Source organism: Pedobacter sp. AK017 (genome assembly GCF_014200825.1).
Lineage (GTDB): Bacteria > Bacteroidota > Bacteroidia > Sphingobacteriales > Sphingobacteriaceae > Pedobacter > Pedobacter heparinus.
This window is the reverse complement of record NZ_JACHCW010000027.1, coordinates 1-41,797: the sequence shown is the minus strand read 5'-3', so window position 1 is coordinate 41,797 and position 41,797 is coordinate 1. Positions and strand designations below refer to the sequence as shown.

Here is a 41,797-nt window from a genome sequence, read left to right as displayed (position 1 = left end):
CGTCCATTGCACCGGGGGATATTAGAATTTACAGGATTTTCAGTGTTGGAGCCCCATGTTGTCTACGGACCTGCACGACTGCCAGCGGATGATCTCGAGCGCGAGATCGAGAGATGGCGAATACGATTATCTCAAATAGAGATGGAAGATCAAATCCACGTTGGGAATTATTAAATAACTGTATCGGGATTTAGGATAAAAGATTTGTCATATTCCAATGCAGTAATTTTTAATAAGTATATGCTATAAATGGAATCCATTCATACTACATCAAAAACAATATTTTATATTTGAGTTACGCAGTAAATCAACAAATCAGGCATGGAACCATTAAAAGAAATGTTTAATCTTCCGTTTTATCAGCATTTTGCAGCTATATTTACCGATGCTGATCGAAACTTCAATACAGATGCTTTTTTAAAAGATGTAACAGAAAATCTGGATAAGCTGGAACTGAACGGCCGGCTTCGCAATACCTCCGTCACCTTGAAAAAATACCTGTCTGCCAACTTTAACACTGCCATTGATACACTCTACAGCGCTGCACCTAAGTTAAGAAGAGGTTATACGGCATTGGTACTACCAGATTTTGTAGCCCGTTATGGCAAAGAACATTTTGATCTTTCCATTCAGGCACTCAAAGATTTCACCTCACTTGGATCTTCCGAATTCGCTATCAGGGAATTTCTGAAAACAGACTTTGACAAAACGTTGAAAATAATGCAGCATTGGGCTGAAGATAAAAATGAGCACGTAAGGAGGTTGGCGTCAGAAGGTTCAAGACCACGTTTGCCCTGGTCATTTAAAATGGAACGGATCATAAAAGATCCGTCGCTTACTACGGACATCCTGGAAAAACTAAAGGCCGATGAAGTTCCTTATGTTCGCAAATCGGTAGCAAACCATCTGAATGATATTTCTAAAGACAATCCCGGCTATATGCTGCAACTCGTTAAAACCTGGGATGGCACAAATGCACATACACGCTGGATCATCAAACACGCCAGCCGGACGCTTATAAAAAAAGGCGATCAGGATTCCCTGTCCGTATTTAATTTTGAAAAAGATGTGCAGCTGCACATCGATAACTTTAATATCAGTTCGCATCATGTTCAATTGGGAGAGGGACTGCAAATTGGGTTTGCGGTAAAAAGTTTAAAAGACACTTCGCAAAAGCTGGTTATCGATTATGCGGTTCATTATGTAAAGGCTTCAGGAGAAAAGTCAAAAAAGGTTTTTAAACTTAAGGAATTGACTTTGTTGCCAGGTCAAATTACGCAAATATCTAAAAGACAATTATTTAAAGACATGACCACCCGTAAACACTATGCGGGCACACATGCGATAGATATAATAATAAATGGAAAGGTTTTCGGAAGTATAGAATTTGATCTTATTGTTTAATAATGGCAAAACGCTGGTTCGAACGCTATCCCTACAATAACTAGATTCACGGGCAGATATCGTATTTCCAACATCCTCTTTGTTCCTGCAATGATACACCGATGTAGTTAACTTTGCCCGATGAATTTCTTAAATATCTGTAGAATATTACGCTTTAATGATTATGGTAATTTACAGGACAGATATCTTTACCAAAGTATCAGCGATGCTCAAATGGATTTTCTTAAAATAGACAATATTAATTTTGATGGGATACGGCGAATTCAAACCTTCAGAACAACTTAAGTCCTATATTGACACCTATTGGCTTTTGCAAAACGATTCATTGGTTAGGCCATCGGAGCGACGAATTTTCGCTGACGGCTGTATGGAAATTTTCATCAACGCCGGAAAAACGAAACCCGTTATAAATCACGTAACAGAACTGTTGCCCGGAAAGATATATCTTGCAGGCACAATGACCTGTTCAAACATTATTACAAGTATTCCTGATTCTGTTTTTGTAGGTATCAGGTTTAAGCCAGCAGGGTTTTCTGCATTTTATAAAGTGGCTGCAGAAGAGCTGGTTGATAAAATTGCCGAGTTTCCGGATCAGGAACTTTTGAGTATTATTGATCTGGATGAAGGATTGGTTGAAAGATTAGATCGTTTTTTTACCGGCAAGATCAGAACCATATCATTCGGACTAATTCCCTTAACGCAAACCATTGTACAATCCAAGGGGCTGATCACAGTCGATTATCTTGCCAGCGTACATAATATGACAACCCGGACTATGGAGCGGTCGTTTAAAAGGGAGATCGGGATTTCCCCGAAGCTATTTATCGGAATAATTAAGTTTATTCATGTGAGTAAGCGGATCAAAAACAATAATGGTAAAGACAGCTTGCTTCGTATTGCATATGAGCAGGGATACTACGATCATGCTCATTTAACCAAAGAAGTTAAGAGATATACGGGGCTTAATCCTTCAGAAATTGGCCTTAAGAATAGGCACCTTTAAAGATAGACTAAACTTCTTCCTCCCATTATCCCATGATCACCAATTAATTACAACCGAAATTTTTAGGTATCTTCTTTACGTACATACTGTTTTCTATTACTTTACAAAAATGGTGATATGCCTATTGATTGCCAACAGGATAAAAGATATCTCATATGCGAGAGACCAGATCAAATGTAATTTTGTCGTTTTTTTACAAAATGAGAAGATTGTCCGCAGGTATTTTTGCATGATAGGAACTCACGTAGATAAACGTGAATTAAAAAAAAAGTATGCAACCAATAACATCGATTTCCAATAAATTAATAGAACTGCTGCGAAACCAGGATTTCATAGGAGCCTATCAGGATCTTTTCAGCGGTGATGCCGAGAGTTTTGACCCCTTAAACCCTCACCCAAGTCCTTTAAAAGGATTAGCTAAATTAGTAGAGCGGGAAAAACAATTTCTGTCAAAAGTGTCCATTTTAAATATAGATGTTTCCGAGGCTATTCACGCCGGAAATTATTTCACAATCAGGCTTTTCATGCAATTCAGATTAAATGAAAAAGAGATGTTCATAGATGAACTTTGCATCTACAAAGTTGCAGACGGTAAAATTATAAAACAGCAATTTCTTTGTTGATAAGTTACTGACCGGGCCCTAAAACTTCTTAGAATGGTTCATGTTAGGCTTCGTCCCGAATGTTTAGATGCTCTTTCAATTTGACAAATCGGTGATTACTCATTGGGCAAATCCTGTTAGCTTTAATTATGGAAAATATGTCTACACTCGAACAGCTTAAATGTCCCATTGGGACTTTTATTAAAAGAGAGGAATACAGTGCAGAGGAAATAAGTAAAATGATCGAGGATATCGCAAAGGTCAGTTCATAAGATCCAGGAAAATCTTCAATTGTCATAGCTACTAATTTATTGATATAATGTAAAAATTTACGTGAGTATCCTTTTACATAAATCAAGAATTTTCGGTTAACGCAGTGCACCACTTAAAATAGTCTATAACTGTGAAATCGTGTTGAGCAAAGAAACACCTGAGCTAAATAAACAGCAATATTCTACCGATAAATACGATCCCCACCCTGCGATGACCAATAATTCTGCATTCTTAGAACGGGCATAGCGTCTTTTTCGCTTCCTCAGCGGAAATTATGCAGCCCGTGAAAAGATATGCTTAATTATTATCCGTAATACTGAACTAACATTTACTTTTCTCCAACATTGAAATCAGGATCATTTCATTTTGCGCACGCACCAGGTAGTCATACACCTCAGATTTTGAACGTTAGTGGTTTTGATGGGTTCGTGAAGTTCTCCCCCAATTTTTTTGGTGAGTCTGAGCAGCATCTCCTGGTTCACCAGAAAGCGTTCCGATCCATCGGGCAAGATATACCTGCCGTTCCCAATAAACCTGACCAAGGATTCGATCCCAATTTCTGAGGCTAGCCTACAGAAAAAATATCCGCCCGGTTTCAGCACGCCCCACATAGAGTTCAGCATCGCTTCAAAATGACTGAGGTTTTCTGCAAAATGTAATACAGCACTGCTGATAACCAGATCAAAGGTTTCATTTTCAAAGGGCAGCTCTTCTACCGAAGCTACCTGAAAGTTCTCTTCCGGATCAACCTGGGAAAATGAGCCTGCGAGATTCCTCAACTGTGCGATGGCTTCCTGGTTTTGATCTACACCAAAAACATTTGCTCCGCTCTTCAACAGATACAGCAGGTTTCTGCCTGTTCCACAACCGGCATCTAAGATCATATCACAATCGTCGTAAGTGCCTTTAAGTATCTGATCAAATAAGTAAATGTCAATATTTCCGAAAGTGTCCTGAATGTGTTGTTTTTTCATCTCCGGGCAAAGATAGCCACAAGGCAGCTTACATTAAAACGTTATTAAGTCCCCTCATTTCGTCAGAAATCTCTTTTAATATAATCTCAACATTTAATATCAACGAAACCAGGAATTTAAATTCTCAACAGCTTGAGCCCAGATTTAATTATATTAGAGCTACTTTAATTATTTAATATGCTAATGATGTTTTTAAATCTGGGGCCGGGAGAGATCATAATCATACCTCTGCTTTGTTTGTTAATATTTTTCATATTTGAAAGGATCGGGAATTATGGTAAAGATACTGCGCTCGGATATTGGGGCTCAATATTGTTAGCAGTAACTGTATCGCCCGTAGCTGCTTTCCTGATTATTTTATTTATCAAAGGACGACGGGACTCCGTCTAATCGAATTTACAATTAATATTAAAAAACTATTAACGCTATTACTTGTAATCATAATTTAAAGTCAATGACCTAAACAACAATGCATTTACCAACAGTTCCCTGATAGGCCAACCCTATATCATTGTCTTTTCTGCTACCTGGTGCGGCCCATGCCAGGAACAACTGCCAATGTTGAAACAATTATATGAAACCTATAAGCAAAAAGGGTTAAAAGTTATCTATTTCAACGATGATGACAATGTAATCCGATGGAAAGAGCATGTATCAAAAAATAAACTTACCTGGATAAATGTATCGGAAAGGCTGAAGCCCGCAAAAAGCAAGATCCCAAGATCTTTTGGCGTGTACTCAATACCTACATGTCTTGTAGTGAATAAAAAAGGAACAATCATTTATAATTCAGATCAATCAGACCCAGGTTTAAATCATATAGAAAATTTCATAAGGAAAGCCATTAACAACTAATAGTCCCATATCCCTCCCCGCATTTGACCAATAATTATGCATCCTGCGAACGGGCTGCATAATTATTATCGCTGCTTTATTTTTTTTGATTTTAAGCAAAACTTTCTGATTCCGTGATGGTTACTTAGCATACATCTACTACAGTTAACTATGGAACACAACAACGAAATCATCAGCGACCTTAAAGGGCTGATCAACTTTCTAAACGACGGGAAAGAAGGATACAATTCTGCCAGTGAAACCACTGAAGATCTGGAACTGAAAGGCTTGTTCTTGAACTTCGCCGTGCAGCGCGGGCTATACGCAGACGAACTCAAAACACATCTTGAGCAGCATGGCGGTGAATCAGATAATGAAAGCGGCGGCTTACTTGGCGCATTGCACCGCACTTGGATAGACATCAGGCAAGCCTTTAGCAGTAAAGAGGATTCAGCGATCTTAAACGCCATCGAGACCGGTGAAGAGGCCGCCATCGAAAAATTTGAAGCCGCCATTAACAACCCCTCTACCCATGCAGATCACGTTGACCTGCTGCAAAGGCAAGTAACGGGCATCCGCGAAGCATTGAGCCAGATCCGCGGTTACAATGAACGCTTAAAAGTTACTCAGTCATGAAAACCGGTACAGTAAAATTCTTCAATTCGGAAAAAGGCTTTGGGTTCATTACAGCAGATGACGGCTTAGAGATATTTGTACACATCTCGGGAATAGGTGAAGAGATCAGGCAAAATGACCGTGTGGAATACGATGAGCAGGAAGGAAAAAAGGGACTGAACGCCGTGAAGGTCAAACGCATCATCTAAAACAAAATAAAGAAAATCAATATGGGATTTATTAAACACGCCATTATCGGCATCGCAATTTACGAAGGACTAAAATACCTGACCCGTCAGGATGAATTTGGCAGGACCAAACTAGACGAGCTCAAAGAACGTGCGCCAGAATGGCTGGATAAAGCAAAAGAAATAAAAGAAGACATCCAGGAAGGCAGAATGCCCCAGGGTCTATAACCAAAAAGCCTTTATTAGGCTACAAATTAAAACTCCCTAAATAAGTGCTATTGGCAATCTGTTTTCTGTCTTGAGCAATAAAGGAGATGTAAACCTCCATATGCGCATTGAGCAAATCCGGAGGCAACATCAATTGCGCCTCCGCAGATAACCGGCTAGGGCCATATAACAAATACTCTGCTTTTTCCAGCCTAGGGAAATAAGCGAGTAATATCACCTGATCATTTGGTCTTGACCAGTCCAGATCAGGAGGGCAAACCCAACTAAAACTTAAGCCCTCTGCGGTCAGTTCAGCAATTGGATGCATTGCCTTTCCAATTTTACCCTCAGTAACCAATACCTTTTCATAAACCATAGTTGCATTGGGATAAGCGCCCGTTACGGCATGTAGTTTATTGTAAGATACCGCCATGTTATATGGCGTGCAGCTCGTACCCTTTGCTTTGATATGGAATCCAACACTGATCAATTCTTTCAGCGGCCTCAAAAAACTTACCACAGCCTCCATTTCGTTCCGGTTCTGCAGTTGTGCAGCTGTAGGCGGTACCGTACTTTTACCCACACTGCGCACCACCTGCCTGCCTTTTACCTCATAAAATATCAGGTTACCAAGTTTACCTTTATAATTCCCGAAAAAACCATTTCTATACGTTGCCATAATCTGTATGTTTTGTTGTTAAACCATTCCTAGATACCTGCTATTGCTAACCTCTTTACCATTCGCACTCGCAAAACTCATATACACATGCAAGGCAGAACCTATCAAGCCAACCGGTAACTCCAACTCAAATTGCAAAGCTCCTCTGTTAACCGCCCCCTCAAAGATCACGGTCAGTTGCTTATTGGCACAGTACACTACAAAGCTTGCCCTGTCCGAATACTGGTTCAGCTGCGATTGTCTATGCGGCAACCAACTGATGATTAACTTATCCGTAGCCAGGGAAACCGATGGAGAATTTGGCCCTGCGAGACAACCCCTGCTGTAGGCCAGCTTAGCAAAATCAATACTAAAATCCGGTGAAACACCAGTGACGATGTTTCTGTAGTTGTACTTAACCGCAGCATTAAACGCATTACGATGCTTCACATTGGCAAAACCCACAGCAATCAAACGTTTAAATCGTTTTAGAAAATTAGCCACCATTGCAAATTTTAGTTGCTGATCTAGCTGTGCCTTTGTTTTCTGCCTGGAGTTTCTGTGCTGAACAGCGGAAATTACATTACGTTTCCTGAACAACCTGCCTACTAAAGGGCCTGTCCTGTTCTCAAAGTTACCGAACACTCCGTTTCTTAAAATTCCCATAATGTTTGTTGTTTTTCGTCATCTCCACGATAGGAGAGATCTCTTGATTGGGCATAGTTCAAGAGATCCCGCACTACGCATCAAGACGACGGGTTAAATATTACAACCAATCACTATACTTTGCAATGCTCCGTTTGTGCCTTGCCTTCCTCATCACCGCATCCCCTTCCCTGCTTCCCGCAACATTGGTATTCCCCTCGATCGAAAAAATCAGACTTCCCTGCACCCTTTCGATAATCCCACAATGTCCAATTCTGCCAAGTAAAGGAAAGTAAATCCCGATAAGCATTCCGGGCAAACCATCTCTGGCTAACCTTGACACCGGAAACAAACCCGGGCTCCAGGCGGTTCTTGGTTTTACTAAACCTGCTTGTCCGAAGCACCATGAGCAAAACGCGCTACACCAAGGCGCAGCCTTTTTAAAACCCACGTAAGCAAGATACTCACGGATTCTTGGACCACTATTGTGACCAGATTCCCTAACACCGATTTCTTTTCTGGCGATACCGATGACTGCTGAACGATTTTTTTCTTTGTCATAACTGTATTTGTTAAAGGTTATAAAATTGCCGCCAGGCACGTTGTCCCGGCCAATAATAACAAGGCATAAGATGCCCATACAAAACTTAATTGCTGCCATTGCTGTAATTCTTTAAAGTGTAAAACCATTGCATCAATTGGCGGATAACCCATCCTGATCAAAAACCGGTTAAACAACCACCAGCTCATCTCTAACAAGAGCAGGTAAGTGATCAAACCCAATACTACCAATAAAGGGATACTCTGGTTAATCCCGGCACTCATTTCCGGGCTGCTAAAAAACAGCGTTACCCCCGCCCACAACACCAATAAAATACCCATCAAATGATGCTCTTTTTTTGCCTGCATCATGCCACGCAGGAAAAACATTCCCCTGCTAATTATTAACTCTTTCATCTTTTCTAATTTAAATCTGTTAGATAAAAAGGCTGCGCTGCAGCACAGCCTTAATTTTAAACTACGGTAAACTCGCCGATGTAAAACGAATCACTCGCCATCTTACCATTAGCCGATACAAACGATATGTACGCGTGAACATCATCCCCGCTAAAATCGCCTGGCACCAGCAAATTGTAAGTCAGGGCCGAGCGTGCAGCTGCACCCACCAGCGTAACAAACTGGCCCTTTACAGGATTATAAACCACCAATGTGGCCATATCCGTAGGCGCACCAATTCCTGTAGCCAAAGTAGCCAACCAGTTAAACTGAATGGTATCAGCTACAGCAGTCACCACTTCAGCGTTGTAAGCACCACTCAACTGCCCCTTGCTGTAAACCAGTGCCGGATAGTCTATCAGGTAGTTTGGCGCTACGCCTGTCACCGCATTCGCATAATTATCTACAAAACAAGCATTAAATGCCGTCTGCGTTTCCTTATGCGAATTCTGGTACCCCACCCTGATCAGCGGCGTTAACCGCCTTAAAAAACTCACCACCGTTTTAAACTTGGTCCGCATGTTAAGCTGAGTTACCGAAGGTGGATTTTGCGAAGGGTGAGGGATAGCAGTGATCACGTTTTGCCCATTTACCCAATGTCCTACCAGTGGGCCCGTCTGGTTTTGGAAACCGCCGAAAGCGCCCCAATGTTGAATTCCCATGATCTAACATTTTATTGTAAAACAATCTGTTAATTATACCACCTGCATCCCCTTTTCACCTCCCTGGCCCTTCCTTGAAAAGCCCGGTTACTCTGGCACCAGATGGTACATCAAACGTAATTCAATAATGTTCAAATACCTAACAGTGAACTCATTATGTCGTGGTTTGGCACAATTTTGTCACAGTTTGGCACAAAACAATCCAAATTGATGCAACTTACATAACAAATTGAAAATCTATACCTTGCATTTGTCCTTAACATTTAGCAGATTGCATAAGGATTATATCAACAATTCTAAACACAAATCCCATTTACTACGATCTTGAGTTAATATGTGGTTTTATGAAATAATATTTTAAACTTTGGATTAACCAGATAAACCAACACGCTGCTCTATTATGATAAACCTTCCAGAATTAATGCTGCTTTTCAGTATGTCGCATATAATATCTTTCATAACTTCTGTTATACCAGTAGATACGCGGAATGATTCTGGAGTGATTTATCAGGCTTATGCATTCAAAAATTTCCCAGACGTAATAAGAGAAATCACATCAGTATTTCATTTTAATTATTAATAAAATATATAACGAGAAAATCAGCCGTTATATCCCTACCAGAATATATTACAGATTATTATTTCCACTGATAAAATAAACTGGTTTTGAGGATTCTGAAATCCTGAAAGTGAGGTTGATCCGGGGGCCGACAGCCCTGGCTGTTTTAGGAATGTGATGCTCATAGTACTCCTGCATGGTCTCGCCCATTAACAATAAGCTTCCATGGGTTAAAGGGATATCCAGCCCTGAGATTTTTTTATTGGATTTATGACGAACCTTAAAGATCCTGGTGTCCCCAAATGTCACCGAAGCAATATGATGTTGTTTACCATCGGCCGGCAGATTGTCGCTGTGCCAGGCTACTGAATCTTTTCCATCCCTGTAAAGGTTTAACAATACCCGGTCAAAATGAATTTCTGTGACAATTTCCACAGCTGCTTTAATTTCCAGTAACAACGGAGTCCATGGATATCCATTTTCTCCGCCATAATAAGCGGTCAGCCGGGGATCAGGAATCACCTTCTCATACATCCTTCGGATGCGCTGCTGCCAGGGAATCTCATTTAAAAGAGTATTGTAGTAATTGCTGGCTTGCCGTCTGTCAAAAAAATGCTGCCATAACCGCAACTCGGTATCAGGCAATGCAAAGTCGGTATAGCGCTTTATACCGCCGTCAAATAATTCCGTTTCTGCAAATAACTTCATTATACAAATATAAAAATTTTGTTAAAAACTAAAAATATTAGTACAATAGAGTTTTACAAGTAGCAAATTAAGATTGATTGTCAACAAAATGAGCTGAATTTTCCATATTTCATTTTTTACTAACATTTTTAGCATTATGTTTGTTGTGTAATTAATATGTTAAATAACAGTTATTAGTTTAAGGGGGATAATCATGGATGCTAAAAAGGAAATACTGGTCAAACTGCAGCAGGACATTCTGCTCTGGCAGGGCTTTAAGCCCCAGGCAGCAGGCAAGGCAGAGCAGGTTGGGCTTGGCGAAATCGAGCAGGCATTTCCAGGCGGCGTATTCCCCAAACGGGCCATCCATGAGTTTATCACCGTTTTACCCGAAGATGCAGCAGCCAGCGATGGTTTCATAGCCGGTTTATTGGCTATCCTGATGCAGAACGGGGCGGCCTGTGTATGGATCAGTACTGCAAGACGGTTATTTCCCGCTTCACTCAGCACTTTTAATGTAGCGCCCGAGCGGATCATTTTTATGGACGTAAAAACGGAAAAGGATGCGCTTTGGATCACCGAAGAAGCCTTGAAATGCGAGGGCTTAGCCGCAGTGGTAGCAGAACTGAATAACCTGAGTTTAATTGAGTCCCGCAGGTTACAGCTTGCTGTAGAAGAAAGTGGGGTTACCGGTTTTATATTGCGAAAAGATGCCAGCAAAGCTGTCAGTACCGTAGCAACAGCACGATGGAAGATCAGTCCTTTGCGTACAGAAAATATAGATGGGATGCCAGGCCTGGGTTTCCCGCGCTGGCAGGTGGAGCTGTTAAAAGTCCGGAACGGTAACCCGGGCAGCTGGATATTGGAATGGGCCGGTGAATGTTTTGAACAGGTTGCCCCAGTGGTTCAAGAAACAGTTTGGTCTGAACAGGAGGACAGGCAAGTTGGATAGGTATCATGCAAAAACGTTTTGTTTCCATATGGTTTCGCCAGCTGCTGGCAAACTGGCAGCTCATCCGCCGCCCGGAACTGGCTGAAGTGCCATTTGTTTTTGCAGCGCCCGACCATGGGCGAATGATGATCACCGCGGTGAATCCGCTTGCTGCTGCATCTGGTGTGGAGCCCGGTATGCGGGCGGCAGATGCAAAAGCGATTTGCCCGGGACTGGAAGTGCTGGACGATAAGCCAGGCCGCCCCCGAAATTTACTCCGGGGTCTTGGAGAGTGGTGCGTTAGGTATTCCCCAATTGTGGCCATTGACGAATTTGGAATGGATGGCCTGTTGATGGATGTAAGTGGCTGTAGTCCGAGGATCTGGATACAGAATTAGATAAGTGGTTATATGCCCTAAAGCACCTAACAGAATTTACTAAACGTCCAGAATATTTATCCGGCCCTGAATTTGATCAGTTATTTAACCTGGCTAAGTATGCCAATCTAACAAAACAGGAACGAGCGATGTACAATGCAAGTTTAAAGCACAAGTGGGACAATAAGAATGTGTTGGATTACGCAGTGGAAACTGCTGAACAGGAAGGTGAAGCCAAGGGAAAACATAAACAAGCAATCGAAATGGCTTTAGGAATGATAGCTGATAATCAACCTATTGAAAAGATAGCTAAATATACCAAGCTATCCATCAAGGAAATCCAATCCCTTTAAAACCCTTACCCTTGGTCAAGCCTATAAAAGATCCAGATAATCCACTCTTTTCGCTAACCGCACCAGCACAAAGAGCCCTATTACAATACAGCAATACGAGTTTGAAGCATTAGTGGGATAATAAAAACGTACTCGATTACGCTGATAAAACTGCAGAACAAAAAGCAGATCAAGTAGCTCGTGAAGAAGAACGCGCTAAAGCCTTGGAAGAAAAAAAAGAAATGGCTCTAGTGCAATGCCCCCAAAAAGTTAGACACTTTTTTGGGGGCATTGCAAAAACGCAGCTCTTTCTTTTAATTAAATCCCCACCCTGCAATTTGACCAATAATTCTGCATTCTTAGAACGGGCATAGCGTCTTTTTCGCATCTTCAGCGGAAATTATGCAGCCCGTGAAAAGATATGGTTAATTATTATCCGTAATGCTAATTAACATTTGCTTTATCGCGTCCACTACCTTCCCATCCATCCCCCATCAACTGTTATAATAGTCCCATGAACATAATCAGAAGCACTTGAAGCTAAAAATAAGGCAACTCCTTTGAAATCTTCCGGCTTGCCCCATCGGCCTGCCGGTATTCTGGATAAGATCGCTTCACTCCGGGCCGGATCGTTACGTAGAGCCTCTGTATTGTCTGTACTGATGTAACCAGGGGCAATAGCATTCACATTCACACCCGAAGCAGCCCACTCATTTGCCAAAGCTTTTGTTAAAGATCCGATTGCTCCCTTGCTGGCCGCATATCCGGGAACAGTTACTCCTCCCTGAAAAGTGAGTAACGAGGCAGTAAAAATAATCTTACCTCCTCCGCTTTTCACCATTTCCTTGCCAAACTCCCGGCTAATGATAAATTGCGCATTCAGGTTCACATCGATTACTTCATCCCAATATTTATCAGGATGTTCAGCAGCCGGTGTACGTAAGATGGTACCGGCATTGTTAAACAAAATGTTTACGGACTGATTTTCTCTTTTAACCTGTTCGATAAAGCTGTAAACGCTACTACGATCTGAAAAATCGCACTGATAGGCTTTAAAATTACGTCCCAGATTGGCTACTTCCTGCTCAACAATACTTCCCGATAATTCAAGTGTTGCCGAAACGCCGATAACATCAGCACCCGCTTCTGCTAAAGCAACCGCAATTGCTTTACCTATTCCACGTTTACATCCCGTTACGAGCGCAGTTTTACCCTTTAGGTCAAATAAATTCATCATTTTTCTGTTTATATGGATCTAATTACATTTAATTAAACATTTCATCATCTCCGGGTTGTTATCAATCTCTTCAAATACCTCCTGTATTTGTTCAATTGGCGCAACCCTCGAAATCAATTGTTGAAGAGGCAGCTTCCCAGACTCCGCTATGCGGATTGCCTCTTCAAAATCCTCCGGCTCATAAACCCTTACCCCGATTAGTTTAAGTTCCCGCCAAAAAACACGGAACAGATCTATGGGTTTAGGCTCACTATGTATAGCAACCATTACAATCCTGCCCCGCGCACGGATAATTTCGGTCATTACATCTGTTGTTGCCTTAACCCCCGCAACTTCAAAAACCACATCTGCCATAGCTCCTTGCGTAAATTCATGAACGGCGATAACCATATCCGACTGAACAGGATTAATAACGGTTAAACCTAAAGCCTCGGCCATAGCCTTCCTGTTTTCATTAGGTTCAGACAGCAACACCCTTGCGCCCTTGTGTTGGGCAACTAAAGCAACCAATACCCCAATAGGCCCACCGCCCAGAACAACAGCAGTTTCTCCAGGAACCAACCCGCTCAGCCGTACATCATGGCAGGCCACAGCAAGAGGTTCTATGAGGGCTCCCAACTGAAGGGACAAGTTTGCCGGTAATTTATGCAAGGCATAAGCAGGCACATTCCAATAACTCTGCATAGCCCCGGGCGTATCAATCCCAATAAACTTCAGGTTTTTACCAATATGGCCCTGACCATTATCAGAGGGATCTTCCAGTCCGGGCTTTAATGGTCGCACCGCAACAAAATCGCCCACCTTGAATCCGGTTACATCGGATGCCATCTCAGTGATTTCACCAGATACTTCATGGCCAATAACCTGTGGGATGGATACCCGTTTATCCATGTTTCCATGATAAATATGCACATCTGTACCACATACCCCGCAATAGGCCACCTTGATGCGGACAGTCCCCGGTTCAACCGGTTGGAATACACTTTTATGTACCACAAAACTTTTATTTCCATTGTAAAATGCTGCTTTCATCATATGATAATATTTAAATTTCAGACATAACGATTCCATGCCGCACCATGCGGCTTTTAAATTTTTTGGGATTATATTTTTTATTTATTTGTTGATTACATTGTTTGCTCGTCAATCAGCCGCTCAACCAATTGCAGCATATTGCCTTCGGGATCGTAAAATGTACGCACCTGCCCGCCTCCAACAGCATTGATAATTTCACCACCCCATTCAACATTCTTTGAATCCAAATACTCAATTGCATTGTGAATATTTTTCACCCTTAGTGCAAGATGTGACCATCCAGGCGTCCATGTAGTGCGCTCAGGTCTTGGGTTCGCATCCACTGGCATAATTTCCAAAAGGCTATTGTCTGGGGCAAGTAATATCCAGACCGGCTTTTCATGCCTGAAATATTTAACATAGCCCAGCACCTCACAATACCAGTTGGCCAGTTGGTCCACATCGCGGGCGGCTATTGCCGGATGATCTAAGCCAGTCAATCCCAGCGTAAACTCATGATTTATTTTATTTTCCATAGCAACGGATAATTATTCACTAAAAATATCCTCCTCTTGCCACAACTTCAGTAGGTTTTAGCCCGTTGTTTACCATATCCTTTATTTCATCTTCTTTGACCAGGATCTTTTCAGCAGCTAGCAGCACTTCATAAGCAATAGCCTTAGGAATAGAGATCACCCCGTCAATATCCCCAAATATCCAATCGCCAGGTTCAACAATAACTTCTCCCAGCAAAACCGGTTTCTGGTAATAATACATGCGGAAACGTCCCAGCATACCTGTATTCGCTTTGTATTGATGGAATACTGGAAACTTTTGCTCCAGAATAGCTGTCGTATCCCGGATTCCATTCACCAGCGCCCCCCTGCAGCCTGCACGGATAGCGGCCATAGTCATCACTTCGCCCCATTGCGAGGTTACGGCGTCGCCGGTACAATCCCATATCACTACCGAATCCGGATGTAGGGCTTCAAGCATTTCTGCACGCATTTCAAATTCTCCATCAGTTGTAATGTCTGGTCCGCCTTTTATCGTAAAAGCCATTCCGGTCATTTTCATTTCTTCACGCAGTGGTGCAAAACAGGCAGGTAAACTGGTGGCCTGCATCTTATAATTAAACCTCAGCACATCATTAATAGCGCCGGAAAAAAGCTTCAGGTATCTTTCTCTCATTTCGCTTATCGAAATCGGATACCCTGCAATACCATTTTTTTGATCTTCCATCATTATCATCCTGCTAAAAATTTAATATTATCAAAGTTCAGTTCTCTGATCACAACATACTCGGGCTGGTTAAGTACAAATGCAATTACATTTGCCACGTCTTCGACCTTCAGAAACTTCTCACGCGGAACCTTTCTATCCCCCCAATAGTTGCTGTCTACAGGTCCGGGATTTACTTCAGTAACCTTGATACCCAATTTTAAAACCTGATCAGCAAAGCCGCTGCTCAAACCTCTTGCACCAAATTTTGATGCGCAGTATATCGGGGCAGTTGGATTGGTACGCTGTCCGGCCATAGAAATCAGTGTGACGATATGCCCTTTCCCTTTGGGTTTCATAATCTTCATGGCTTCTCTGCAACAAAGGAATACCCCCCGCATATTCGTATTGAGCATTTTGTCATAGGTAGCCAAATCTGTTTCCGTCAGATCCGGTGTGGGAGTACCCAATCCGGCATTGTTAACAAGAATGTCTACCGTACCAAAAACAGCGATACATTTCTCAAATGCAGCGATCACCTCTTTTTCATTACCTACATCTCCACTATAGGCTGCGTAGGTTGATGATTCAATGATCTCCTGGCCAGCTCGCCGGCTCATATTAAACACCTTTGCACCTTGCTGTTGTAACAGTTTACTCGTGGCCGCCCCTATTCCAGACGATCCTCCGGTAATAAACACCACTTTATCTTTAAGCTCATTCATCGGTTATATCTTTTCTTTTGTAAATGATTTTTCTTTGTAATTGCTGCCATTATTCAGCCGCCACATTATAAATGCCAGCACAGCACAAATGACTCCCGCTGTAAAGGAGAAACGGCCACTGGTCATCTGAATAGATGGTATACTCATTACCACAAATAGTAATCCGGTTACAGCCAGGGCAACTGCATATAAGCGGTTCATTGACCGTTGAAAGCCCCAGTCTTCTTTCGGTTTTTCATCTTCCCTTAACGGTGTGGACAGCTTCAGGAAAAATTTGTTTATCTTCTCTTTATAAATTATATTGCTTTTACCAATAAGTCCAGACAAAAGAAATACAGCGATACAAACCACAATTTCAATCAAAGTGGCGATCTCCCAGGAAATTGATGGATTAGCATTTAAAATTAAACCTAAGATCACACCAATTACCAATGTAGCCAGCGCACCCCATGGGCGTGGCTGCTTTAATGCAATGCCAAGCACTAGCGGTATCGTCATTGGAATTGCGAACAAACCTGTAAAAAGCTTGTTGGCCTCAAATGCTCCGCCAAATCCGCCTACATATAGGGCACCTACGGTAATAAAGGCCCCCAATACAAAGGTCATGATCCTACCCACCCAGAGTAATTCTTTATCGGTGGCATTTTTATTGAATAACCGCTGGTAAATGTCCTTAGTCAAAACTCCTGCGGTAACATTGTACTCACCACTTAAAACAGACATCGTTGCCGCAAACATGGCTGCGATCATTAAGCCCATGATTCCTTTAGGTAATAATTCCAGGCAAACACTAACATAGGCCATTTCCGGGTTCTGCAGATTGGGTACAATTACCCTTGCCGCGAGCGAGGGAAAAAGAAATATAACAGGAAAGATAAAAAAGAAAACGGCGGTAAGTATGGCTTGTTTCTGGCTGGCTTTTTCATCGCGCACACTATAGAAGCGCTGAATAAATGTCCAGTTCCCACTGTATTTTACCAGGATCATAAAATAGTAAACCATCAGAAAAACCGGCGTTCCTTTAGCGCCGTTAAACCAGTTAAAATGAGCTGGAATAGTATTGATAATGTTTTGAAATCCTCCGGCTGCGTCGATGGTCAACGGTACCAGGATTAAAGTCGCAACGATAAGAATGATAAATTGCACCACATCTGTAATTACTACCGCCCACAACCCACCGATAACCGTATATAACGCAACAATAACCCCGCAGATCAGTATACAGGAGCCCAGGCTAAGATCAGTTGCAGCCTGAAGAAATAAGCCGAGGGCATACAATCTGACCATATTATCCAGTATTTTAAACAGTACACCACCCCATGAAAATATTTGCCTTACCGGTGCGTTGAACCTTACTTCCAGGTATTCCATCGGCGTGATGACGCCTGCCCTTCTCCATCGCTTCGCAAAAAAGAAGGCACCGATCAATGTAGGCAGTACAGTACTCCAGATTAATGTTAATGCAACTATTCCATCGCTATAAGCGATACCTGCATAGGCAACAAAGATAAAAGTGCTGAACTTCGTCATAAAGTTACTGATCGCACCCGAAATCCATGGGATCGCATTTCCCCCTTTAAAATAATCGCCTATGTTTTTAATGTACTTTCCAAGGAATATACCGATCCCTGCCATTAATAACATGTAAATGGCTATTGCAGCGTAATCAAGTGTTTGCAGTTTATTCATGATGCAACTCAGGCTTCTGTTAAAGATGGAACATTACAAACATGTAAAGATTCGGGACTAAAGTGATAAGGACCTTCAAAACCTGTATCGCCAAGCATTTTTGCGATTAAGGCTATAGACAGCGGGTAAAACCAGGAACCAAGCATAATATGTGTACGATTTGGGTCTTCATCCCTTAATTCTGCCGTGGCAGCTTGCATTCCCGCTTTCCAGATCCAGTGCGGCCGCGGCTTCCAATCTTTAGGAATGCTATCCTTACGGTGCAACAGCCATCCCCTGCCTTCCGGATCTTCATGCATAAGCGCATGTTCCAGGTACGCTCTGGCGGCTTTTTCCAGGTCACCTTTACGGTAATCAGAGAGCTCGGCAAGATTCGCCATCATATAGGCCCCGTCAAAATCCGGACAATCAGAGCCACCTGGCCAGAATGAGCCATCAGCTAACTGGCATTTTAATGTCGAATCAATATTCCTTTCTACTGCTCTTAAGGGCCATCCCTGTGCAAAATAGATCGGCGTTACATGTATCGTCCCGAAGAGCCCGTTAGGCAGGTCCGCCCCGAATTGGGTTCCCCAAAATCCAGTTTCCTCATCCAGCTGTTCTTCCAGTGCACGGTACATACCGTCTTTCATCAATTGATCAATCTCTCCCATGCCATACCAGTCGCGCATGGCAAACAAAACAGTAGCACAAGCCAGCACCTGGTTACCGGCAGCCCATGAATTGGACCAATCGTATTTTTTAACCCAGTTGTATAGTGCCTCTGCATTAAGCAATGGCTCCATAAAACTGAATTCATGATCCGGTTTTACACCAAGTAACCTTAAAGCCCAGATATTACCCCTGGTATAATGCCAGAAGGGTTCCATTTCATCAATGGTTATGCTGCGATTGAAATCACCTTTAGCAGACGAGAAATATCCCTGTGCTGTCTGCCTGCCCAGAAAGTTTTCTGCCCAGGTTTGCTTATGCTTTTCGGGCAGCTTATCTAATTCTCCGAACAAATCAAGTACGTGGGCCGCATGATAGGAACCATAAAAACTTTCACCTTTTCCTGCTTCCTTACTATATATGCCTGGTCTGTCACCAATTTTCATTTGAGCGACGAAATTCAGGGCGCTTGCTTTGATTCTTTTAAATCCTATTGTATTTGATGGTTGCATTTTAGTAAATTAATAAAGGGAATTAAACGTTAAACAAATATATAATATTATTATATAAAATAAAAACTCAATATTATAATAGTAAATACTAATTTTATACTATTCCATAGCTATCCTGGCAGAAAGGGAATCTATCTTTAATTTTGGTTTTATCCCCTTCACACTGCTTACTCGCTGAAATATAATATGATCGCTACGCCTGACATCAATCACTGCATGCTCTGGCAGCTGGATATTTTTAAAAACAAGATTTCTGGTATAGCTATTTTTATGTTCAAATCCATCAATATAGATTACAGTTCCAGTTGAATCTGCTTTGCTCATATCCAAATCCCTGAATTCAAAATCTTTAAAATAAGGCAGCATAGGTGCCGGAGCACCGTCATTATTATAAGGAAGAGCGGAGAAAATAGTAATTTTACGTAATTCACTATCACGCACAATTACCTGCTCTACAAATCCACCCCGTTCTTTAGTTCCCTTTATCTGAAGGCCGAAAATTAAATTTCCAGCTTTACAATGACGTACCAGTATATTTTTGATCCCTCCCGATATTTCACTGCCAATTGAGATCCCATGTCCCTTAACAAACTCACAATGGGTAATCTGAATGTTTTGAGAGGGTTTCGCAATAAAATATCCTTCTGGATTCTTCCCGGATTTTATGGCAATACAATCATCATTGGTCCAAAACTTACAATTAAATATATACGAATCGGTAGAAGAATCTGGATCAATACCATCACCGTTTTCTACAAAGCTGCTTATCGTCAGTCCCTGGCAGGTAATTTTGCTACTGTATACATAGTGAATGGTCCAGCACGGTGATTCTTCAATTTTAAGACCCTCTATATTGACATTTTTACAGTTTAGCAGACTAATCAGCCTTCCTCTGCTTCTCATGCCATTGCGGCTGATCATTGCTTTTGCCAGCCGCTCTCCGCCTCCGCTAATTGTTCCCAACCCACTGATCGAAAGGTTTTCGAGAGAAATTCGACCATCTTTATTCATAGTACCTGCATTGATCAGGCTTGCAAAAGTGTTCATTTCCCAGCCTTCAAACCGGTTGTATACGAACGGTTCATAGTCTTTTGGATCTATACTTCCTTTTAATCTACCCCCTTTTTCAATATATAATGTCATGTTGCTTTTAAGGAACAGGGCTCCGGTTTTAAAATCTCCAGCCGGAACATAGACAATGCCCCCATCCTCACATGCATTAACCGCATTTTGAATAGCAGCCGTGTTTAAAGTCAGCCCACCAGCTTTGGCCCCATAGTTTAAAATATTAATTATCTTTCCTTTTTTTCTGGTTGTAAACTTCAGTAGGTTGCTTGTCGTTATCGTCCGGCCCTGCCTGTTTTTTCCAGTTACACGAACTGTATAAACAGTTAATGGTTTAAGGTCCTTTAACTTTGAATTGGTTATGCTGGATTTTACCACTTTTTTGCCATTAACAAAAATGGTGTATTCATTAACATCCTTATCAATGTCATCCCATAACAGCGTAACAGATTGGTGCGTTATTGTTGCCGGAGCAATCATCAGCACATGCCTGTCCTTACCGGCTGAATAGGCATTGCTTGCCAAAAAGCCAAGTATTCCAGGAATAAACAGGAATTTATAATATAATTTTTTCATCATTCTATTTTTCAGGATCAATACGGCATGTCCAGCCACCACCTGGGGCCATCTCAATAGCAAGGGTGTCCCCATGCTTCAGCTTTTTACGGCTGATCTGATAATCGCTCCCAACCCGCGCAGCATTAATACCATCACCTATGATCTCTGCTGAATACGACTTACCAGAAGTTAAAAAATCTAATTTTAAAACCAGATCTTTCGGATTCCAGCCTGTCATCGCTCCAATAAACCAGGTATCATTTTTTCGGCGGGCAACAGCCACATAACTTCCTATTTCACTAATTAACGGTACTGTCTCATCCCATACTGTAGGTACGGCAGCTATAAAACTTAATATTTTGGGCTCTTTCTCATAGGCAGACGGCGCATCCGAAATCATCTGGAGGGGGGCATAATATACCGTATACATGGCCAGTTGGTGTGCAAGCGTGCCCTGGCTCATTGGTCGGTCAAAAATCTGTTTCCAATCTGCTTTGTTGTAATTTTGCATTGCGCCTGGTGTATAATCCATTCCGCCTGCAAACATTCTGATGAAAGGGATGGTAACATCATGGTCAGGCGAGGTACCTGCAGTATCAAACTTATTCCATTCCAGCCCCTTAACCCCTTCCACATTTATATTATTAGGATATGTTCTGGCCATCCCTGTTGGGTGATATGCACCATGGTAATTGACCAGCAATTTTCTCTTTGCAGTCTCTTTTAATAGTCGCTCATGAAACTCTACCACTACCTGGTCATCGCGGTCCATAAAATCAACCTTTAAACCTGCCACTCCCCAATGCTGAAAAACGTCAAGCGCCTCAATCATTTGCTTGTCCAGCACGTGCCATACGCACCAAAGTATAATACCGACATTTTTTTTCCGGGCATATTCCATCAACGCCTTGATGTCCAGGTTATCGGCAAGCTTCATAAGATTGTATTGGTTGCTCCAGCCCTCATCCAGATTGATGTATTCTATCTTATTGGCGGCTGCAAAATCTATCAGGTGTTTATAGGTTTCAGTATTAAAACCTGTTTTAAAATTCACTCCTGTAAGATTTAGTGAATTCCACCAATCCCAAACCACTTTACCAGGTTTAATCCACGAACTGGTGCCTATTCTGGATTCCGACGCCAGAAGATAAACAAGCTGATTGCTCAGAATATTCTTGTCATTTGATTCAAAAGCTACAATGCGCCATGGAAAACTTCTTTTGCCATTTGTTTTTGCAATGAATTTCTCAGTTTCTACTACATTAAGGTTAAAGTTCTTATAACCGCCTTCTACAACTTTTTTCGGATATGCGGCATGTTCTCCTATTAGCAAATTGGCTTTATCCGATGATTTAACTGTTAAACAAGGAAAATTGAGTACGTCAGATTCATGAATAAGGATATTCGTCTGGTCGTTGCTTTTAACTAACAAGGGCAGGCTTGAATAATCGGGTTTTAGTTGATCAGACAGTTGCTGCAATCTGTAGTTACTTTCCGACAATGAAGGATGAAAATAAGCTTTATAATTATCAGCAAAAGCAAATTCACTTTTTTCTGATAAAATCAGCACCTCTTTATCTATATTTGAGGTAAACCGGTATGCAAAACCCTCATTATACAGTCGGAATAAAACCGAATAATTCCCTTTACATTTAACTTCTAATTCTTTGTAATTTTCTTTAATCTGGCTTGCTATCCCATAAATGGGATAAATCACTTTATTTACGATGTTGATTTTTGTGGATAGGATAGTTACATTTTGTCCAAATACAACTCCGGCATCCAATGTTAAGGAAATCCGCGACGGCTTTAGGTATTGTTTATTTTTATAAAAAAGTTCATAGCTTATGGTGTTGCCAACAGTAATTTTAGTCCTGATTTGCTGGTTTGGTGATTGCAGGATGAAATCCTTTGTTTTACCGGAAGAAATTCCAGAAAAAAATAACAAGGAAATTATTGTGAAAAATTTGTACATCTTTTGGTTTATTTGAGTTGCCGTATTAATTAGACTGTATTTAATGTATTACTTCTTTAAAAATTGGAGTCCAGTTGTCTAGCCGGATCTGCTTACCTTTTATTTCCAGTTGAACCACATTACCCTGACTATCTCTTAAATTTCCTCTGGCACCATTTTCCGGACCTGTTGTTGTACCATTATTGCCATACCAAATTGCATACCCGGGTTTAACTTTTTCGGTAAGCATTATTTTTACCTGATTATTCTTTAATAAAGATACATTGTGAATGGCCACTGGCTTTTCCTTTTCATCCACCACTGAAAAACCATAATTTCCTGGATTACTTACATTTTTTTCATCAAAAAGCAATGGTGGTACCGGAACATGAAACTGAAGCAGCACTTCCTTATTTTTGTAGCTGATCTCTTTTACATAAATTGGCCGCCAGTCTGCACCATCAACGATCATTCTTTTAGCGGCAATGCCATGGTTTGCCCCATTCCATTTGCTTCCCGAATTTGATAAATGCACGTGATCAGTATAAAAAGGTAACTGGTAAGTTGTATTAGACATCGTAATGTTGGGGTTCGATTTTGCCAGTTCATATTGCGCATTTGCGATCTGGATATAGTTTTTGGTTTTACGCACAAGATGAGAAACGGTTTGATACAAGATCAGTTTAACCGTGTTGGATTGCCCGGTTACAGACTTTATAAAAATATCCGCCAGTTGCTGAAACGCTATCAGCTCATTTTTATAAACATCCGATGGGGTGCGGAGATCAATATCCCGCTCCCCCTGGTTCCAAAGAATACAAGGAACGTTGTAAACTTTACCCATTGCTATAGCCTGTTTCTGCCCTTCAACGATATCTTTTTTAAACCGTTCCAGATATGTACCATCAGTAGTTAAACTTTGAACTGAAGTGGAGCCTTGTGCAGGTGATGAAATTAAAAGCGTAATATCCCGTTTTTCGAATTTTTTCTCATCCGCATTGTAGGAAAACTTATTTTCCTTTATCAATAGATCAATAAAAGTTTCTGAAAAACCCGAAGCAGGCGTCTCAGCCAGGCGTGCTCCTCCCGCAGGAGAAATAGAAATTTTTTCGACCAGCGGTGCTAAGCCATCATAAAAGGTTCCCAGAGGCTGATCATATCCAGACCTAATGCCCCCTTTAAACATAAGGGTATTAAATTTTTGTTGGGTGGTAAGTAAAGGTACAGAACTTGTGCCCAGCATAAGACTTTGACCGTACATGATGATATGGTACATTACAGGCTTCTCTTGTGCATGGGATACGTTGATGAACAAACCAAGTAAAGTAATGGCAGAAATATATTTTTTGATCATTGTTGAAAAATTAAGAACTATGTAAGTACTGTTAAACATGATTTTATAACTAATTCCCCAATACCGATGACCGTTCCGCAATTAATACAGGAAAATCTGTTACAGGTAATTTCAGAAATACGATTTTATCCGCATCCCGCTTAACATTCATTGCTGGTATCTCGTAAATCTTACCGCTTAAAAGGTCTACATATACTGGTTTTTTAAATCTGCAGGCAGAAACGGAGATATCCGCAAGCTTGATTTTTTGCTCGTCTGAAGGGCGCTCCCTGCTAAGTACAATTGACAAAGTCTGCGTGCCATTTTTTTGATTCGTATAGCGCTGAATGCTTATGCTATCTGGAATATTAGTGGTGATTTTTGAGCTGGAGTTTAAAATCAAATGGTCATCAAAAATTGATGTAACATGTTGCATTGCATAATAAGCCGGTTTAGCATAAGCTATGGTTTTATCCGGATTTGCCCTCAGCAAACCTTTGCTATTTGTTTTTCCGTTGTAGCCAATCATATCTGAAATCTGAAAAATACTGGAAAGTTCCAGGTTCTGCGACCTGTCGTTCATCATTCTTCGCAGAATGTACTTGGCCTGAGAAAGCTCGGACCAATTGTATTCTCTCAGTCCTCCTGATGAATTTCCTGTTGACGGGCAACCGCTTTCGCCCTGCCAAAATTTTATTGATTTTGAATACTTGCCAGTCATCACTTTAAAACTCATCAGGTCTTCAGGCATTTTTTCCGGAACCGGAGCATAATAATGAAACGTAATCGCATCCACAAGACCGAGTTTCTTTTTCCCGGCCATATAACTTAAAAATTGCTCAGCGTAGGTCTTATACATAAAACCACCAGTTGTAAGTGCCAAAGCTATCAGTTTAGCTTTCGGCTGTATAAAACGTATGATTTCTCCTGTCCGTACATAAAAATCACCATACTCAGCAGCGGGGGTTTGATCACCCTGATGGTCAACCTCATTCCATATTTCCCATTCGTCGATGCGGTCCTTATACCTGTTTATGAGTGCGGCAAGCCAAATATCCCAGGCCTTCCGGGCCTCTGCTGATGAAGGTAAAGGCGAACCTATAGCAGCGGTGCCACCTCCTTCATATATTTTATTTCCGTAACCGATTTGCATCCATGGTTTTACACCCTGAGCGATTGCATCATTTACCACTGAATCCAGCCACAACCAGTTATAAATGCCTTTAATGGTTTCAGTTTTTGCCCATCCGCTTTGTAACCTGATCCGTTTTGCACCTAATGGTCCGAGATAGCGTTTGTAGCTGTTATAATTAGCATAGTCTCTGTCCAGGGTCTCGCCACCAACAGACCAAATGGATGATTTAATGCTATTTGCACTTCTGGGTTTAATTTTGCCCAATAATTTAAACGGAATCACTAAGCCAGAATTTACTTCCTGTGCGTAGGTTTTATTGCATAGAGAAGTCAAAAAGCAGTATAGTATCAGGCATGATATTTTATTCATAATAATCAGTATAAATTATTTAATTCCTTCTTTTTGATTGACCAAAAAATAAACAATGCGGCAAGCGTTGCCCATAGAATTGTCATTATGGTTTGTATCAATTTTAATTTTAAGTGTATGTTTACCCTGATTCAGCTCATCTCCAAGAATCAGGTAGTACGGATGGTGTATTTTTTTTGCTGCAGGGATAAATAAGTCGACAGTTTTGACTGGCCTCTCATCTATACTATAAGAAATTATACCCACATCAGGACCAGTAACAGTTCCGATCCCCACCGTATTACCCGTAAAAGTAAATTCGAAATTATCCCCAGGCTTTTCTCCCAGCAATACCGGTACATTCACAAATCCGGCACGGGTATCCACACCATCTGCCGGTTGCCAGTTGGCAACAACATTAAATCCTTTCAGCAGTCTAGCTTTACGGATACTCACGTAATCTGCATTACCGTAGTTAAAGGCATCCATTGGTTCCTCTATTCTTCTCTTAGCCAGCTTTAGCGCTGAAACAGGATCATCAACAGTTAAAAGCTGGCGGATGGTATTAAAATACAACTGATGACCAAAGGGTGAAGGATGTAGATTTTTGAAATCATTTTCCCATGTAAGTTCTCCGTTGTTGATCCGGTTTGTTACCTCTTTAGCCAAATTGATAAAAGGCAATTGGTATCGTTTTGCGACAGCATCATGAACAGTTATTTCCAATGGGGTTTTACCAACATTATACTCAGCCATCTTTCCTTTGTCGGCAAAAGCCATCATTACGATATCAGTCGCAGGGTTTTCTGTCAATACGGCCCTTACAATCCCTTCTAAAGCTCTTCGCTGGGTGCTTTCTTTTGTTCCCTTGTCATTCACTGCTGATTCCAGAAAAAGAAGGTCTGTCTTCCCCTTGCCAAACAAATCAGTCTTTAAGCGAAATGAATGCGCAACACTACCCAGAGAAGGTATAGCAGCTGCAATAAAATTAAATTTTACATCAGGATAGGTAGTTCTAAGATAATTGCAAACCTTATCCCTCCAGCCTGCCATCTCCGTTATCGATCCGCCTAAAAAACCTACGGTTAACTGTTTCGTATTTTTAATATGATAGTAGGTATTATTCAGATCACCGTACCTGGAAATAAAACGTTCAGAAAGCAAGGTATCCACTACTTTAGGTTTTCTGAACATATATGGACTGGAAACGGTATTTCCTTTATCATCCTTTACATTTAATAGCCACATCACTGCGCGCTCAGGTAAGGTATCTGCTATGATTTTTTTATTGGTAACCACCGCTGGCAATTCTTTCCATCTCCGGTCTTTATAAGGCAAAAAAGTATCTTCCGTATAGAACAGCGCTCCTGAGTTAATTTTCGTCGCATTAAGTATTGTCGCTTCTACCCTGCCGTTTTCTGCTTTTATATTGTTAATAACCGGCAAAAGATAGGTTTTTAATAAATGCTGATTGATAAAAGTTGCAATTTCTTCCGGAGCTGCCCCATCCGCCTGATCGTGGTGCATATCCGGAATAAACCTGAAGTTGGATTGATCTTTAACCAGGCTATACGTTTTTGCCATTATGGTTGGCTGATAAGCAAAATCTTTCGCACCACTAACCCATAGAAATGGTATTTTTGCGCGGGCAATAAAATTAGAAGGGTCATACTGTCTGATCCATTTTTCCTGAAGATCCGGCCTCAGCGTTTGAATATTTCTATAGAATACGCCATCAGGATGATAAATAAACCCACAGCCATACACCGGAACTGATACTTTAAAACGTTGGTCAAGGCCCGAAACAATGCAGGTTAAAAATCCTCCCCAACTAATGCCGGTAATGGCTGTTTTCGCAGAATCAACGCCGGCAAAACTTCTTATTAGTGAATGTGCTTTAATCACATTTGCCACAGCATGGTAAACCCATTGCTTATTTAAATCACCCTCAATACTGTTAAATTTGGCTATATTATCTTCTTTTGGCCCTCCATTCTCAAGTCGCTTGCCATCAGGGCCATTTCCTGCCAAATCCATAGCAATTGCGGCATAGCCCCGTTCGGCCCAGAGTTTAGCCCATTCCATATAAGCTTTCCCCATACCACCATGTACCAGAACGATCGCGGGAAGATTTTTATCCTTTTCCGGATGCCCGGATAAAGTGCCGGGTGTAGCGTAATAAGCAAAAACATCTGTCCGGGCCAGATCACCAAAAGCTTCACCTTTATAAATAAGACTACGTACAGGGGCAGTCTGATTTCCGGTCCATTCGTACTCAGGAACATGGTACAAATCTTTAATATCCCAAATTTCCTGTCCTTTAGCGGCTGATCCTGTCAGTATTAAGCAAAATCCAATAAAGTGTCTGGTAGCTTTCAATAGATACATGACCTTATTTTTTTAAAAATTTTATTAAAGGGGAATTGATCTCTTTTAATCCAGCTATAGCCAATTCGGCCATTTTATGCGCACCTTCTTTATTAAAATGGGTGTTGTCTTTAACCCCATTTGGATAACCTTCATAAACCCCTGAATCCGCATAAAGAAACAATTTCTTAGATGGTTCAGCTTTATAAGCAATCAAAAGTTCCCTGCTTTTTTCATACATATCTACAAAGGCTACCTTTTCTTCCCGGACAACTTCATATACTATTTCCAGATATCCCTTGTGGTTTCCCCCTAAAGAACCATCACTATTAAAATTTCTCCTGGTTACAGGCGTCATTAAAATTGGGATTGCCTTTTTAGACCGGGTATCATTGATGTATTTCAGCAAATTTATTTTGTATTCGGTTGGGCTTGTACCAATATTCGGCTGATCTATCTTTGAATCATTGTGGCCAAATTCAATAATTACATAATCACCTTGCTGCAGTGTATCCAGGATTGGCTGCCAGCGGTTATTGCGCATAAAAGATTTGGTACTCAATCCATTTCTGGCCCTGTTAATGACCTCTACATTATCCTTAAAATAGCTTTGAAATACCATGCCCCATCCCGTTTCAGGATATCTTTCGGGTATTTTATTGGCCATCGTTGAGTCGCCAATCATAAATATCCGGATCTTTTTAGGCCGGTGATAAGCCGATAATATAAACATCGCTATAAAGAGCATGCTAATCCTGATTTTTGGACTAAAGCTTTTGCGAAAACCTGCAATTGAAAATAAGGAATGAAGATTTGTTCTCATAAAATTAACTTTTGATTTAAAATGTCACACGAGCTATCGTGGCCCAACTTGTTGTATATCTATGGCTTTGAATCCAAGCTTAAACGCAGGAGAATTTGACTTTAACCTGAAATCAAATTTATCCGCGTTTACAAATAAAGGATCAGTATAAAGCGAATGGACATCCTTGCCCTGCTTTTGCCATTCGGCCCATGATTTATCAGTGAATTTTACAGTATCCTGCCCCACTGCCGGATTATAATAGATGTTGTAGTCAACATCAACAGTTTTTGTCTGCTCCTTATATCCGTCTGCTTTACCCGATGCATAATACTTATACGTATAATCATCCCAGTCACTGCTAAATAATACACCTTGTTTCCAATACACAATGTTGTTTTCAAAAAACATGCTTTTATGCGGTTCGCGTTTGCCCTTGGTGATCTGTTCTTTTTCGCCCAAACAGAATATGTTGTTCCGAACTTCAAGCTCCTTACCAAAATGAATATTAAACGTAGCGTACTGGGTATTGTATACCACATTATTTTCTATCAGTATATAAGAACTACCCTCATCACAATAGATACCCCAGCCCCCATAGCTTTTTGCTTTAATGTCATGTATCAGATTGTTCCTGATCACGGTACCAGGAGAAACACCAAGAGTATAGATTGCACCCATATCAGACAATAGTCCTTTTCCAATATTATAGATATGGTTGTATGCTATCATGTTATATTTTGCTACACTCCTTAAATAACCCCAAACCCCTCCAATGGAAATCCCGGTATAATAGCCATCATGTATACTGTTATGTGTAACTGTATTATTTGAAGTATGAAATAAGAACACCCCAACAGCCGACGGAAACTCCACTCCATAATTGAATATGAAATTATCAGCAATGGTATTGTTTGTGGTTGCTGATAATGGATGATTTTTTTCCGTACCCCCGTTTATTTTGATACCCCCGGCGCCCAGGTTTTTCAGCGTACAGTTTTTAATGGTATTGTAAGACGACCCCTGCAAAATATCAAAAGCATAGTTGGAGATGTTTGATACCCTACAGTTTTCAAAAAGACAATTTTCTACTCCTGTTAAAGTAATACTCCCTGTTACACTTCCAGAACCCTGCATATTATTGGAATTTCCAGAAGGAAGGCTCCACCCCGCATATTTAAATTCAAGATCTTTGAAATTGATATAACTTACTGGTTTCAATTTCTTAAACTCACCTTCCAGTCTCATCAGTTCCGGCAGCACCGGCACCACTATCTCAACCTTTGACATATCTTCCCCTTTTAGCGGATAATAGTAAACTACTCCATCTTTGCGGTTCAAATACCATTCGCCAGGCTGGTCCAGGGCTTCGAACACACCCTGGATAAAATAACGGGCTCCAACAGGATTCTTGTTGTCTTCGACAAACTTTTTACCTGTAGGATGTTGAAAATATACAGTATGATTTTTTTCATCAATTTCTTTAACAGGTAACCTGGTATCCGACCAATAGTGATATACTACTGTTTCTATATCTTTGATATTTGTCCAATCGGCTTTAAAATCATCATTATCATATACAAACTGCGCCGCAAGGTTCCTGGTCTCATTGCTCACATAACCACTCGACTTTACCCTGTAAAAACCAGTATCTGGTGTCCTGGCTAAGGTCCTTATGGAATCATCCACGTACAATTGTTTAAAATTGTACGATTTACCGGCAGCTAATCCTGCAAGTCTGGCCATCCAGATTCCATTCTTATAAGGCTTCCAGCCAATCACCCTTCTGCCGCCGCTGATCACTACCCTTTCTTTTGTATATGGCATATACGTTATCGGATGATTTGCTGTACCGGAATCTTCTTCCGTAAAAGTGAGTACACTGTCCAGCGCATAAGTTCCGCCACGGAGATAAACAAAGACCGGTTTTCCGGCTTTTCCATTTTTCTTCAGCTTCCGTACAGCATCACGGGCAAATGCTAATGAGGCGAAAGGTGTTTTTACACTAAGTCCGTTATTTGAATTACTGCCTGTGGGAGACACATAAAATTCATGTGTTTGCCCTATAGCAATTGTGTTTACAAAGAGCATCAGAGAAAATAAAATCGTTTTTATATCCATTATTCCATCAGTTTTATTGTTAAATTTCAAAACGGTTATTTCCTGGTTCCACTTTAAAGGTTTTTTGCTGGTCCCGGATAGTTATTTTTAGTGTATAAGAATAATTACTCCGCACCAAAATAAGCCGGCCTTTTTTTAACAAATCAGTATTAACCTTACCAAATCTTAACTTTTTAATTCCATGCTCTTCCACTAGAGCGATATTCCATGATATCGTATTGCTTACCGCACTAACCTCAATGCCCATTACATTCTCTATGAGCAGGTTGATCAGACACGCTGTCCACCCTGCAAAGTCGCTCCTTACCGAACCTAAATCAGGTTTAACTTTATGAGATGCCGGAGCAGCAAATTCGGGAGCATAGCATTCCCATAAAGTATGGGGTTTTGGAGACCAGTTTTCGTAAACCCTTGAAATGCCATTTAACGTTTTCACTGCCAAATCAAAAGCTTCCTTTTCATATCCATTAGCTTTGAGACTACGAATAGTAATCAGCGACATATTTATCCAAACCGATCCCAGCCAATACTCCCCTTTAGAATTGTATCCGTTCTCATCTTTAGCCAGCGTTGGCAACGGCATTGCGCTGGTACTAAATTTGGCCACATCCAAAAGATTCGCAACAATACCCGGCATATTTTTACGGGGTACGATACCCGCCAATACCGGCCACATTCCGCTTAACGTTTTCTGGGTAAACTTTCCATCATCTCCTATGCTGCAATACCATTGTTTATCGGCATTCCAGTACAACTCCATTGCCGATTTCTTTTGTTCATATTCTGATGTAAACTTTCTTTCGATCTCCGGTTGATGTAGTATCGCTGCAATTTTGCTGATATACCTGGCAGAGAGCGCCTGCATCGCAGGCAACTCCACCCAGAACTTGTGCCTAGCCTTGTTCCTGATGTTGTCCCAACCGCTTGGATTACCATCCCAGATATATTTTCCAGGTTCCTTTTGCAAAAAAGATTCTATGAAATGGTATTGTTTAATTAATCCGGGCAACACCATCTCCAGCCGTTTATAATCAGCAGAAATTTCAAAATAGTTCCATTCGCCCCAGGCAAGAAGCGGTGGATTTACAGCTTCTATTGTTGCTTTCTCTTTAGAAGTGTCGTGTCCGGCGGCATAATCCTTCACCGTGAAATAGCGTAAAATATAGCCATCCGGCTGCTGCTGTCCATAAAAATTGTCAAGCGTTGCAATCGCCGGATCTGCACCTGAAGGAGCAGCATAACGCTGAAAAAGGATACTAAAAGAAGCGTCCCATAAATAACTGCGTCCGTTATCAGGGGTTACATTATGCGAAAACCGGGCAGGGAGTGCCGCAGAACTTGCAATCTGATGCCAGTTAAGCTCCCAGGCCTTATTATAGAGTTTAACCCAGGGCAACCTGCCAGGCAAAATTAGTTCTGGTAACAGTTCCTGAGGCCATTTATTTCTGGATGTTTTTACGGATGCCAAAGTATCTCCTACCTTGTTGATTAAAACATATCGATAAACAACTTCAGCTAAACTAACAGGTAATGTATCTTGTATAACAGTCACAGCTTTGCTTTGAAATCCCTGCAGTTCAACATTGGCTTTATCAGTAAAGCCGTGTTCAGGCCTCATGCCTTGTACGGGCTGTCTGATCATCCGAAACTTTTCCTTTCCCTTTATTTGAATTTCAACCTTATTAAATCCTCGGATGCTGATATCAATCGATACTTTTTCATTCGCTTTACTTTTATTCTGGCAAAGCCCGTTACTGAGCTTCAGTAGTAACACTGAAATAAATAAAATACAGGACCAGCTTATATTCATAACCAAATACTATAATTTAAAAGCTCCAATTATCAGTTCTGAAGGGTTGCGCCGGCAAACCTTCTTTATTAAATAAATTTGCATGGTCAATGTTATTTGCCCATGCATAACGTACAGCAACAGGCTTTTTTACATTTGCACTCCAAACAATTACCTGGTTGTTTTCTATCACTGCTGTAGCCCAATAAAACTTTTTATCCGCTCCTGCTACAGCGAAGAATTTAAGAGAGTCACCCTCGTTTATTTTTAACCCAAGCCCTGTGTTGCCGAAGGATATACTAATTTTGTTATCCCTGATGGTCATATTTTTATAAGTGGGGCCCGAAGAAACGATGTCTTCCTTATAGGCTATTTTTTCTGCCAGCAATGCAAAGCGCTTTCCAACGTCAAGTTTGTTCTTAGGATGGATATCATTATATTCCCCAATATCATAGGTAGTGATCATCCCAGTCCCAGGTATGGATAGTCCTTTAGACTGGGCCTCCCTTAACCCGGAAATATCACTTTTTCCAGGATGCACTTCAGTCTCCCCATAGTTGTAACTTGGTAGCTGGGCAAAGAGAAAGGGGAATTGCCCGTTTCTGAATTTCGCTCTCCAGTTATTAATCAGTGAGGGAAATAATTTACCGTATATTTCTGACCTGTAAATATCAGTTTCACCCTGATACCATAAAACACCCTTAAAAACAAGTGAAGTTAAAGGAGAGATCATACCATTGTACAAAAGAGTAGGTACATTTCTTTCCTGAAAAAGCGTCTTTGAGGGATATTTTCTCGCTCTTACAGCCACACGATAGTGCCACACTCCTTGTAAAGGATAAGAATTGCCAGCAATCTCCAATTTATAGGGTTTATCCAAAACAAAACCGCCCTTACCGTCAAAACTTGTAACCCTTACAGTAATGTTATTTTCACCTTCTTTTAAAAGCCCTGCAGGAATGTTGTATTTACGAATCGCATTGATATTTCGGATAGCTCCCACTTTAACACCATTTATGTATGTGGTATCTGCTCCATTTATATGTCCAAGAAACAATACCGCAGACTTACCTTTAATGTTTTCCGGTAAAACAATTTCCTTACGAAAATAAACAAGGCGGTCCAGGCTATCCATGCCCTGGTCTTCCCAATAACCTGGTATTTTAATAGCTTTCCAGGATGAAGCATCGTAACCATCAGCTATCCATGTTAAGGGTTTAGTATTTAATCCAATATCTTGTGAATTAATTGAATCATACCAGTTTTTAAGCAGCAATTCATCTCGTTTCTTTTCGCTCAATACAACCTGAGGGTTCTTATAATGATGGAATACCGACAATAACTGCGGAAAGGAATGCATCGCATCAGCACTCATCCAGCCTTCAACCGGAGTACCTCCAAAGGTTGAATTTACAATACCTACAGGTATTTTATATTTTTCATAAATACTTTTTGCAAAAAAATAACCAACGGCCGAAAATCGCAATATATCCTTTGGATTTGCCTTTTTCCAGCCAATAGATTTGACATCATTCTGCACTGTATAACTTAAATTCTGTTCAACAAGAAAATGCCTGATATTTGAATTCTCCGAGTTTTCAATTTCTTTAGTATACCGTTCCTGCACAGATTCCATACGGTATGCCATATTAGACTGTCCCGAACAAATCCACACATCACCAATTAAAATATCACTTATCTGAAGCTCATTCTCACCCTTAATGGTCATGGTAAAAGGACCTCCGGCGGACTGAGGTTTCAGCAATAACTCCCAATGTCCATTTGCTGCTGTAATTGCATTGTAACTTTCATTTTTAAAAGTAACGACAACCTTTTCACCGGGATTCCCCCAACCCCAGATCCGGATCCTGGCATCCCGCTGCAACACCATCCCATCGCTAACAATCTCCGGTAATTTAATCGCAGCCATTCCGCTAAAATGGAAGGCAATCAACACGATTACAAAAACAGAATGTTTTTTCTTTAACTTTAGCATAACCATCAAGGCTTTACATTAATAACAATTTCCCTAACCACCTCTTTTTGCTCGCCGCCACCATTATTATAAGCTAAAAAGCTAACCTTATAAGTTCCCGCAATAGTATATTTATAGCTATAATTTTTTAAAACAGCACTGCTTACAAACTGAATTGGCACACCCGCATCCGGTGTAACACTTTTAAGTTGTAAAGGGCGGGTTATCGTCCAGTCATCGTTTGCACTGTTATCACTTCCAGCTTGAGTACCATTGATCGTCACCTGCCCCGTAGATGCCACAGCCCATTTTACTATTGGATTTTTATAATCAACGTTATACCAGCCCACATTGTCTATTGCTGTGATGACAGATTTTTTGCCATCATTTAGTGTATTGGTTACATTAAATGTGCGGATGGTCCAGGTGGGTTGTTTCAATACGGCATGGGTATATCCCTGATATTTAAAAGCCAGAAAAAGCGGCTTGTTTTCCGGATTAAAAAAATCGGCCAGGTTAATGTTTCCGGAAGCCGTATTGTCTGCGCCTGTAGATAAAACTGCCCTGGATGAGATATCTGTCCATGTAGCGGCAGCTATAGCCTCAGAGGTATAAGTGCCATTAAAATCCGTTGATGCTAAAAGCTGCAACGTATTTGTCTCACCTGTATTTTGCTGGTAAGAAGTGAATTGGAGTTGCGGAATACCCGTTTCATTTATACGATCTTTATATTCATATTTTTTACCAGTCTCACCAGAATAGAAGGTGATGTTCTGCACACTTCCATTAAAGATAAACCTTACGGTATCATTTACCTTGTAATCAGTCTTTTCTGCGGTAACAGAAAAGTCAGGAGTTTCAACTTTGATTTTTGTACAGGCACTTAGTACTAATAAGCAAACTATATAACAATAATTAAATTTCATGATGTTGAGATTAAAAACCAGGATTTTGCACTAATGATTTATTTAAACCTATTTCCCTGCTTGGTATTGGAAGCAGCAGATATCTTGGAGCAGCATTTTCAAATGACGTATAAAAAGCTGACGGGGCTGAATTTGACCTTCCATAGTCAATCATTTCCCGCATTCTGGTTGTAAATATTCCCCAGCGTATCAAATCATATTTCCGAAGCGCCTCGGTAAATAATTCCCTCGACCGTTCATCCTGAATCCATTCCCTGAATCTGTCCTTGTCAAGATTAACCGGAAAATCAGCATCAGTTAATGTGCTAATAGCAGCTGTTGCAGCAGCGCCGCTACCTATTCCATTTATTATTACATTTGGGCTTGAAGTATAGAAACTGCCCGGATTGGTGATCTGGATGGCTGTAATCCTGCCCGCAGTAATTACAGCAGTTGCCGTTGCGCCTGTACCACCCCCGCCTGTTAATGTTACACTTGTTGCAGCAGTATAACCACTTCCCTCTGCGGTTACTGCAATACTTTTAAGGGTTTCACCAAGTAAGGTCTTACCATATGCCCTCCTTCTAACTTCATTAACAGCCTCATAAGCAATACCTGTAGGCCCGTGCAATTCGTTTTCTGCCTCAGCTTTCATCAAAAGCACATCAGCATATCGCAAGATAGGACAATTTATAGGCGTTTTATTCCTGTTTTTTGGCGCTTCCAATGTCAGCTCCCAGCGAAATTTCCCTGGCGACATAAGCCAGGTATTGGTAATCGCCTTTTGGGCACCATTAGTTCCCGAATAATCAAAATTAGCACAGTTCCAATCTCTTCTCAAATCAAATGAAGTCTTAAGTGCGCCAGCACTTGCAGGATTAATCTGATAAGAATCATATAATCTCTTGGTAGGATATACTGCCTGAGATGAACTTCCTGCAGCGGCGTTACCTGTACTGTTACCACGTATGCCTATAAAATTACCTAAAGCCTGCGAACCTCCCCAGTATCCGCCGGTTTCATTTCCATACATTTCAGCTTCCCAGATACTTTCTTTAATATCATATCTGTCTTGAGCCAATCTTATAAATATATCCTTGTAGTCAGGATTTAACGCATGTTCTTTAGAATCTATCACCTTTTGAGTCCATTTCAACACGTCATTAAATTTTGATACATCCTTTAAAGGATAGCCAGCCATTGTTAAACAAACACGTGCCAGAATTCCCTGAACTGCAGATCTTGAAACTTTGCCACCATAGCCTACACTAGTTGCAGTCTGGCTTTGCAATAAGCTTTCAGCCGCTGTCATATCCTGTAAAATCTGGTCATAAACTATTTTAGAAGGGGTTCTTGCCAGGTTAACATCATTAACCGAAGGTGTTGGTTTAATAATTAAAGGAACATCCCCGAAATTCAGTACAAGCAGATAGTGAAAATACGCACGTAAAAACAATGCTTCTCCTTTAATAATACCGCGTTTGGTTTCATCCATTTGAGGTTTATTAACGTTATCAATAAGTAAATTTGCCCTTTGAATACCTTCATAGAGCGCCTTCCAGAACCGATCAACATATACCAGATCAGATCCATAATCATAAGCAACTGCTGGTGCTATGGTACGCGGGTAAGTTTCATCATTACTCGATGTGAGCCAATAGGTCACATAAGCGCCATATATTTCGTGTAAACCCAATTGGTTATATACTCCGTTTAATGCAAACTGAAGTTCTGCTTCAGTATTATAGTAATATTCCGGTGATACAAAATCACTTGGAGCTGTTTCCAAAAATTTCTTACAGCCTCCGGTAATTATCAAAAGCGTTAACAATAAAATTCTATAAATATTTTTCATCTGTTTATATTATTTTTTTGATTAAAATGAGGTGTTTATTCCAAAAATTATGGTTCTGGCTCTCGGGTACGGAGAGTAATCAAATCCCGGGGTCAGGGGTGAATTCCTGGACGAAACTTCAGGATCAAAGCCCGTATAATCTGTCAATGTCCACAAATTCTGGGCTGATGCATAAATCCTTGCGGATTTTACTTTTATCTTATTGAGCCAATCCGTTTTCAGATTGTAACCTAAAGAAACTGTTTTTAAGCGCAGATAGGAACCATTTTCAATAACCCGGCTGGATATTGCCGCAGGCCCCATACCATTGGCCCTGAAATTGGGACTTGTTGTATTCTCCGGTGTCCATCTATCCTGAAAGCTGGCAAACTGGTTGAGGTTTTGAGTTCTTCGTCCATTACCTTCAAATACCAATCTGTTGGCATTTAAAATATCATTTCCATAAGACCACTGCAAAAATACATTAAGATCAAAGCCCTTGTAGGTAAAATTATTTGTCAAACCTCCCGTATGAATAGGGATCGCTCTCCCGATTATGGTATAATCTTTCACGTCTACAATCTGGTCACCATTAATATCTTTATATTTAATGTCTCCCGGTTGTATATCTTTTCTCAAACTACCATAATAAGGCACTTTATCTTTTAATAAATACCTGCCATCCGGTAAACGATCAAAATCCTCATACTGATAATTGCCTTCCCATACCAGGCCATGCATTTGGGCAACTGGTCCTCCTATCAATGCGATGTACGAAAATAAACCATTGTAATTAGAGTCAAAACGCGCGGTCGTTAATAAAGAATTCTGATTGTCGGTTAATGCCAGCACCTTATTCCGGTTAAAACTAATATTAAAACTGCTGTTCCAGCTAAAGTTTCTGTTGGTTATATTATTGGTATTAATGGTAAACTCAAGTCCCTCATTACTCATTCGTCCAATATTTTTGAAAGCTTCCGATATACCGGTTGTATAAGGCAATTGTGCATTCAGGAGAAGGTCACGGGTTATTTTTTTATAAACATCAGCGACCATGGTAATCCGGTTATTAAATAAATTTAAATCGTAGCCCAGGTTAAACTGATCCGTACTTTCCCAGATCAAGTCCGGGTTTCCCAATAATTTTAAGCCGATACCAATAGAAGGGATTGCATTATTATAAGAATACGCATCTGTTTTTAAAAACCTGAGCTGTGATAAGTAAGAAAATTCACTTATCCGGTTATTACCAGTCCTGCCATAACTTACCCTGAGTTTAGCATCATTAACAAATACGAGATCTTTCATAAAATTCTCGCTGCTCATTCGCCACGCAACAGATCCTGACGGAAAATAGGCCCATTGCTTTCCACTGGCAAAACGTGAAGACCCATCAGCTCTAAAAGATGCAGTAATTAAATATTTAGATTTATAGTCATAGTTAACTCTTCCTAAAACTGATGCCATTGTCCATCTCGAACTGGCAGAGGTTGAAATTTGGGTTACCGCCTCATCAATGCCGTCCAGCCCAAGCGATTCATTAGGTAAAATCCTTCCTTCAAACCCTCTTCTGCTCGTTTTGTTACCTTGCATTGTAAAACCACCCACCAGGTTAAGCCTGTGGTTGTTGTTATATGTTTTCCTAAATGTCAACAGGTTTTCGTTTAACCATGTATTATTAGTAGTATTCATAACAATACCATGATTACCTTTTACACTGGCGGGATTACCCGACTGCGTAAGTGAGCTATTAAAAACTTCACTGGTTGCCTGGTTGGTGGTTACCCCACCGCTTGTTCTAAAAGTCAGGTTCTTAAGCACAGTGTACTCTAAAAATGCATTTGCAATCATAGAGTTCAGCCTTGTTTCATTGAAAGAATTCTGGGCATTGATCAATGGGTTAACACTATAATTATTGGTTGCCGCCTCAGGATCTGTAAGGTCATCTAGCAGATCAATATTACCGTTGCCGGTAACTGGCCTGTATCCCAAAACACCATACATTAAACTTAAAGAACCATTTGTTTCTTCACCGGCTACGCGCTGCCCGGTGGATTTGGTACTTCCATAATTTAAGTTTAAACCTATTTTAACTTTAGTATTAACCTTATGGTCTAAAACCACCCGGCCCTGGTATCTTGCAAAGCCAGAATTTACAAATATTCCCTCTTGATCTAAAATATTGCCTGAAACCGCGTAAGTAGTTTTGTCATTTCCTCCACGAAGTGAAATGTCGTGATTTTGTGTTTTAGCAGTACGAAACAAGAGGTCTTGCCAATTCAGTCCTGCAATATTCCTATATGATTCTAATGTTCTTCCTGCCGGATCATATGCAGGATCTGAAGGACTTAAGGATCCGGGAATATAAGAACTGGCCAGTGTTGGTGAATATTCGGTCTGATATTTTACAAATTCATAAGGATCCATCATAGGCATTTTTTTTGACAGCTTCTGGATCCCATAGTAAGCATTATAAGTAATTACAGGAGTGCCCCTTTGTCCAGATTTCGTAGTTACAATAATTACTCCGTTAGCACCTCTGGCACCATAAATAGCAGTTGCAGAGGCATCTTTTAAAATATCTATAGATTCAATATCTGCCGGACTTATCGTATTGAAGTCCGTTGCCTCCAATGGAAAGCCATCAACAACATATAAGGGTGAATTATCTTGAGTTATGGAATTTCCACCCCGGATAACAATATTGTTTAACGCACCAGGCTGTCCGTCGTTTCCTGCAACAACCACCCCGGCGACCCTCCCGGCAAGTGCATCATCAAATGATTTCACGGGCGCTTTGTTCAGGTCTTTCATATTAACAGCAGCCACCGAACCGGTCAAATCTTTCTTCTTTACCTCACCATACCCTACCACAACTATTTCATCTAAGCCACCAACATCATCATAAAGAATTATCTTCAAATCTCTCAGTTTATCAACAAGAACCTCCTGATTTTTATAGCCAATAGAAGTAACTAAGAGCTTTGAGTTAAGACTTGCTTTAATGCGGAACCTACCATCCTTACCGGTAGCAGCAGATGCATTTCCCCCGGATACTCTCACTGTTACATCAGCCAATGGAACGCCCTTATCATTTGTAATTAAGCCCAAAACATCTGTAAGCTGTGCCTGAGCGGCAGTTACAAAAAAGCTGAGCCATAAAAAAAGTAGAAAAAACTTCCGAAAAAGCGATTTCATACGTGGTTTAGTTGGTAACAGGTTCATAATTATTATCGGTTATTTAATTTGGTTAATACTAAATCCTCCCACACTTCAATTCTATTCACTATGTTGAGTTCCTCTCGTGCGTTACTTATCATAAACCATGCATCTTGTTAAAGCCAAAGCTCCTGTAAAGCCTTGATTAACTTATGGTGAGAAACGATAAACAGCTTGATTGCACTTGATAACTAAATCAATAATGAATATTAATTCAATAATACAATATTAACACATTAATTTTAATATCCAAAGTTTTTTTTTACATCTTATGAAAAAGTGTAAACTGAATAATATAATACCCATTTAACATATAAAAAAACAACTATATTTAATTACGGTTATAGATTATAACTTACACAAAGCAAAATAAATTTACTATTATTGAGCATTAATTCAATCTTGATATACAATGATACAGGTTATCAACCGCGCATTACGGACATTAGAATATGTAGCAAAGCATAAAGAAAGATCATGCTCCCTTTCAGAAATTGCAGAAAGCCTGCAATTACATCAACCCACATGTGCCAATATTTTAAAAACACTGGTAGACATGAATTACCTGGAACACCTGGGCCGAAAAAAAGGATACAGGCTGGGTGCCAAATGTTATGAATTAACAGGTAACCTTTCTTACAATCAAAATTTATTGCAGGCGGCAAAAGGAGAAATGGAAGCCTTAACAAAAAAGCTCAATGAAACCTGTATTCTGGGTATATTAAGAAACCAAAAAAGATTTATTGTCCACACTGTAAATAGCGATCAGGACCTTCAGGTTAGAAGCCGTACAGAAAGAGATCTTTATGAAACCGCCAGTGGAAGAATACTGCTGGCCTTCCTTCCGGAAAAAGAGCGAGAGTCTTTAATTAATGCGATAGGTCTTCCCAAGCCAGAAATATGGAAAGAAGCAAAAACAAAGAAACAATTAGATTTAGCACTCGCCGACATTAGAAATGATAATCTCGTAATTACGCTATCGCCTCAACATATTGTTGGACTCGCAGTCCCTATTATAAAAGATGGCGTTACCATAGCCAGTTTAAGTATATTTTTACCTGAAAGCCGGTATAATGTAAAAAATGCATTTAAAACGATTATCACAACATTGAAAGAATCAGCGAAGAGGATAAATGAGTTGCTGCAATAGTTCTTACGGTACTTTTCCCCATCCACAAATTAACCAGTAAAATGGATCTATATGCTATTCAAAAACTCCAGCTGATTTAAGCCACTTCCCACCACCTTACTACCATTTTGCCAAGTGCCAATTAATTGTTCCTTAAGGGTTCTTCCCCAGTTTTGGTGGTAATTATGATAATTGAAGGCTAGTGTTCGTTAGAAATTAATGAACGTTACGAATCTAATTTTCTCTTCTGCTGATGTATTTAAAGTT

General features: G+C 40.6%; 36 protein-coding genes and 2 pseudogenes. 12 read left to right on the top strand and 26 right to left on the bottom strand.

The window, feature by feature from the left end; all coding sequences use genetic code 11:
- Positions 1-321 precede the first annotated feature (321 nt).
- The 3 genes from HDC92_RS24080 (at position 322) to HDC92_RS24070 (ending at position 3,030) form a co-directional block, all read left to right on the top strand.
- Positions 322-1,404, top strand: coding sequence for a DNA alkylation repair protein (locus tag HDC92_RS24080; RefSeq protein ID WP_183877435.1), 1,083 nt, complete (start codon positions 322-324; stop codon positions 1,402-1,404).
- A gap of 247 nt (positions 1,405-1,651) precedes the next feature.
- Positions 1,652-2,407 (top strand): helix-turn-helix domain-containing protein, encoded by a 756-nt coding sequence (locus tag HDC92_RS24075; protein WP_183877434.1) that lies wholly within the window; start codon positions 1,652-1,654, stop codon positions 2,405-2,407.
- 272 nt (positions 2,408-2,679) lie between these two features.
- Positions 2,680-3,030: a nuclear transport factor 2 family protein gene (locus tag HDC92_RS24070; RefSeq protein WP_183877433.1), complete on the top strand. Its 351-nt coding sequence runs from the start codon at positions 2,680-2,682 to the stop codon at positions 3,028-3,030.
- A 608-nt stretch (positions 3,031-3,638) separates the two neighbouring features.
- Here the strand turns inward: HDC92_RS24070 and HDC92_RS24065 are convergent.
- Positions 3,639-4,256 (bottom strand): class I SAM-dependent methyltransferase, encoded by a 618-nt coding sequence (locus tag HDC92_RS24065; protein ID WP_183877432.1) that lies wholly within the window; start codon positions 4,254-4,256, stop codon positions 3,639-3,641.
- Positions 4,257-4,712: 456 nt separating this feature from the next.
- On the opposite strand from HDC92_RS24065, the pseudogene HDC92_RS25405 reads away from it, so the two are divergent.
- The 4 genes and pseudogenes from HDC92_RS25405 to HDC92_RS24045 all read left to right on the top strand — a co-directional run.
- Positions 4,713-5,111, top strand: a pseudogene (locus tag HDC92_RS25405) (TlpA family protein disulfide reductase); the annotation flags it as partial.
- A gap of 150 nt (positions 5,112-5,261) precedes the next feature.
- Positions 5,262-5,726: a ferritin-like domain-containing protein gene (locus tag HDC92_RS24055; RefSeq protein ID WP_183877431.1), complete on the top strand. Its 465-nt coding sequence runs from the start codon at positions 5,262-5,264 to the stop codon at positions 5,724-5,726.
- Entirely contained in the window at positions 5,723-5,914 is a 192-nt protein-coding gene (locus tag HDC92_RS24050) for a cold-shock protein (protein WP_183877430.1), read from the top strand. The genes HDC92_RS24055 and HDC92_RS24050 overlap by 4 nt, the downstream gene beginning before the upstream one ends.
- A 21-nt stretch (positions 5,915-5,935) precedes the next feature.
- Positions 5,936-6,121, top strand: a complete 186-nt coding sequence (locus HDC92_RS24045) for a YtxH domain-containing protein (RefSeq protein WP_183877429.1) — start codon at positions 5,936-5,938, stop codon at positions 6,119-6,121.
- 19 nt (positions 6,122-6,140) lie between these two features.
- On the opposite strand, the gene HDC92_RS24040 is transcribed toward HDC92_RS24045, so the two are convergent.
- From HDC92_RS24040 to HDC92_RS24015, 6 genes are all read right to left on the bottom strand, one after another.
- Entirely contained in the window at positions 6,141-6,779 is a 639-nt protein-coding gene (locus tag HDC92_RS24040) for a DUF6266 family protein (RefSeq protein ID WP_183877428.1), read from the bottom strand.
- Between the two features lie 18 nt (positions 6,780-6,797).
- Positions 6,798-7,424: a DUF6266 family protein gene (locus tag HDC92_RS24035; RefSeq protein ID WP_183877427.1), complete on the bottom strand. Its 627-nt coding sequence runs from the start codon at positions 7,422-7,424 to the stop codon at positions 6,798-6,800.
- 100 nt (positions 7,425-7,524) lie between these two features.
- Positions 7,525-8,064, bottom strand: a complete 540-nt coding sequence (locus HDC92_RS24030) for a C40 family peptidase (RefSeq protein WP_221271010.1) — start codon at positions 8,062-8,064, stop codon at positions 7,525-7,527.
- Positions 7,983-8,360 (bottom strand): hypothetical protein, encoded by a 378-nt coding sequence (locus HDC92_RS24025; protein WP_183877426.1) that lies wholly within the window; start codon positions 8,358-8,360, stop codon positions 7,983-7,985. The genes HDC92_RS24030 and HDC92_RS24025 overlap by 82 nt, the downstream gene beginning before the upstream one ends.
- Before the next feature lie 56 nt (positions 8,361-8,416).
- Positions 8,417-9,061 carry a DUF6266 family protein gene (locus tag HDC92_RS24020; RefSeq protein WP_183877425.1) on the bottom strand — a complete coding sequence of 215 codons (645 nt, stop codon included), beginning with the start codon at positions 9,059-9,061 and terminating at the stop codon, positions 8,417-8,419.
- 628 nt (positions 9,062-9,689) lie between these two features.
- On the bottom strand, positions 9,690-10,328 hold the full coding sequence (locus tag HDC92_RS24015; protein ID WP_183877424.1) for an alpha-ketoglutarate-dependent dioxygenase AlkB family protein: 639 nt from the start codon (positions 10,326-10,328) through the stop codon (positions 9,690-9,692).
- 193 nt (positions 10,329-10,521) lie between these two features.
- Between HDC92_RS24015 and HDC92_RS24010 the strand changes: the two genes are divergently transcribed.
- The 4 genes and pseudogenes from HDC92_RS24010 to HDC92_RS25285 all read left to right on the top strand — a co-directional run bounded on the left by HDC92_RS24010 (position 10,522) and on the right by HDC92_RS25285 (position 11,968).
- A complete protein-coding gene (locus HDC92_RS24010) occupies positions 10,522-11,259 on the top strand; it encodes an ImuA family protein (RefSeq protein WP_183877423.1) in 738 nt (245 codons plus the stop codon).
- Between the two features lie 5 nt (positions 11,260-11,264).
- Positions 11,265-11,636 (top strand): hypothetical protein, encoded by a 372-nt coding sequence (locus tag HDC92_RS24005; RefSeq protein ID WP_183877422.1) that lies wholly within the window; start codon positions 11,265-11,267, stop codon positions 11,634-11,636.
- Positions 11,621-11,761, top strand: a pseudogene (locus HDC92_RS25290) (PD-(D/E)XK nuclease family transposase); the annotation flags it as partial. The gene HDC92_RS24005 and the pseudogene HDC92_RS25290, both read left to right, overlap by 16 nt.
- Positions 11,762-11,764: 3 nt before the next feature.
- Positions 11,765-11,968, top strand: coding sequence for a hypothetical protein (locus HDC92_RS25285; RefSeq protein WP_255484667.1), 204 nt, complete (start codon positions 11,765-11,767; stop codon positions 11,966-11,968).
- Between the two features lie 451 nt (positions 11,969-12,419).
- Here the strand turns inward: HDC92_RS25285 and HDC92_RS23995 are convergent, their stop codons facing one another.
- The 19 genes from HDC92_RS23995 to HDC92_RS23905 form a co-directional block, all read right to left on the bottom strand.
- Positions 12,420-13,184: an SDR family oxidoreductase gene (locus HDC92_RS23995; protein ID WP_183877421.1), complete on the bottom strand. Its 765-nt coding sequence runs from the start codon at positions 13,182-13,184 to the stop codon at positions 12,420-12,422.
- An 18-nt stretch (positions 13,185-13,202) separates the two neighbouring features.
- Complete coding sequence (locus HDC92_RS23990; protein WP_221271009.1) at positions 13,203-14,219, bottom strand: zinc-dependent alcohol dehydrogenase; 1,017 nt, start codon at positions 14,217-14,219, stop codon at positions 13,203-13,205.
- 92 nt (positions 14,220-14,311) lie between these two features.
- Positions 14,312-14,734, bottom strand: coding sequence for a VOC family protein (locus HDC92_RS23985; RefSeq protein ID WP_183877420.1), 423 nt, complete (start codon positions 14,732-14,734; stop codon positions 14,312-14,314).
- A gap of 19 nt (positions 14,735-14,753) precedes the next feature.
- Positions 14,754-15,443 (bottom strand): RraA family protein, encoded by a 690-nt coding sequence (locus tag HDC92_RS23980; RefSeq protein ID WP_183877419.1) that lies wholly within the window; start codon positions 15,441-15,443, stop codon positions 14,754-14,756.
- Between the two features lie 2 nt (positions 15,444-15,445).
- Positions 15,446-16,144 (bottom strand): SDR family oxidoreductase, encoded by a 699-nt coding sequence (locus HDC92_RS23975; protein WP_183877418.1) that lies wholly within the window; start codon positions 16,142-16,144, stop codon positions 15,446-15,448.
- Positions 16,145-16,147: 3 nt separating this feature from the next.
- Positions 16,148-17,833, bottom strand: coding sequence for a sodium:solute symporter family protein (locus HDC92_RS23970; protein ID WP_183877417.1), 1,686 nt, complete (start codon positions 17,831-17,833; stop codon positions 16,148-16,150).
- 8 nt (positions 17,834-17,841) lie between these two features.
- A complete protein-coding gene (locus HDC92_RS23965; RefSeq protein WP_183877416.1) occupies positions 17,842-18,996 on the bottom strand; it encodes a hypothetical protein in 1,155 nt (384 codons plus the stop codon).
- Between the two features lie 99 nt (positions 18,997-19,095).
- Entirely contained in the window at positions 19,096-20,640 is a 1,545-nt protein-coding gene (locus HDC92_RS23960) for a glycosyl hydrolase family 28 protein (protein ID WP_183877415.1), read from the bottom strand.
- Position 20,641: 1 nt separating this feature from the next.
- On the bottom strand, positions 20,642-22,594 hold the full coding sequence (locus tag HDC92_RS23955; RefSeq protein ID WP_183877414.1) for a glycoside hydrolase family 97 protein: 1,953 nt from the start codon (positions 22,592-22,594) through the stop codon (positions 20,642-20,644).
- Positions 22,595-22,634: 40 nt separating this feature from the next.
- The gene (locus HDC92_RS23950) at positions 22,635-23,927 is read right to left on the bottom strand and encodes a sialate O-acetylesterase (RefSeq protein ID WP_183877413.1); all 1,293 of its coding nucleotides are present in this window, start codon (positions 23,925-23,927) and stop codon (positions 22,635-22,637) included.
- A 49-nt stretch (positions 23,928-23,976) separates the two neighbouring features.
- Positions 23,977-25,410, bottom strand: coding sequence for a hypothetical protein (locus HDC92_RS23945; RefSeq protein WP_183877412.1), 1,434 nt, complete (start codon positions 25,408-25,410; stop codon positions 23,977-23,979).
- Positions 25,411-25,425: 15 nt separating this feature from the next.
- Entirely contained in the window at positions 25,426-27,777 is a 2,352-nt protein-coding gene (locus tag HDC92_RS23940; RefSeq protein ID WP_183877411.1) for an alpha/beta fold hydrolase, read from the bottom strand.
- Between the two features lie 4 nt (positions 27,778-27,781).
- A complete protein-coding gene (locus tag HDC92_RS23935; RefSeq protein WP_183877410.1) occupies positions 27,782-28,579 on the bottom strand; it encodes a rhamnogalacturonan acetylesterase in 798 nt (265 codons plus the stop codon).
- Between the two features lie 33 nt (positions 28,580-28,612).
- The gene (locus HDC92_RS23930) at positions 28,613-30,679 is read right to left on the bottom strand and encodes a right-handed parallel beta-helix repeat-containing protein (protein ID WP_183877409.1); all 2,067 of its coding nucleotides are present in this window, start codon (positions 30,677-30,679) and stop codon (positions 28,613-28,615) included.
- A gap of 19 nt (positions 30,680-30,698) precedes the next feature.
- On the bottom strand, positions 30,699-32,489 hold the full coding sequence (locus HDC92_RS23925) for an MGH1-like glycoside hydrolase domain-containing protein (RefSeq protein ID WP_183877408.1): 1,791 nt from the start codon (positions 32,487-32,489) through the stop codon (positions 30,699-30,701).
- Positions 32,490-32,505: 16 nt separating this feature from the next.
- Complete coding sequence (locus HDC92_RS23920; RefSeq protein ID WP_183877407.1) at positions 32,506-34,464, bottom strand: sialate O-acetylesterase; 1,959 nt, start codon at positions 34,462-34,464, stop codon at positions 32,506-32,508.
- Positions 34,465-34,469: 5 nt separating this feature from the next.
- Positions 34,470-35,369 carry a DUF5017 domain-containing protein gene (locus HDC92_RS23915; protein WP_183877406.1) on the bottom strand — a complete coding sequence of 300 codons (900 nt, stop codon included), beginning with the start codon at positions 35,367-35,369 and terminating at the stop codon, positions 34,470-34,472.
- Positions 35,370-35,379: 10 nt separating this feature from the next.
- Positions 35,380-37,203, bottom strand: coding sequence for a RagB/SusD family nutrient uptake outer membrane protein (locus tag HDC92_RS23910; protein ID WP_183877405.1), 1,824 nt, complete (start codon positions 37,201-37,203; stop codon positions 35,380-35,382).
- A gap of 21 nt (positions 37,204-37,224) precedes the next feature.
- Complete coding sequence (locus HDC92_RS23905) at positions 37,225-40,380, bottom strand: SusC/RagA family TonB-linked outer membrane protein (protein WP_183877404.1); 3,156 nt, start codon at positions 40,378-40,380, stop codon at positions 37,225-37,227.
- Positions 40,381-40,813: 433 nt separating this feature from the next.
- On the opposite strand from HDC92_RS23905, the gene HDC92_RS23900 reads away from it, so the two are divergent.
- Positions 40,814-41,551: an IclR family transcriptional regulator gene (locus HDC92_RS23900; protein WP_183877403.1), complete on the top strand. Its 738-nt coding sequence runs from the start codon at positions 40,814-40,816 to the stop codon at positions 41,549-41,551.
- Positions 41,552-41,797 lie beyond the last annotated feature (246 nt).

Coding starts and splice junctions, on each gene's coding strand:
- HDC92_RS25285 (WP_255484667.1), top strand. CDS start 11,765: ATGTACAATGCAAGTTTAAAGCACAAGTGGGACAATAAGAATGTGTTG.
- HDC92_RS23910 (WP_183877405.1), bottom strand. CDS start 37,203: ATGAAAAATATTTATAGAATTTTATTGTTAACGCTTTTGATAATTACC.
- HDC92_RS24080 (WP_183877435.1), top strand. CDS start 322: ATGGAACCATTAAAAGAAATGTTTAATCTTCCGTTTTATCAGCATTTT.
- HDC92_RS23975 (WP_183877418.1), bottom strand. CDS start 16,144: ATGAATGAGCTTAAAGATAAAGTGGTGTTTATTACCGGAGGATCGTCT.
- HDC92_RS23915 (WP_183877406.1), bottom strand. CDS start 35,369: ATGAAATTTAATTATTGTTATATAGTTTGCTTATTAGTACTAAGTGCC.
- HDC92_RS24070 (WP_183877433.1), top strand. CDS start 2,680: ATGCAACCAATAACATCGATTTCCAATAAATTAATAGAACTGCTGCGA.
- HDC92_RS23980 (WP_183877419.1), bottom strand. CDS start 15,443: ATGATGGAAGATCAAAAAAATGGTATTGCAGGGTATCCGATTTCGATA.
- HDC92_RS23960 (WP_183877415.1), bottom strand. CDS start 20,640: ATGATGAAAAAATTATATTATAAATTCCTGTTTATTCCTGGAATACTT.
- HDC92_RS23965 (WP_183877416.1), bottom strand. CDS start 18,996: ATGCAACCATCAAATACAATAGGATTTAAAAGAATCAAAGCAAGCGCC.
- HDC92_RS23935 (WP_183877410.1), bottom strand. CDS start 28,579: ATGAGAACAAATCTTCATTCCTTATTTTCAATTGCAGGTTTTCGCAAA.
- HDC92_RS24065 (WP_183877432.1), bottom strand. CDS start 4,256: ATGAAAAAACAACACATTCAGGACACTTTCGGAAATATTGACATTTAC.
- HDC92_RS23955 (WP_183877414.1), bottom strand. CDS start 22,594: ATGTACAAATTTTTCACAATAATTTCCTTGTTATTTTTTTCTGGAATT.
- HDC92_RS23920 (WP_183877407.1), bottom strand. CDS start 34,464: ATGCTAAAGTTAAAGAAAAAACATTCTGTTTTTGTAATCGTGTTGATT.
- HDC92_RS24025 (WP_183877426.1), bottom strand. CDS start 8,360: ATGAAAGAGTTAATAATTAGCAGGGGAATGTTTTTCCTGCGTGGCATG.
- HDC92_RS23995 (WP_183877421.1), bottom strand. CDS start 13,184: ATGATGAATTTATTTGACCTAAAGGGTAAAACTGCGCTCGTAACGGGA.
- HDC92_RS23925 (WP_183877408.1), bottom strand. CDS start 32,489: ATGAATATAAGCTGGTCCTGTATTTTATTTATTTCAGTGTTACTACTG.
- HDC92_RS23905 (WP_183877404.1), bottom strand. CDS start 40,380: ATGAAATCGCTTTTTCGGAAGTTTTTTCTACTTTTTTTATGGCTCAGC.
- HDC92_RS24005 (WP_183877422.1), top strand. CDS start 11,265: ATGCAAAAACGTTTTGTTTCCATATGGTTTCGCCAGCTGCTGGCAAAC.
- HDC92_RS24010 (WP_183877423.1), top strand. CDS start 10,522: ATGGATGCTAAAAAGGAAATACTGGTCAAACTGCAGCAGGACATTCTG.
- HDC92_RS23950 (WP_183877413.1), bottom strand. CDS start 23,927: ATGATCAAAAAATATATTTCTGCCATTACTTTACTTGGTTTGTTCATC.
- HDC92_RS23970 (WP_183877417.1), bottom strand. CDS start 17,833: ATGAATAAACTGCAAACACTTGATTACGCTGCAATAGCCATTTACATG.
- HDC92_RS24015 (WP_183877424.1), bottom strand. CDS start 10,328: ATGAAGTTATTTGCAGAAACGGAATTATTTGACGGCGGTATAAAGCGC.
- HDC92_RS24075 (WP_183877434.1), top strand. CDS start 1,652: ATGGGATACGGCGAATTCAAACCTTCAGAACAACTTAAGTCCTATATT.
- HDC92_RS24040 (WP_183877428.1), bottom strand. CDS start 6,779: ATGGCAACGTATAGAAATGGTTTTTTCGGGAATTATAAAGGTAAACTT.
- HDC92_RS23985 (WP_183877420.1), bottom strand. CDS start 14,734: ATGGAAAATAAAATAAATCATGAGTTTACGCTGGGATTGACTGGCTTA.
- HDC92_RS23900 (WP_183877403.1), top strand. CDS start 40,814: ATGATACAGGTTATCAACCGCGCATTACGGACATTAGAATATGTAGCA.
- HDC92_RS24045 (WP_183877429.1), top strand. CDS start 5,936: ATGGGATTTATTAAACACGCCATTATCGGCATCGCAATTTACGAAGGA.
- HDC92_RS23940 (WP_183877411.1), bottom strand. CDS start 27,777: ATGTATCTATTGAAAGCTACCAGACACTTTATTGGATTTTGCTTAATA.
- HDC92_RS24035 (WP_183877427.1), bottom strand. CDS start 7,424: ATGGGAATTTTAAGAAACGGAGTGTTCGGTAACTTTGAGAACAGGACA.
- HDC92_RS24020 (WP_183877425.1), bottom strand. CDS start 9,061: ATGGGAATTCAACATTGGGGCGCTTTCGGCGGTTTCCAAAACCAGACG.
- HDC92_RS24050 (WP_183877430.1), top strand. CDS start 5,723: ATGAAAACCGGTACAGTAAAATTCTTCAATTCGGAAAAAGGCTTTGGG.
- HDC92_RS24030 (WP_221271010.1), bottom strand. CDS start 8,064: ATGGCAGCAATTAAGTTTTGTATGGGCATCTTATGCCTTGTTATTATT.
- HDC92_RS24055 (WP_183877431.1), top strand. CDS start 5,262: ATGGAACACAACAACGAAATCATCAGCGACCTTAAAGGGCTGATCAAC.
- HDC92_RS23945 (WP_183877412.1), bottom strand. CDS start 25,410: ATGAATAAAATATCATGCCTGATACTATACTGCTTTTTGACTTCTCTA.
- HDC92_RS23990 (WP_221271009.1), bottom strand. CDS start 14,219: ATGATGAAAGCAGCATTTTACAATGGAAATAAAAGTTTTGTGGTACAT.
- HDC92_RS23930 (WP_183877409.1), bottom strand. CDS start 30,679: ATGGATATAAAAACGATTTTATTTTCTCTGATGCTCTTTGTAAACACA.